This window comes from Micromonospora sp. NPDC000089, assembly GCF_042899365.1.
Taxonomy (GTDB): domain Bacteria; phylum Actinomycetota; class Actinomycetes; order Mycobacteriales; family Micromonosporaceae; genus Micromonospora.
Window position 1 is genome coordinate 62584 of sequence record NZ_JBIAZT010000017.1, and the last position, 56120, is coordinate 118703.

Annotated in this window: 52 protein-coding genes (1 of these 52 running past the window's edge); 26 read left to right on the forward strand and 26 right to left on the reverse strand. The window is 74.3% G+C overall.

Features of this window, described 5'->3' with window-relative positions:
- Positions 1 to 123 precede the first annotated feature (123 nt).
- The 3 genes from ACFY3U_RS24300 to ACFY3U_RS24310 form a co-directional block, all read right to left on the reverse strand.
- Positions 124 to 339, reverse strand: a complete 216-nt coding sequence (locus ACFY3U_RS24300) for a hypothetical protein (protein ID WP_387205682.1) — start codon at positions 337 to 339, stop codon at positions 124 to 126.
- A gap of 32 nt (positions 340 to 371) precedes the next feature.
- Positions 372 to 1508 (reverse strand): anion permease, encoded by a 1137-nt coding sequence (locus ACFY3U_RS24305; protein WP_387205684.1) that lies wholly within the window; start codon positions 1506 to 1508, stop codon positions 372 to 374.
- Between the two features lie 101 nt (positions 1509 to 1609).
- The gene (locus tag ACFY3U_RS24310) at positions 1610 to 1792 is read right to left on the reverse strand and encodes a hypothetical protein (protein WP_387205686.1); all 183 of its coding nucleotides are present in this window, start codon (positions 1790 to 1792) and stop codon (positions 1610 to 1612) included.
- Positions 1793 to 1884: 92 nt separating this feature from the next.
- Between ACFY3U_RS24310 and ACFY3U_RS24315 the strand changes: the two genes are divergently transcribed.
- Positions 1885 to 2919 (forward strand): NAD(P)-dependent alcohol dehydrogenase, encoded by a 1035-nt coding sequence (locus ACFY3U_RS24315; protein ID WP_387205688.1) that lies wholly within the window; start codon positions 1885 to 1887, stop codon positions 2917 to 2919.
- A gap of 34 nt (positions 2920 to 2953) precedes the next feature.
- Here the strand turns inward: ACFY3U_RS24315 and ACFY3U_RS24320 are convergent, their stop codons facing one another.
- Complete coding sequence (locus tag ACFY3U_RS24320; protein WP_387205690.1) at positions 2954 to 4090, reverse strand: geranylgeranyl reductase family protein; 1137 nt, start codon at positions 4088 to 4090, stop codon at positions 2954 to 2956.
- Positions 4091 to 4231: 141 nt separating this feature from the next.
- On the opposite strand from ACFY3U_RS24320, the gene ACFY3U_RS24325 reads away from it, so the two are divergent.
- Both ACFY3U_RS24325 and ACFY3U_RS24330 read left to right on the forward strand, forming a co-directional pair.
- A complete protein-coding gene (locus ACFY3U_RS24325) occupies positions 4232 to 4468 on the forward strand; it encodes a hypothetical protein (RefSeq protein ID WP_387205692.1) in 237 nt (78 codons plus the stop codon).
- A gap of 40 nt (positions 4469 to 4508) precedes the next feature.
- Positions 4509 to 5990, forward strand: a complete 1482-nt coding sequence (locus ACFY3U_RS24330) for an MFS transporter (protein WP_387205694.1) — start codon at positions 4509 to 4511, stop codon at positions 5988 to 5990.
- A gap of 72 nt (positions 5991 to 6062) precedes the next feature.
- Here the strand turns inward: ACFY3U_RS24330 and ACFY3U_RS24335 are convergent, their stop codons facing one another.
- Positions 6063 to 6662 (reverse strand): hypothetical protein, encoded by a 600-nt coding sequence (locus ACFY3U_RS24335; protein WP_387205696.1) that lies wholly within the window; start codon positions 6660 to 6662, stop codon positions 6063 to 6065.
- Between the two features lie 1220 nt (positions 6663 to 7882).
- Here ACFY3U_RS24335 and ACFY3U_RS24340 point away from each other — a divergent pair.
- On the forward strand, positions 7883 to 9511 hold the full coding sequence (locus ACFY3U_RS24340) for an alkaline phosphatase D family protein (protein WP_387205698.1): 1629 nt from the start codon (positions 7883 to 7885) through the stop codon (positions 9509 to 9511).
- 64 nt (positions 9512 to 9575) lie between these two features.
- Here ACFY3U_RS24340 and ACFY3U_RS24345 read toward each other — a convergent pair whose 3' ends face one another.
- From ACFY3U_RS24345 to ACFY3U_RS24355, 3 genes are all read right to left on the reverse strand, one after another.
- Complete coding sequence (locus ACFY3U_RS24345; RefSeq protein ID WP_387205699.1) at positions 9576 to 10343, reverse strand: hypothetical protein; 768 nt, start codon at positions 10341 to 10343, stop codon at positions 9576 to 9578.
- Positions 10344 to 10662: 319 nt separating this feature from the next.
- Positions 10663 to 11292: an MBL fold metallo-hydrolase gene (locus ACFY3U_RS24350; RefSeq protein ID WP_387205701.1), complete on the reverse strand. Its 630-nt coding sequence runs from the start codon at positions 11290 to 11292 to the stop codon at positions 10663 to 10665.
- Positions 11289 to 12380, reverse strand: coding sequence for an S-(hydroxymethyl)mycothiol dehydrogenase (locus tag ACFY3U_RS24355; RefSeq protein WP_387205703.1), 1092 nt, complete (start codon positions 12378 to 12380; stop codon positions 11289 to 11291). The genes ACFY3U_RS24350 and ACFY3U_RS24355 overlap by 4 nt, the downstream gene beginning before the upstream one ends.
- A 239-nt stretch (positions 12381 to 12619) precedes the next feature.
- On the opposite strand from ACFY3U_RS24355, the gene ACFY3U_RS24360 reads away from it, so the two are divergent.
- Complete coding sequence (locus ACFY3U_RS24360) at positions 12620 to 14065, forward strand: cryptochrome/photolyase family protein (protein ID WP_387205705.1); 1446 nt, start codon at positions 12620 to 12622, stop codon at positions 14063 to 14065.
- A gap of 31 nt (positions 14066 to 14096) precedes the next feature.
- Here the strand turns inward: ACFY3U_RS24360 and ACFY3U_RS24365 are convergent, their stop codons facing one another.
- The 3 genes from ACFY3U_RS24365 to ACFY3U_RS24375 are packed head-to-tail and all read right to left on the reverse strand — an operon-like array spanning position 14097 to position 17517.
- The gene (locus ACFY3U_RS24365) at positions 14097 to 15032 is read right to left on the reverse strand and encodes an alpha/beta fold hydrolase (protein ID WP_387205707.1); all 936 of its coding nucleotides are present in this window, start codon (positions 15030 to 15032) and stop codon (positions 14097 to 14099) included.
- Positions 15029 to 15958, reverse strand: coding sequence for an SDR family NAD(P)-dependent oxidoreductase (locus tag ACFY3U_RS24370; protein ID WP_387205709.1), 930 nt, complete (start codon positions 15956 to 15958; stop codon positions 15029 to 15031). The genes ACFY3U_RS24365 and ACFY3U_RS24370 overlap by 4 nt, the downstream gene beginning before the upstream one ends.
- A gap of 53 nt (positions 15959 to 16011) precedes the next feature.
- Positions 16012 to 17517, reverse strand: coding sequence for a flavin-containing monooxygenase (locus ACFY3U_RS24375; protein ID WP_387205711.1), 1506 nt, complete (start codon positions 17515 to 17517; stop codon positions 16012 to 16014).
- Positions 17518 to 17630: 113 nt separating this feature from the next.
- Here ACFY3U_RS24375 and ACFY3U_RS24380 point away from each other — a divergent pair, with 113 nt between their 5' ends.
- Positions 17631 to 18296: a TetR/AcrR family transcriptional regulator gene (locus ACFY3U_RS24380; protein ID WP_387205713.1), complete on the forward strand. Its 666-nt coding sequence runs from the start codon at positions 17631 to 17633 to the stop codon at positions 18294 to 18296.
- Here the strand turns inward: ACFY3U_RS24380 and ACFY3U_RS24385 are convergent.
- On the reverse strand, positions 18280 to 18552 hold the full coding sequence (locus ACFY3U_RS24385) for a hypothetical protein (RefSeq protein ID WP_387205715.1): 273 nt from the start codon (positions 18550 to 18552) through the stop codon (positions 18280 to 18282). The genes ACFY3U_RS24380 and ACFY3U_RS24385 overlap by 17 nt on opposite strands.
- Before the next feature lie 57 nt (positions 18553 to 18609).
- Complete coding sequence (locus ACFY3U_RS24390) at positions 18610 to 19086, reverse strand: hypothetical protein (protein ID WP_387205717.1); 477 nt, start codon at positions 19084 to 19086, stop codon at positions 18610 to 18612.
- Positions 19087 to 19130: 44 nt separating this feature from the next.
- Between ACFY3U_RS24390 and ACFY3U_RS24395 the strand changes: the two genes are divergently transcribed.
- Complete coding sequence (locus tag ACFY3U_RS24395) at positions 19131 to 20111, forward strand: helix-turn-helix transcriptional regulator (protein ID WP_387205719.1); 981 nt, start codon at positions 19131 to 19133, stop codon at positions 20109 to 20111.
- A gap of 58 nt (positions 20112 to 20169) precedes the next feature.
- Here ACFY3U_RS24395 and ACFY3U_RS24400 read toward each other — a convergent pair whose 3' ends face one another.
- Positions 20170 to 20772, reverse strand: a complete 603-nt coding sequence (locus tag ACFY3U_RS24400; RefSeq protein ID WP_387205721.1) for a hypothetical protein — start codon at positions 20770 to 20772, stop codon at positions 20170 to 20172.
- 120 nt (positions 20773 to 20892) lie between these two features.
- On the opposite strand from ACFY3U_RS24400, the gene ACFY3U_RS24405 reads away from it, so the two are divergent.
- Positions 20893 to 21834: a pentapeptide repeat-containing protein gene (locus tag ACFY3U_RS24405; RefSeq protein ID WP_387205723.1), complete on the forward strand. Its 942-nt coding sequence runs from the start codon at positions 20893 to 20895 to the stop codon at positions 21832 to 21834.
- 44 nt (positions 21835 to 21878) lie between these two features.
- Positions 21879 to 22130, forward strand: a complete 252-nt coding sequence (locus tag ACFY3U_RS24410; RefSeq protein ID WP_387205725.1) for a hypothetical protein — start codon at positions 21879 to 21881, stop codon at positions 22128 to 22130.
- Positions 22131 to 22178: 48 nt separating this feature from the next.
- On the opposite strand, the gene rnhA is transcribed toward ACFY3U_RS24410, so the two are convergent.
- Both rnhA and ACFY3U_RS24420 read right to left on the reverse strand, forming a co-directional pair.
- A complete protein-coding gene (rnhA, locus tag ACFY3U_RS24415; RefSeq protein ID WP_387205727.1) occupies positions 22179 to 22655 on the reverse strand; it encodes a ribonuclease HI in 477 nt (158 codons plus the stop codon).
- Between the two features lie 57 nt (positions 22656 to 22712).
- A complete protein-coding gene (locus tag ACFY3U_RS24420; protein WP_387205729.1) occupies positions 22713 to 23906 on the reverse strand; it encodes a lycopene cyclase family protein in 1194 nt (397 codons plus the stop codon).
- Between the two features lie 121 nt (positions 23907 to 24027).
- Between ACFY3U_RS24420 and ACFY3U_RS24425 the strand changes: the two genes are divergently transcribed.
- The gene (locus ACFY3U_RS24425) at positions 24028 to 25095 is read left to right on the forward strand and encodes a Gfo/Idh/MocA family oxidoreductase (protein ID WP_387205731.1); all 1068 of its coding nucleotides are present in this window, start codon (positions 24028 to 24030) and stop codon (positions 25093 to 25095) included.
- 6 nt (positions 25096 to 25101) lie between these two features.
- On the opposite strand, the gene ACFY3U_RS24430 is transcribed toward ACFY3U_RS24425, so the two are convergent.
- Both ACFY3U_RS24430 and ACFY3U_RS24435 read right to left on the reverse strand, forming a co-directional pair.
- Positions 25102 to 25635 (reverse strand): GNAT family N-acetyltransferase, encoded by a 534-nt coding sequence (locus ACFY3U_RS24430; RefSeq protein WP_387205733.1) that lies wholly within the window; start codon positions 25633 to 25635, stop codon positions 25102 to 25104.
- Between the two features lie 158 nt (positions 25636 to 25793).
- A complete protein-coding gene (locus tag ACFY3U_RS24435) occupies positions 25794 to 26210 on the reverse strand; it encodes a DUF6069 family protein (protein WP_387205735.1) in 417 nt (138 codons plus the stop codon).
- Positions 26211 to 26395: 185 nt separating this feature from the next.
- Here ACFY3U_RS24435 and ACFY3U_RS24440 point away from each other — a divergent pair, with 185 nt between their 5' ends.
- Complete coding sequence (locus ACFY3U_RS24440; protein ID WP_387205737.1) at positions 26396 to 27481, forward strand: sensor histidine kinase; 1086 nt, start codon at positions 26396 to 26398, stop codon at positions 27479 to 27481.
- Positions 27478 to 28146 (forward strand): response regulator, encoded by a 669-nt coding sequence (locus tag ACFY3U_RS24445; protein WP_387205739.1) that lies wholly within the window; start codon positions 27478 to 27480, stop codon positions 28144 to 28146. The genes ACFY3U_RS24440 and ACFY3U_RS24445 overlap by 4 nt, the downstream gene beginning before the upstream one ends.
- Before the next feature lie 20 nt (positions 28147 to 28166).
- Here ACFY3U_RS24445 and ACFY3U_RS24450 read toward each other — a convergent pair whose 3' ends face one another.
- Complete coding sequence (locus tag ACFY3U_RS24450; protein WP_387205741.1) at positions 28167 to 28856, reverse strand: ankyrin repeat domain-containing protein; 690 nt, start codon at positions 28854 to 28856, stop codon at positions 28167 to 28169.
- Positions 28857 to 29128: 272 nt separating this feature from the next.
- Here ACFY3U_RS24450 and ACFY3U_RS24455 point away from each other — a divergent pair, with 272 nt between their 5' ends.
- The 3 genes from ACFY3U_RS24455 (at position 29129) to ACFY3U_RS24465 (ending at position 31481) form a co-directional block, all read left to right on the forward strand.
- Positions 29129 to 29617, forward strand: coding sequence for a hypothetical protein (locus ACFY3U_RS24455; RefSeq protein ID WP_387205743.1), 489 nt, complete (start codon positions 29129 to 29131; stop codon positions 29615 to 29617).
- 91 nt (positions 29618 to 29708) lie between these two features.
- A complete protein-coding gene (locus tag ACFY3U_RS24460; RefSeq protein ID WP_387205745.1) occupies positions 29709 to 30335 on the forward strand; it encodes a class F sortase in 627 nt (208 codons plus the stop codon).
- A gap of 54 nt (positions 30336 to 30389) precedes the next feature.
- Entirely contained in the window at positions 30390 to 31481 is a 1092-nt protein-coding gene (locus ACFY3U_RS24465) for a magnesium and cobalt transport protein CorA (RefSeq protein ID WP_387205747.1), read from the forward strand.
- Positions 31482 to 31501: 20 nt separating this feature from the next.
- Here the strand turns inward: ACFY3U_RS24465 and ACFY3U_RS24470 are convergent, their stop codons facing one another.
- A complete protein-coding gene (locus ACFY3U_RS24470; RefSeq protein ID WP_387205749.1) occupies positions 31502 to 32509 on the reverse strand; it encodes a phosphotransferase family protein in 1008 nt (335 codons plus the stop codon).
- A gap of 127 nt (positions 32510 to 32636) precedes the next feature.
- Positions 32637 to 37484 (reverse strand): choice-of-anchor A family protein, encoded by a 4848-nt coding sequence (locus ACFY3U_RS24475; protein ID WP_387205751.1) that lies wholly within the window; start codon positions 37482 to 37484, stop codon positions 32637 to 32639.
- Positions 37485 to 38211: 727 nt separating this feature from the next.
- Here ACFY3U_RS24475 and ACFY3U_RS24480 point away from each other — a divergent pair.
- From ACFY3U_RS24480 to ACFY3U_RS24490, 3 genes are all read left to right on the forward strand, one after another.
- The gene (locus ACFY3U_RS24480; protein WP_387205752.1) at positions 38212 to 38868 is read left to right on the forward strand and encodes a C39 family peptidase; all 657 of its coding nucleotides are present in this window, start codon (positions 38212 to 38214) and stop codon (positions 38866 to 38868) included.
- A gap of 154 nt (positions 38869 to 39022) precedes the next feature.
- Positions 39023 to 39415, forward strand: coding sequence for a hypothetical protein (locus tag ACFY3U_RS24485; RefSeq protein WP_387205754.1), 393 nt, complete (start codon positions 39023 to 39025; stop codon positions 39413 to 39415).
- A gap of 24 nt (positions 39416 to 39439) precedes the next feature.
- Positions 39440 to 39868, forward strand: a complete 429-nt coding sequence (locus ACFY3U_RS24490; RefSeq protein ID WP_387205756.1) for a YchJ family protein — start codon at positions 39440 to 39442, stop codon at positions 39866 to 39868.
- A 104-nt stretch (positions 39869 to 39972) separates the two neighbouring features.
- On the opposite strand, the gene ACFY3U_RS24495 is transcribed toward ACFY3U_RS24490, so the two are convergent.
- The 3 genes from ACFY3U_RS24495 to ACFY3U_RS24505 all read right to left on the reverse strand — a co-directional run bounded on the left by ACFY3U_RS24495 (position 39973) and on the right by ACFY3U_RS24505 (position 43499).
- Entirely contained in the window at positions 39973 to 41226 is a 1254-nt protein-coding gene (locus ACFY3U_RS24495) for an MFS transporter (RefSeq protein ID WP_387205757.1), read from the reverse strand.
- Positions 41227 to 41428: 202 nt separating this feature from the next.
- Positions 41429 to 42502, reverse strand: a complete 1074-nt coding sequence (locus ACFY3U_RS24500) for a hypothetical protein (RefSeq protein ID WP_387205759.1) — start codon at positions 42500 to 42502, stop codon at positions 41429 to 41431.
- A 127-nt stretch (positions 42503 to 42629) separates the two neighbouring features.
- On the reverse strand, positions 42630 to 43499 hold the full coding sequence (locus ACFY3U_RS24505) for an SPFH domain-containing protein (protein ID WP_387205761.1): 870 nt from the start codon (positions 43497 to 43499) through the stop codon (positions 42630 to 42632).
- A 177-nt stretch (positions 43500 to 43676) separates the two neighbouring features.
- On the opposite strand from ACFY3U_RS24505, the gene pip reads away from it, so the two are divergent.
- Both pip and ACFY3U_RS24515 read left to right on the forward strand, forming a co-directional pair.
- Positions 43677 to 44660 (forward strand): prolyl aminopeptidase, encoded by a 984-nt coding sequence (pip, locus tag ACFY3U_RS24510; protein WP_387205763.1) that lies wholly within the window; start codon positions 43677 to 43679, stop codon positions 44658 to 44660.
- Between the two features lie 94 nt (positions 44661 to 44754).
- A complete protein-coding gene (locus ACFY3U_RS24515) occupies positions 44755 to 45888 on the forward strand; it encodes a peptidoglycan-binding protein (protein ID WP_387205765.1) in 1134 nt (377 codons plus the stop codon).
- Positions 45889 to 45900: 12 nt separating this feature from the next.
- Here ACFY3U_RS24515 and ACFY3U_RS24520 read toward each other — a convergent pair whose 3' ends face one another.
- Both ACFY3U_RS24520 and abc-f read right to left on the reverse strand, forming a co-directional pair.
- On the reverse strand, positions 45901 to 46767 hold the full coding sequence (locus ACFY3U_RS24520) for a virginiamycin B lyase (RefSeq protein ID WP_387205767.1): 867 nt from the start codon (positions 46765 to 46767) through the stop codon (positions 45901 to 45903).
- A gap of 12 nt (positions 46768 to 46779) precedes the next feature.
- The gene (gene abc-f / locus ACFY3U_RS24525; RefSeq protein ID WP_387205769.1) at positions 46780 to 48402 is read right to left on the reverse strand and encodes a ribosomal protection-like ABC-F family protein; all 1623 of its coding nucleotides are present in this window, start codon (positions 48400 to 48402) and stop codon (positions 46780 to 46782) included.
- A gap of 126 nt (positions 48403 to 48528) precedes the next feature.
- Here abc-f and ACFY3U_RS24530 point away from each other — a divergent pair, with 126 nt between their 5' ends.
- From ACFY3U_RS24530 to ACFY3U_RS24555, 6 genes are all read left to right on the forward strand, one after another.
- Positions 48529 to 49164: a TetR/AcrR family transcriptional regulator gene (locus ACFY3U_RS24530; protein WP_387205771.1), complete on the forward strand. Its 636-nt coding sequence runs from the start codon at positions 48529 to 48531 to the stop codon at positions 49162 to 49164.
- A gap of 60 nt (positions 49165 to 49224) precedes the next feature.
- Positions 49225 to 49638, forward strand: a complete 414-nt coding sequence (locus tag ACFY3U_RS24535) for a VOC family protein (RefSeq protein ID WP_387205772.1) — start codon at positions 49225 to 49227, stop codon at positions 49636 to 49638.
- 38 nt (positions 49639 to 49676) lie between these two features.
- Positions 49677 to 51251 (forward strand): glutamate synthase-related protein, encoded by a 1575-nt coding sequence (locus tag ACFY3U_RS24540; RefSeq protein WP_387205774.1) that lies wholly within the window; start codon positions 49677 to 49679, stop codon positions 51249 to 51251.
- A gap of 72 nt (positions 51252 to 51323) precedes the next feature.
- Entirely contained in the window at positions 51324 to 52502 is a 1179-nt protein-coding gene (locus tag ACFY3U_RS24545; RefSeq protein WP_387205804.1) for an RNA-guided endonuclease InsQ/TnpB family protein, read from the forward strand.
- A 275-nt stretch (positions 52503 to 52777) separates the two neighbouring features.
- Positions 52778 to 54634 carry a xylan 1,4-beta-xylosidase gene (locus ACFY3U_RS24550; RefSeq protein WP_387205776.1) on the forward strand — a complete coding sequence of 619 codons (1857 nt, stop codon included), beginning with the start codon at positions 52778 to 52780 and terminating at the stop codon, positions 54632 to 54634.
- 3 nt (positions 54635 to 54637) lie between these two features.
- Positions 54638 to 56120, forward strand: the 5' portion of a protein-coding gene (locus ACFY3U_RS24555; RefSeq protein WP_387205778.1) for a xylan 1,4-beta-xylosidase. The gene runs 413 nt beyond the window's last position; 1483 of the gene's 1896 nt are visible here — the first part of the coding sequence; it begins with the start codon at positions 54638 to 54640; the stop codon falls past the right edge of the window.

The window sequence follows — 56120 nt, forward strand, 5'->3', positions numbered from 1 at the left end:
GGCCCCCCCCCCCGCGCCGTCGTGCTGTGCCCACATGGCTGGGGGGGGCGGGGGGGGGGGGGGGGGGGGGGGGCGCGCGGGGGGGGGGGGCCCGGCCCCCCCCGGGCCCCCCCCCCACCACTCTCAGAGCAGGGTGTAGATGCCGTAACCCACGGCGAGGGCGCAGATCGCGAAGCAGAGCACCGCGACCGCCCGACCGGCGACCGGCGCGGCCCCCGTCGGACCCTCGGCGGTGGAGAGGGCGCGGATGCCGACCGCGTACAGGGCCACCACGCCGGCGCCGAGCAGCAGGCCGACCACCAGCACCAGTCCCAGGTCCGCCCAGGCGATGTCCACCATCACACAGCTCCTTTCGATGACCGGGCGGCGGCTCAGGCCGCGACCGGGACGGAGGTACGGTCCGACTCGGCCGGCCGGTCGTCGTCGTTGACGTTGTCGGCGTGCACGGCGTCGCGCCGGCTCGCGGCGTACATGGCGGCGGCGGCGATCAGCGCGACCACCGCGACCGCCACCACGCCCGCGGTGCCGGTCAGCGCCACCCGGCCGGCCAGCGCGCCGACCAGGCCGGCGGCCGGCAGGGTGATCAGCCAGGCAACCGCCAGCCGGCCGGCCATCCCCCAGCGCACCTCGGCCAACCGGCGGCCCATGCCCGCGCCGAGCACCGCGCCGGAGGTCACCTGGGTGGTCGACAGCGGGAAGCCCAGGTGCGACGAGGCCAGGATCGTGCTGGCCGCGCTCGCCTCGGCGGCGAAGCCCTGCTGCGGCTCCACCCGGGTCAGCCGGTGGCCGACGGTCCGGATGATCCGCCAGCCGCCCAGGTAGGTGCCGGCCGCGATGGACAGACCGGCGGCGCCGATCACCCACAGCGGCGGCCGGGAGCCGGCCGGCAGCGACCCGGCCGCGATGAGGGTCAGCGTGATCACGCCCATCGTCTTCTGCGCGTCGTTGGCGCCGTGCGCCAGCGACACCAGGGACGCGGAGATGGTCTGCCCGTGCCGGAAGCCGGACCGCACGTGCCCCTCGTTCGCCCGGCGGGTGATGACGTACACCAGGTAGGTGCCGATCAGGGCGACCAGGCCGGCGATGAACGGCGAGACCACCGCCGGCACCACCACCTTGGAGATCACCGACCCGAACTTGACCGCGTCCGCGCCGGCGGCCACCCAGGTGGCGCCGATCAGACCGCCGAAGAGCGCGTGCGAGGAGCTGGACGGCAGGCCGAGCAGCCAGGTGGCGAGGTTCCACAGGATGGCGCCGACCAGGCCGCCGAAGATGATGGCCGGGGTGACGACCTTGTCGTCGACCAGGCCGCCGGAGATCGTCTTCGCCACCTCCACGGAGAGGAAGGCGCCGACCAGGTTGAGCACCGCGGAGATGGCCACGGCGACCCGTGGCCGGAGGGCGCCGGTGGCGATGGAGGTGGCCATCGCGTTGGCGGTGTCGTGGAATCCGTTGGTGAAGTCGAAGGCGAGGGCCGTGACGATCACGACCACGACGATGAGGTCCATGCTGCCTCCCGGACGGGGTGTCGCCCGGGGCAGTTCTCCGGGGCACCCGACCGGGAACCGTCATCGATGTGACGGCCGGGTGAACCCTGCCCGGCTTCCCGTCAACCGGCCGCGCCGGCGCGCAGGTTCCACTCGTCCGGGCCGCCGGCCGGCTCCGGGCGGTCCCGGCGCGGTTCGGTCTCGGTCAGCTCCGTACGGTCCTCGGGGCGTACCGGCGGCGGCAACTCGCCGAAGCGCACGTGGCGCAGGAACGCGTACTCCTCGTCGCTGAACGGCTCGGCCATGCCCTCATGGTGCGCCCGTCCGTCCACCGCCGCATCAACCTCCCGGGCAGGGGTATGCGCCCCCGGAAGACCGGCGACGGGTGGAGGACGAGATGCGCGCGGTACGGATGACCAGACCCGGAGTGTTGGAGCAGGTCGAGGTGCCGGTGCCGACGGCCGGACCGGGCGAGGTGCTGCTCGCCGTCGGTGCGGTCGGCGCCTGCCACTCCGACCTGCACGTCCTGCACGCCCCGCCGGGCCTGTTCCCCACCCCGATGACGCTGGGCCACGAGATCGCCGGGACCGTGGACTCGGTCGGCGCGGGCGTCACCGGCTGGTCCGCCGGTGACCGGGCCGCGGTGTACGGGATCATCGGCTGCGGCACCTGCCGCGGCTGCCTGCGCGGGCTGGAGAACCAGTGCCGGCGCATCCCGCCGGGCGGCATCGGGCTCAGCCGCGACGGCGGTCTGGCCGAGTACGTGGCGGTGCCCGCCTCCCGGCTGCTGCACGTCGGGAACCTCGACCTCACCCAGGCCGCGCCGCTGACCGACGCCGGGCTCACCCCGTACCACGCGGTCGAGCTGGCCCGCCCGGCGCTGCGGCCGGGCACCACCTGCGTGGTGATCGGCATCGGCGGGCTGGGGCACATGGCGGTGCAGATCCTGGCCGCCACCACCGCCGTCCGGATCGTCGCGGTGGACAGCAGCACCGCCGCGCTGGACCTGGCCACCCGGGTCGGGGCGCACCACGTGGTGCCGGCGGGACCGGACGCGGTGGAGAAGATCCGCGAGCTCGTCGGGCCGGCCCCGGACGGCGCCGACGTCGTCATCGACTGCGTGGGCGTGGACCCCACCCTCACCACCGCCCGGTCCGTCGTGGCCACCGGCGGCCAGCTGCTGCTGGTCGGCCTGGGTGGCGGCACCCTGCCGGTGCGGCCGGTCGCCGACGAGCCGCCGACCATCCCGCTGGAGACCAGCGTGACCGTCCCGTTCTGGGGCACCCGGGCGGAGTTGCAGGAGGTGATCGCGCTGGCCCGGGCGGGCCTGCTCACCGCCGACGTGCAGACCTTCCCGCTCGAGCGGGCGCCCGAGGCGTACGACCTGCTGCGCCGGGGCGAGATCCACGGTCGGGCGGTCGTCGTGCCGTGACCCGGCGGCCGCTGTCGCGCCGTGCCGGGCGCGGTCAGCGCCGCTCGCGGGCCGGCAGCCGGTCCAGCACGGCCAACGCCGCGCGGACCGGGGCCCGGTTCAGGGTGTGGTCGAAGCTGGCCCGCCCGTGGCAGAACCGGACGAACATCCGCCAGCCCGCCGGCGTCGCCACCAGCGCGTGGAAGACCTCCGGCCGGCGCTCGAACACCTCCAGCAGGCGGAACCCGGCACGCATCTCCGGCACGAGCCGGTCGCGGACGTCCCGCTCGTAGCGGGCCGGGTCGCCGGCGGCCACCGCCTCGCCGGCCAGCGTGCCGGAGCGCAGCGCGAAGCTGATCCCCTCCCGGCTCCACGGCTCCAGCAGGCCGGCCGCGTCGCCGGCCACCAGCACCCGGCCCCGGCGCAGCGGCGAGTCGTCGGCCCGGCACCGGGTCAGGTGACCGGAGTCGTGCTCCGGCGCGACGTCGCCGAGACCCAGCCGGTCGACGAAGCGGCGCAGGTACTCCCGGGTCCGCTCGCCCTCGCCCCGGCCCGCGATCACCCCGACGGTCAGCACGTCACCCTTCGGGAAGACCCAGCCGTACGAGCCGGGGACCGGCCCCCAGTCCAGCAGCAGCCGACCGCGCCAGCGCTCGGCCACCTCGGGCGGCACCGGCAGCTCCCGCTCCAGCCCCAGGTCGACCTGGCGGAACCGGACACCCACGTGCCGAGCGGTCACCCCGGAGGAACCGTCCGCGCCGAGCACCGTACGGGCCCGTACCGTCTCGCCGTCGGCCAGTCGTACCCGTACCTCGTCGGCGTCCTGCTCCAGGCCGCGGACGGTGACCCCCTCGCGGACCTCGGCTCCGGCGGCGACCGCGGCGCCGCGCAGCCGGTCGTCGAACTCGGCCCGCCGGACCATGGTCACCAGCGGTACGCCGTGCCGGCGGGTCAGCGCGCGCCGGCCGTTCCAGGTGAACGTCACCTCGTCGACCCGGTCGTGCGCCGGCACCTCGATCCGCCCGGCCACCGCGCTCAGCGAGGTGCCGATCAGGCCACCCCCGCAGGTCTTGTAGCGCGGATGGGTCGACCGCTCCACCACCAGCGTGCGTACGCCGCCGGCGGCGGCGACCCGGGCGGCGGCCAGGCCGGCGGGGCCGGCGCCGACGACGACGAGATCCCAGATGATCACCAGCCAAGGGTAGGGCACCCGCTGCCCGCCGGCCGGGTCAGCACCGCCCGTCCGAGTGAGCATTCTCGGTCACCGGGTGGGTATGCCGCGGTACCCGGACCGCCCGCCGCACGGGCGGCGGTCCACGGCAGGGAGGTCACGATGCAACGGGTACGTCTGTCGGAGGCCGAGGTACGGGTGTACGAGGCGGTGTCGACGCTGGAGACCCGCGGCCAGGTGCCCTACCCGGACACCATCGCCCAGGAGGCGGGGATGCCGATCGAGGAGGTGCACGAGCCGCTGCACCTGCTCACCGAGAAGGACCTGCTGCACCGCGAGGACTCACCGATGGCCGGGCTCGACTTCGGCCCGCGGTGGTGCGCCCGCCAGATGGCGTGACCGCCGGTTTGCCCCACCGGGCCGGGGGTAGCGGTCGGGCATGCATGATCGCGTGTCCACCGGCCACCGCGCCGACGATCGGGGCCCGGTGAACGCCGGGCCCGAGGCAGACGACCGCCGACGATGGCAGGCGCTGGGCGTCGGGCTGGTCGCGGCGTTCATGACCCTGCTGGACGTCAGCATCGTCAACGTCGCCGTGCCCTCCATTGAGCGGGCGCTGCACGCCAGCCCCAGCGACCTGCAGTGGGTGCTCTCCGGGTACGCGCTGACCTTCGGTCTGGTGCTGGTCTCCGCCGGGCGGTTCGGCGACGCCCGCGGCCGGCGTACCGCCTTCGTGGTGGGCGTCGCCCTGTTCACCCTGACCAGCGCGCTCGCCGGCCTGGCGCCCTCCCCCCGGTGGCTGATCGCCGCCCGGTTGCTGCAGGGCATCGCCGCCGGCATCGTCAACCCCCAGGTGACCGGCCTCATCCAGCAGCTGTTCCGGGGCGCCGAGCGGGGCCGCGCGTTCGGGCTGCTCGGCGCGACCATCGGCATCTCCACCGCGGTGGGACCGCTGCTGGGTGGGCTGCTGATCCATCTCGGCGGCGAGCAGCACGGCTGGCGATGGGTGTTCTTCGTCAACGTGCCGGTCGGCGTGGTCGCCGTGCTGCTCGGCTGGCGGCTGCTGCCGTCCCGCCCGACCGGGCAACCGGACCGGCACAAGCTCGACCCGGTGGGTGTGCTGCTGCTCGGCCTCGGGGTGGTGCTCCTGCTGCTGCCGCTGGTGCAGCGCGAGCAGTGGCACAGCCCGTGGAAGTGGGCGTTGGTGCCGGCCGGACTGGTGGCGCTCGCCGCCTTCGGCTGGTGGGAGCACCGATACGCACGCCACCAGACCCCGCTGTTCGACCTGCGGCTGTTCGGATTGCGCTCGTACAGTCTGGGGGCGCTGATCGCGCTGGTCTACTTCGGCGGGTTCACCGCGATCTTCTTCATCTTCACGCTCTACCTGCAGAACGGCCTGGGCTACAGCGCCCTGGTGGCCGGCCTGGCGATCACCCCGTTCGCCCTCGGCTCGGCGCTGGCCTCCGCGCTCGGCGGCCGGGTGGTCAACCGGTTCGGCCGACCGCTGGTCGGAATCGGTCTGCTCGTCGTGGTGCTCGGCCTCGGCGCGGTGATCTTCGTGCTGCGCGGCTCGCCGTCGGGCTCGGTGCCGTGGCTGACCGCCGTGCCGCTGCTGCTCGCCGGGCTGGGCAGCGGCCTGGTCATCGCGCCCAACCAGACGCTCACCCTCTCCGAGGTGCCGGTACACCAGGCCGGCAGCGCAGCCGGGATGCTGCAGACCGGCCAGCGGATCGGCTCGGCGGCCGGTATCGCGGGGGTGGGTTCGGTGTTCTTCTCCGCACTGACCAGCAGCCGTGGGGACTGGTCGACCGCCTTCCGGCACTCGTTGCTGCTCGCCACCGGGATCATCGCGCTCGCCCTGGTGGCGGCCCTGGTCGACGTGGTGTGGAGCCACCGCCACGACTCCGCCACGTCGGACTGAAGACGCCGCTGGCCGGCACCCCGGGTTAGGGGTGCCGGCCAGCGTTTGGTTCGTGGGTCGTCGTGCCGGTGGTCAGCTGTTCCAGTGCTGGGCCACGAGGTCGGCGGCCTGCTGCTCCCACTGGGCGTAGGCGTCCGGGTACGCCGACACCTGCACCGTCTGCGCGGCGTCGGTCAGCGGCATGTCGGCCCAGCCGTCGACCTGCTTCAGGCCCTTCTGGAACGCCATGGTGGAGTAGATCGGATCGGTGATCTGCTCCGGGGTGCCCCAACCACTGGACGGGCGCTGCTGGAACAGGCCCAGCGAGTCGTGGTCGTTGCGGTCACCCAGATGACCCAGGTTCTCCAGCTTCGACTCCTGCAGGGCGGTGGCGATCGAGATCACCGCGGCCCGCTCGTCCAGACCCGACTTCTTCGTGGCGGCGATGATCGCCTTGGCGTTGGCGGTCTGCTCGTCGTTCAAGGGGATGCGGGACTGCGCACCCTGCACACCGTGCGGGATCAGCTTGCCCTTGTCCACACCCGGCTTGTCGGCCTGCACCGCGACGGCGACCGGCTTGACGCCGGTGGCGGGGGCGGCGTCGGCGTGCATGGCCGGACCGGCGAACACGCCACCGGCGAAGGCCAGACCAGCGATACCCAGAACACTCTTACGCAGCATGGTGGTAGCCATCAGAAATCAGCTCCTCGGGGGTTGGCCCACACCACCAGGGGGACGGTGGCACGAGCAAGCACCACGACGGGGCGCTCTCAATCAGGGGATCCGTGCGCGCCACAACCGGCGGCGCATGCACGGGGGAAAGTCTTGAGGGGTTCGGCGGCTGCACGACCGGAAGGGGGTCGCGGCGCCGGACCAGGTGTAACGACCGCCGGCCCACCATCATTCCCGGGGCCCGCCACCCACCGGCCAGGCCGGGCGGGGTGCTGCTGCGGTCATCCAGGTGATGTAACGACCCCGGCCGGCCCACCATTCCACCGCCAGAGTGCCACCCGTCACGGGACACCACCCGACACCACCACCCAGACGACGCGCCACCCACCGCCGGCCCGAACCGGGAACCGGACATCCGGATACAGACCCCCGTCGACCGCGGCAGCGGGATGCCCGTACGCGGGAGTTCGCCGAGCGCCGACGAACCGGACGTCCGGGCACGGACCGCCGTCGAGCGCGGCGGGCGGCATCCCCGTACCCGGGAGTTCGCCGCCACCCGCCCGCACATTGGGCCGGAGCACCCCGTCACCGCGGCGGCCACGCCAGGTGCCTCCCCCGGACGCTACGGACCTGATGACGTAAACGAATCGGACTCGGACGGACGCGCCCTCACCGGAGGACGCCACAAAACCGGACATGCACGCGATACCTCGCTGACAGCGCGGGCGGGCGAAGGCACCTCCATCAGACGCTTATGACCTGAACGGATCGGTTCCCGGCCGGCACGGGACGGCGGGGCCGGGCAGCCGGCTCGACACTTTCCACCGGCGCGGCTCGTCCGTGGCTACCGGATCTGGCGACGGTGATTCGTTTACGTCATCAGCTTCAAAGGGTCCACAGGAGGGACCCTGCCTGCCCCCGATCCGGCGGGAGCGACTCGTTCACATCATCAAGTCCGTAGCGTCCGTCGGAGGGAGCCGGCCCGGCGGCGCGACGCCGCGTCGACGCCGACCGGGCGCAGCCCACCGGGGGGTGGGTGCGACGCCGACGGCGGCCCCGGCGACCCACGTGACGGCCCGGCACCGCGACGACACCTCCGACCGGGCGGCGACGGCCGGATGGCGGACGCCGGCTGGTGGACGACGGGGCGCACAGCGGGCGGCTAACCACAGTGGAAGCATCGGCGAACTCTCGTCCCGGAGGCAGCGCCCGGCTGCAACCACCCGGTAGACACATGGACCATGACGAACACCATCGACCGTCGTACCCTCCTGCGCCTCGCCGGTGCGTCCGCCGGCACGGCCGTCATCGCCGGGGCCACCCTGGCCGGCGGTGCGCCCGCCGTCGCGGCGGGCGGCGCATTCCTGCACGGTGTCGCCTCCGGCGACCCGCTGCCGGACGGCATCCTGCTCTGGACCCGGGTCACCCCCACCCCGGAGGCGCTGCCCGGCTCCGGGGTGGGGCCGGACGTGGACGTGCGCTGGCAGGTTGCCGCCGACCCGGACTTCGCCACCGTGGCCGCACAGGGCTCCGTGCCGACCGGGCCGGGCCGCGACCACACGGTGAAGGTCGCGGTCTCCGGGCTGGCGCCGGCCACCACGTACTGGTACCGGTTCGGGTACGGCGACGGCTGGTCGGCGACCGGGCGGACGATGACCGCCCCGCCGGTGGACGCGGCGATCGACCGGCTGCGGATGGGTGTGGTCTCCTGCGCCAACTGGGAGGCGGGGTACTTCTCGGCGTACCGGCGGCTGGCCGACCGGGGCGACCTTAACCTCGTCGTGCACCTGGGCGACTACGTGTACGAGTACGGCACCGGCGAGTTCGACGCCGGCGGCACCGTGGTGCGGCCCGTCAAGCCCGCGCACGAGGTGCTGACCCTGGCGGACTACCGGATCCGGCACGCGCTCTACAAGACCGACCCGGACCTGCAGGCGCTGCACGCCGCGGTGCCGTGGGTGATCACCTGGGACGACCACGAGGTGGCCAACGACGCCTGGTCGGGCGGCGCGGAGAACCACACCCCGGGCACCGAGGGCGCCTGGGCGGACCGGGTCGCGGCGGCGCGGCGGGCGTACCAGGAGTGGATGCCGGTGCGGCTGGGTGAGGACGGGGCGATCTACCGTCGCTTCCGGTACGGGCAGCTGGCCGAGCTGTCCATGCTGGACCTGCGGTCGTACCGGTCGCAGCAGGCCTCGGGGACCGCGGTGGACGACCCGGCCCGCACCATCACCGGGGACGCGCAGATGACCTGGCTCAAGGCCGGCCTGTCAAAGTCGACCGCGCGCTGGAAGCTGGTCGGCAACCCGGTCATGATGGCCCGGGTGGACGTCGGGTCGCTGCCGGCCTGGCTGCTCGGCCCGCTGGGCACCCTGCTCGGCGTACCGCAGAACGGCGCGGTGCTCAACGCCGACCAGTGGGACGGCTACAACGCCGACCGCAACGAGCTGGTGAACCACCTGCTCGCCACCGGCACCCGGGACGTCGTGTTCCTCACCGGCGACATCCACACCTCGTGGGCCAACGAGGTGACCACGAAGTCGACCGGGCTGTTCTCACCCGCCGCGGCGGAGTTCGTGGTGCCGTCGGTGACCAGCGACAACGTCAACGACTTCCTGCACCTGCCGGCCGGCAACCCGCTGAGCGCGCTCGGCGCCGGCCTGATCCGCTCGACCAACCCGCACGTCAAGTGGACCGAGCTGGACGGTCACGGGTACGGCGTATTCGAGGTGACGCCGCAGCGCTGCCGGATGGACTGGTACCACCTGGCCGACCGGACCCGGCCGGGCAGCGCCAGCCGCTGGGTGGCCGGCTGGTCGGTGGGCGCCGGCTCCGCGAAGCTGCGCCGGGAGAGCGCCCCGGCGGCCTGAGCACGGGTACGACGCGACCGGCCGGTCCCCGCGACGGGGACCGGCCGGTCGGTCGGACGGGAGGTCACCAGAGCTGCTGGACGATGTCCGCCGCCTGCTCCTCCCACTGCGCGTACGCGTACGGGTATGCCGAGTACTGCACGGTCTGCGCCGCGGTGGTCAGCGGCAGGTCCTGCCAGCCGTGCACGTTCTTCAGCGCGTCGAAGAACGCCCGGGAGGCGTACTTCGGGTCGGTGATCTCCTCGGGCGTGCCCCAACCGGACGACGGACGCTGCTGGAACAGCCCCTGCGAGTCGTGGTCGTTGTACGCGCCCAGGTGACCCAGGTTGTACAGCTTGGACTCCTGCAGCGAGGTGGCGATGCCGATCACCGCGCCCCGCTCCCCCACGCCGGTCCGCTTGGCCTCGGCGATGATCGCCTTGGCGTTGGCCCGCTGCTCGTCGTCGAGCGGGACCCGGGACTGTGCGCCCTCCACGCCGTGCGGGATCAGCTTGTCCCGGCTCGGCTTGTCGGCGGTCAGCACGCCGGTCCGGCCGCCCGTGGTCTGGGCGGACTCCACCGTCGTACCCTGCCGGGCCTTGCCGGTGGCCAGCTCGATCGCGGCCACCGCGCCGGCGTGCGGTCCGCTGGTGACGGGGGCGGCCACCGCGGCCGGGCCGAACGCCAGGCCGCCCAGCGCGGCCACGCCCAGGGCGGCGCGGCGGTCGCGGGTGATGTCCAGTACGCGGCCCTTCGCGGCGCTCAGCGCGGCGCGACGGCCCTCGGTGGTGCTCAGTGCGGCCCGGCGGTTCTTCGCGATGGCCGGGAGCCATCGAGTGAAGTCGTGCTTCACGATGGTTGCCCTTTCGATCGTGTCGACGCGCTCCGGAATGAGCGCCCCTCGGGGGAACTGCCTCGACCGGCGGGTTTGACCGCCGGCGCTCGGGGGACACAACCAGCTTCGCGTGTCGGTCATTCCGGAAATGTTCGGGCCGGGCGACGGCTGCGAGCCGGGTCACCCGGCCAGCCGTGCACCGCACCCGAAACGGGGCGCGCGGCATCCACAGGTGGGTTTCGGGTCGATGCCGGGCAGCCGGATGGGGCAGAGCCCGGTCAGGGCGCGAACGCGGGCGCGGCGGAGCACCAGGGCAGCGGGCGAGCCGTGCCGAGTCTCAGTGGCCGCGGGCCAGCCACTGCGGCAGGTACGGCGCCTCGGCGCCGATCGTGGTGCTGTCACCGTGCCCGGTGTGCACCACCGTCTCCGCCGGCAGGGTGAGCAACCGGGTGCGGATCGACTCCACGATGGTGCCGAAGTCGCTGTACGACCGCCCGGTCGCGCCCGGGCCGCCGGCAAACAGGGTGTCGCCGGTGAAGACGGCGCCCAGCGCCGGCGCGAAGAAGCTGCACGCGCCGGGGCTGTGACCGGGGGTGTGCAGCACCCGCAGCGTGGTGCCGGCGACGTCGATCTCCTGCCCGTCGGTCAGCTCGCCGTCGGGCGCCACATCCGGGTGCACCAGGTCCCACAGCACCCGGTCGGCGGGGTGCAGCAGCACCGGCGCGCCGGTGGCCCGGGCCAGCTCGGGCGCCACCCGTACGTGGTCGTCGTGGGCGTGGGTGGCCAGCACGGCGACCACCCGGCGGTCGCCGACGGCGCGCAGCACGGCCGCGACGTCGTGCGGGGCGTCGATCACCACGCACTCGGTGTCGTCGCCGACCACCCAGACGTTGTTGTCCACGTCGAAGGTCTGCCCGTCGAGCGAGAAGGTGCCGGAGGTGACCGCGTGGTCGATCCGGGTCGTCACGGGAAGACCACCACCGAGCGCAGTACGTCGCCGTGGTGCATCCGGGTGAACGCCTCCTCCACCTGCTCCAGGGCGATCTCCTCGGTGACGAAGGCGTCCAGGTCGAGGCGGCCCTGCCGGTAGAGCTCGGTCAGCATCGGGAAGTCGCGGCTGGGCAGGCAGTCGCCGTACCAGCTGGACTTGAGCGCGCCGCCGCGACCGAACACGTCCAGCAGCGGCAGCCCGTCCAGGGTCATCTCCGGGGTCGGCACGCCGACCAGCACGACGGTGCCGGCCAGGTCGCGGGCGTAGAACGCCTGCTTCCAGGTCTCCGGCCGGCCGACCGCGTCGATCACCACGTCGGCGCCGAAGCCGCCGGTGACCGCCCGGATCGCCTCAACCGCGTCCTGCTCGGAGGCGTTGACGGTGTGGGTGGCGCCGAACTTCCGCGCCCAGTCGAGCTTGCGGGAGTCGGTGTCCACCGCGATGATCGTGGTCGCCCCGGCCAGGGTGGCGCCGGCGACCGCCGCGTCCCCGACCCCGCCGCAGCCGATCACCGCGACCGAGTCGCCCCGGGTCACGTTGCCGGTGTTCATCGCCGCGCCGAGACCGGCCATCACCCCGCAGCCGAGCAGGCCCACCGCCGCCGGTCGCGCGGACGGGTCGACCTTGGTGCACTGGCCGGCGTGCACCAGGGTCTTCTCGGCGAACGCGCCGATGCCCAGGGCGGGCGCCAGCTCGGTGCCGTCGGTGAGGGTCATCCGCTGGGCGGCGTTGTGGGTGGCGAAGCAGTACCAGGGCCGGCCACGGCGGCAGGCCCGGCACTGCCCGCACACCGCCCGCCAGTTGAGCACCACGAAGTCGCCGGGCGCCACGTCGGTGACGCCGTCGCCCACCTGCTCCACCACACCGGCGGCCTCGTGCCCGAGCAGGAACGGGTAGTCGTCGTTGATGCCACCCTCGCGGTAGTGCAGGTCGGTGTGGCACACCCCGCAGGACCGCACCCGGACCACGGCCTCACCCGGCCCCGGGTCGGGCACCACGATGGTGGTGACCTCCACGGGTGCGCCCTTGCGTCGCGAGATGACTCCCCGGACCTGCTGGCTCACGCTCTCCTCCTGACCGCGGTGCGAACACGTCCACGAGAACCTACCGCCGATCGCCCCGGCCGGCCCGGCTCAACCCCGAACGGCACCGACCGGTACGGCGGCCGGCTCTCCCGCCGGGCGGCGACCGCCAAGGCGGCCATCGCCCAGACCAGGCCGGCACCGCGGCGGGAGGCGGTCGGCACACGACACGCCCGCGGGGCGACAATGCGCGTGCACCGTCGACTCGGCACAATTGACTGATGTCTCCCCACCGGTGGCTGCTCGCCGACCAACTCGGACCGCACTTCCTGGACGACGAAGACCAATCGGTGCTGCTGATCGAGGCGGCCGAGCTGTTCCGGCGCCGGCCGCTGCACCGGCAGAAGGCCCACCTGATCCTCAGCGCGCTGCGACACCGCGCCGCCGAGCTCGGCGACCGGGCCACCGTGCTGCGCACCGGCACCTTCCGGGAGGCGCTGGCCGAGGTGCCCGGCCCGGTGGAGGTCTGCCACCCCACCACCCGGTCCGCGCTGCGCCTGGCCCGCTCGATCGACCGGGTGACCGTGCTGCCGCCCCGGGGCTTCGTCACCGACATGGCCGACTTCGCCGCCTGGGCGGACGGCGGCCGACGCGGGCAGCTGCGGCTGGCCGACTTCTACCGGCACGCCCGCCGCCACCACGTGCTGGTAGGGCCGGCCTCGGCCGGGCGACCCCGGGCCGCGGTCCGGTCCCGCCCGCTGGAGGCGCCCCCGCCGCCGCCGATCGTGGAGGACGAGATCGACGCGCGGGTCCGCGCCGACCTGGACCGCTGGGAGCGCGACGGGGTGCGGTTCGTCGGCCGGGACGCGCCGCGCGGCTACCCCGCCACGCACGCGGAGGCGCAGGCCCGGCTGGACCACTTCCTGGCCCACCGGCTGCCGGAGTACGGCCGGTTCGGGGACGTGATGAGCGCCGACGACCCGCTGCTCGCACACGGGCTGCTGTCGTCCTCGTTCAATCTCGGGCTGCTGCACCCGGAGCCGGCGATCCGCCGGGCGGAGGCGGCCGGGCGGGACGGCGCCGCCCCACCGTCCGCGGTGGAGGCGTTCGTCCGCGGGCTGCTCGGCTGGCGGGAGTTCCTCTGGCAGCTGTACTGGTACTTCGAGCCGCGCTTCCGGGGCGCCAACTGGCTGGCCGCGACCGAGCCGCTGCCGGACTGGTTCGTCGAGCTGGACGCCGACGCGGTGGAGGCGCGCTGCCTGTCCGACGTGCTCGCCGGGGTACGCGACCGGGCCTGGGCGCACCACGCCCAGCGGCTGCTGGTGCTCGGCAATTACGCGCTGCAGCGCGGGTGGCGCCCGACCGAGCTGGCGGACTGGTTCCAACGGTCCTTCGTGGACGGCACTCACTGGGTGATGAACACGACGGTGATCGGGATGAGTCAGTACGCCGACCTGGCCCGGGTGGACACCCGCCCGTACGCCGTGGACGGCCGGTACGTCGACGAGCTCAGCGACTACTGCTCCGGCTGCCGGTACCAGCCGGAGCGGGCGCTGGGCGATCTGGCCTGCCCGTACACCGGGGGCTTCGAGGCGTTCCTGCACCGCAACCGGGAGAAGCTGGCCGCCGACCCGCGGCTCGCCGCCGAGCTGGCCGCCCGGGACGACCCGCAGCGCCGGGACGAGGTGCTGGCCCAGGAGGAGAAGCGCGGCAGCACCCCGCCCTGACGCCGGGGCGCCGGGGCGGGGTGCGCGCCGCTCAGCCGGTACGCAGCCGGACGGGTCGGTCGCCGGCCTCGGCGAGGAAGTCCACCAGCAGCTCGTGGAACTCCTCGCGGCGCTCGATCTGCGGCATGTGCCCGCAGTCGGGGAACAGGTGGGTGCGGGCCCGGGGCAGCCGCTGCCGGGCGGCGTCCAGGTGCGCGGCGGGCAGGATCAGGTCCCGCTCGCCCCAGACCACCAGGGTCGGGATGTCGTGCCTGGCCACCTCGGTGAGCAGCTCGTCGCGCCACGGCGCCCGGATGCCGCGGAAGGTGCCCAGGTCGCGGACGAGATCCCGGACCACCCGCCCGGCGTACGGCTGGCGGGCCGTCTCCAGGGCGTCCGCGATCCGCTCGTCGGTGGCGTACGCCGGGTCGTGGAAGATGGCCCGCTCCACCCGGCGGGCGGTCGAGTGCCGGGGACGCAGCAGCAGCCCGGCCAGCGGGCGCACCGCCAGCAGCCGCAGGAAGATGCTCACCTCCGGCCCGAAGCCGGCGCTGTCGACCAGGGTCAGGCTGGCCACCCGGCCCGGTTCGGTGGCGGCGAACCGCATCGCCACCGCGCCGCCGAGGGAGTTGCCGACCAGGTGCGCCGGCCGGCGCACGCCGACCGCGTCGAGGTAGTGGCCGAGGAACCGACCCAGCGCGGGCAGGGTGGCCGGGCCGGCGGCGGGCAGCGAACCGCCGTGCCCGGGCAGGTCCACGCTGTGCACCCGGAACCGCTGGGCGAGCAGCTCGTGCTGGTCGGTGAAGTCGCGCAGCGTACGGCCGATGCCGTGCAGCAGCACCACCGGCGGCCCGTCGCCGTCGATCCGGTGCCGGACCCGGCGGCCGTCGACCGTGACGTGCCGCGGCCCGGGCGGCGTCGCGGCGCTCACGCGGTGCTGGCTGGGCATGCGCTCGTTGCCCTCGCTTCGCTCGGTGCGCTCGCTCATGCGGCGTCCGCCGCGGTGGCGTCGGTGAGGACCGGCCGGGCGGTCGCGGTGTCGGCCGCCCCGACCGGCCGGGCGGTCGCGGCCCGGGCCGGACCGGCCGCGCCGGCGTTGAGCCCGAACGCCAGCACCCGGTGGTACGACGCCGGAGCGACCCGGGCCAGCAGGTCGGGCAACTTCGCCGACCAGCCGATCAGCACCCGGCCGCGGCGCCGCCGCACGCCGCGCAGGATCACCTCGGCGGCCCGCGCGGGCGGGATGGACAGCAGCCGCTCGAACTGGCGCAGCCCGGTCTGGTACTCCTCGGCGGCCACGCCGCTGCCGACCCGCGCGTCGCGGGCGATCCGGGTGGCGATACCGCCCGGGTGCACCGACGTCACGCCGATCCCGTCGTCGGCCAGTTCGTGGCGCAGCGCCTCGGTGAAGCCGCGCACGGCGAACTTGCTGGTCGAGTAGGCGGCCTGGCCGGCCGGGGCGATCAGCCCGAAGAGGCTGGAGACGTTCACCAGGTGGGCGCCCGGCTCGGCCTTGAGCGCCGGCAGCAGCGCGTGGGTCAGCTGCACCACGGCGTGCAGGTTGATCTCCAGCAGCCAGTTGAACTCGTCCAGGTTGACCTGGTCGAAGCGGCCGCCGAGGGCGACCCCGGCGTTGTTCACCAGCAGCCGGATCCGTGGGTGCGCGGCCAGCACCTCGGTGGCCACCCGGGCGGTGGCCGCCCGGTCGCCGAGGTCGACCACGTGGGTGTCCACCCGCAGGTCGGGGTGGTCGGCGCGGACGGCGGCGGCCACCGTGTCGAGCCGGGCGTCGTCCCGGTCGAGCAGGACCAGGTTGCTGCCGCGGGCGGCGAGGCCGTGCGCGACGGCCTCCCCTATTCCGCTGGCGGCGCCGGTGACCACTGCGGTCCCGGCGCGGAAGTCGAACGGTCGCACGCGGCCTCCTTGCTGCGCGGGTGGTGCCAGGGTGGTGGTGCGGTGGTGGATCGTCAGCCGACCGGGGCGTCCTCGGTGCGGGCGTCCCGGGTGGACGGTGCCGACGTCGCCCGGGAGAACCGGACGCCTTCGTCGGTGAGCCGGCCGTGCCGCATCAGCACGACGTCGCGAGCGTAGTTCTGGTACAGCCGCCACGGGGCCCGCGCGCCCTGCTTGGGCAGCGCGTCGACGCTGCGCAGCACGTACCCGGACTTCAGGTCGATGATCGGCTCCAGATCGCCGTCGGTGGGCGCGAGCGGGGTGACGATCTGCTGGCCGGTGGCGTCCAGGTGCCGCAGCAGCCGGCAGACGTAGGTGGCGACCAGGTCGGCCTTCAACGTCCAGGAGGCGTTGGTGTAGCCGATGGTCATGGCGAAGTTCGGCACCCCGGAGAGCATCATGCCCTTGTACGCGACCGTCCCGCCCAGGTCGACGTCGACGCCGTCCACGGCGATGGTCATCCCGCCGAAGGCGAGCAGGTTCAGCCCGGTGGCGGTGACGACCACGTCGGCCGGCAACTCCTCGCCGGAGCCGAGCCGGATGCCGGTCTCAGTGAAGGTGTCGACGGTGTCGGTGACCACCGAGGCGCGGCCGGCCTTCACCGCGTCGAACAGGTCGCCGTCGGGCACCACGCAGAGCCGCTGGTCCCACGGGTCGTAGCGGGGCGAGAAGTGCCGGTCCACGTCGTACCCGACCGGCAGCCGGCCCTTGGCGGCCCGGCGCAGCAGCCCCTTGACCACCTTCGGGGCGCGCCGGCTGAGCTGGAAGTTGGCGGTGCCGAGCAGCACGTTCTTCCAGCGCACCACCGGGTAGACGACCTTCTCCGGCAGCCGGCGGCGCAGCGCGTCGGCGAGCGCGTCGCGCGAGGGCAGCGAGATGACGTACGTCGGCGAGCGTTGCAGCATGGTGACGTGGGCGGCCCGCTCGGCCATCGCCGGCACCAGGGTCACCGCGGTGGCGCCGCTGCCGATCACCACCACCCGCTTGCCGGTGTGGTCCAGGTCCTCGGGCCAGTGCTGCGGGTGCACCAGCGTGCCGGCGTACCGGTCGACACCCGGGAACTGCGGCGTGTAGCCGGAGTCGTAGCGGTAGTAGCCGGAGCAGGTGAACAGGAACGCGCAGGTGAGCGTGGTCTCCTCGGCGGTGTCGTCGCGCCGGGCGGTCACCGTCCACCGGGCGGTCGCGCTGTCCCACTCGGCGCGGACCACCCGGTGGTGGAAGCGGATGTGCTCGTCGACCCCGTACTCCCGGGCGGTTGCCCGGACGTACTCACGGATCGACTCGCCGTCGGCGATCGCCTTCGGGTTGGTCCACGGCTTGAACGAGTAGCCCAGGGTGTACATGTCCGAGTCGGAGCGGATGCCCGGGTAGCGGAACAGGTCCCAGGTGCCGCCGATCGCGCCGCGAGCCTCGAGGACCGCGTACGTCTTGTCGGGGCAGTTGCGGCGCAGGTGCACGGCCGCGCCGACGCCGGACAGGCCGGCCCCGACGATGAGCACGTCCACGTGATCGGAGGCCATGGCATCTCCCGGATCGAGGCAGAGGATCGGACACTATCCACCACCGTCGACGTCCGTCAACACCCTGTCGAGACCGGTCGACACCGCGTCGAGCCGGTGTAACATCCACGGCCATGACGACCGCCCGCACGCCGGCCGGGACGGGGCGTGGCCGGCGGGCCAGGCGCTCCGCCGGCGACGAGCGTGAGCTGGCCATCCTCGGCACCGCCGAGCGGCTGCTCGCCGAGCGCGCCTTCGCCGAGATCTCCATCGACGACCTGGCCCGGGGGGCCGGCATCTCCCGGCCCTCGTTCTACTTCTACTTCCCGTCCAAGGACGCGGTGCTGCTCACCCTGCTCGACCGGGTCACCGAGGAGGCCGACGCCGCCGCCGGCGACGCGCTCGACCGGCTGGCCGAGGATCCGCGCGCCCGCTGGCGCGAGCTGATCGACCGGTTCCACGCCACCTTCGGCGGCCACCGCGCGGTGGTGCTGGCCTGCGCCCAGGTCCGGGGCGCCAATCCGGAGGTACGCCGGCTCTGGGCCAACGTGCTGGAGCGCTGGGTGCAGGCGGTCGAGGCGGCGATCGAGGGTGAGCGGATCCGCGGCGCGGCCCCGGCCGGAGTGCCCGCCCGGGACCTCGCCATCGCGTTGAACTCCATGAACGAACGGGTCTGGTACGCCACCTTCGCGGGCGACGGTCCCGCGGTCGCCGAGCGGGACGTGGTGGACGTGCTGCTCGAGGTCTGGCTGACCGCGATCTACCGCAGCACCGCGCCCCCGGTCAGCCCGTCCGCGTGAAGTCCATCGTCCAGTTCGTCTCCCAGGTGCGCTCGCCGTCGGTGGAGAACGCCTGTTCCCAGCGGCAGGCGCGATCGGTGACGCCGGAGCAGACGAACCGGCAGCGGACCGGCTGGCCGTCGTCGGTGTCGTCGCCGAAGAAGGTGCCCACCCCGTCGGTGAACCGGCCGACCATCGGCGGCACCTCCAGCACTCCGCGCCGGCTGTTCATCCAGTAGATCGACCACTCCTGCCGGGCCGGGTCGAGGATGCGCACGAGCCAGGCGCCGGCTCACCACGTCCCACCTGCCGACGAAGAAGTCGAAGTCGCCGCTCACCGGCCCACCGGCCCTTCCGGCCGGAGGTCGGCCAGGTAGCCGTCCAGGTCGGGCCGGTCGGGGGCGAGGACGTGCCGGATCCAGGCTGACCGCTCGTGCTCGAACACCCCGAGCTCCCAGACGCAGCCCACGCCGGGCCGGTCCAGCGGCACGAACCGCGTCGGGTCGTCGTCCGGGCAGCCGATCGCCGGCTGCCCGGCGACCGCGGTCCGGCACTCCACCACGTTGTCGAAGAACCAGGTGTACGCCAGCAGGTAGGCGCCGGTGTCCGCGCCACGGTGCAACACCACCCAGCCGGCCGGCGGGGTGCCGTCGTCCGCGGTCGGCACCAGGGTGGGCAGGACTGCTTCGGCGGCCCGCTCCACCTCCGGGGTGAGCGGCTGGTCGGGCTGGTCGATCCGGTAGCGCTTGAGCCGGCGGCCGGCGACCTCGGTCGCACCGGCCACCCGCAGCTGCTTGTCGTGAAAGGGCATGCCGGGACGGTAGGACGACTCCCCTGACAGCTACTGTCAGTGGAATGCGCGCCGGTCGCCTGCTGTCCCTGTTGCTGCTGCTGCAGACCCACGGCCGGCTGACGGCCGAGCAGCTCGCCGCGCGGCTGGAGGTCTCCACCCGCACCGTCTACCGGGACGTCGAGTCGCTGCACGCCGCCGGCATCCCGCTGTACGGCGAGGCCGGGCACGCCGGTGGCTACCGGCTGGTGGACGGCTGGCGTACCCGGTTGACCGGGCTGACCACCGAGGAGGCCGAGCGACTGTTCCTCACCGGGCTGCCCGGGCCGGCGGCCGAGCTGGGCTACGGGGCCGTGGTGGCCGCCCTGCAGCTGAAGCTGGACGCGGCGCTGCCACCGCAGCTGCGGGACCGGGCGGACGCGTTACGGCAACGGTTCCACCTGGACGCCCCCCACTGGTACTCCGACGGGGACGCCTCGCCGTACCTGGCGCCCACCGCCGAGGCGGTCTGGCGGCAGCACCGGGTGCGGGTCCGCTACCGCAGCTGGCGGGGCGAGTCGAGCACCGTGCTGGCCCCGTACGGCCTGGTGCTCAAGGGTGGCCGCTGGTACGTGGTGGCCGACGCCGGGCGCGGCCCGGCCAGCTACCGGGTCAACCAGATCCTGGCGCTGACCACCCTGGCGGAGACGTTCGACCGACCGACCGACTTCGACCTGGCCGGCTGGTGGCGCGTCCATGTCGCCGACTTCCGGGCCCGACTGCACCGCGACGAGGCCACCATCCGGCTCTCCCCGCAGGGCTGGGACCGCCTGCGGGAGGTGGCCAGCGACCTGGTCGTGGCGGCGGCGCGGGACAGCGCCGGCCCGCCGGACGGCCACGGCTGGGTGACCGCCGTGGTGCCGATCGAGTCGCTCACCCACGCCCACGGCGACCTGCTACGACTGGGCGCCCAGGTCGAGGTCCTGGCGCCCGCGCGACTGCGGGCGATGCTGGCCGAGACGGCCGCCGGCCTGGCCGCGCTGTACTCCCCCGACCCGCCGGACTGACGGGCGCACGGCGCCCTCGGTGCCGACCGCCGCCGCGCCGTCACGGCCGGCGGTGGCGTCACACCCCGGAGATCGCCCGCCGGTTGATGAACCAGTAGTGCACCGCGAAGGAAACCACCGCGGCCGCCACCCCCGCCACGATCGCCGGCGCCGGGCCGATGACGAGCCCGAGCAGCAGTGCCACCCCGGCCCCGATCAGCAGGGCGTTCACCGCCCCGATCATCGCCCCGGTGGTGAGCAGCAACTGCCACTTGCCGGGACGGACGCCGACCGCCCGCCACGCCGAACGGGCCACGTCCTCGTCGGCGACCGCATCGACGAAGAAGTCGTGCCCGGCGCCGAACTCCCGGTGGTAGTACCCGCGGATCCGCTGCACCCGCTGCAACGCCAACGAGTTCTCCACCATGGTGTCCACCAGCCGCAGGAAGGTCAGCAGGCCGGTGATGATCAGGGTGGGCAGCACCGCACCCAGGTACGGCCGGATCAGCTGCGCGCTGCTGGAGACGAACCCGAGCCCGACCAGGGCCGCCGACAGCAGAGTCAGGAACACCGTGGCCCGGCCCACCGACTCGGCGATGGTCGCGCCCCGGGACGTCTGCAGCACGAAGTGCTCGGTGGTCAGCGCGGTCAGCAGGGCCTGCTTCCGCTCGCTGTCGTCCATCCTCCGCGACCCCCGGCTGCCTCGACTGAGCCCACCATACGAAGCGGCCGGCGCCCGGCGGGCCGGAATCAGACAGCCGCCCCGGGCACCCGCCCCGGTCGCCCGACGGGGTGACGGACAATGGCCAGCGTGGGTCCGGCCGAGCCGGGCCCGGCGAACCACCCGATCGGCAGGAGACCACCCACCGTGCCCGAAACGCCCCCGACCGGCACCCCGCTGCGCGCCGACTGCGCCCGCTGCGTGGGGCTGTGCTGCGTCGCCCCGGCCTTCGCCGCCTCCGCCGACTTCGCCCTCGACAAGCCGGCCGGCCGGCCCTGCCCGAACCTGCGCGCCGACTCCCACTGCGGCATCCACGACCGGCTGCGGGAGCGGGGCTTTCCCGGCTGCACGGTCTTCGACTGCTTCGGCGCCGGCCAGCAGGTCACCCAGGGCACCTTCGGCGGGCGGGACTGGCGGGACGACCCAGCCACCGCCACGGCGATGTTCGCCGCCTTCACCGTCATGCGACCGCTGCACGAACTGCTCTGGTACCTCACCGAGGCCGCCGCCCTCACTCCCGCCGGTGACCTGCGTGACCGCCTGCACACCGCCCTCGACGACACCCGGCGACTCACCGCCGGCACCGCCGAGCAGCTGGGCGCGGTCGACGTGGACGCGCACCGCGGCCGGGTCAACCCGCTGCTGTCCGCCGCCAGCGAGCTGGCCCGGGCCGGCACCGACGGCCCCGACCGGCGGGGCGCCGCGCTGATCGGCGCGGACCTGCGGGGCGTACGCCTGGTCGGAGCCAACCTGCGCGGCGCGGTGCTGGTCGGCGCGGACCTGCGCGGCGCGGACCTGCGGCTGGCCGACGTCACCGGGGCGGACCTGCGCGGGACGGACCTGCGCGGGGCGGACCTGTCCCGGACGCTGTTCCTGCACCAGTCCCAGCTCGACGCGGCCCGCGGCGACCGGCGCACCGAGCTGCCCCCGGCGCTGCGCCACCCCGGGCACTGGCCCGGCCTCACCCTGACCCCGGTGCAGCGCGCCGCCCCGGCCCGACGGGCGCGGGGCTGGCGGCGCTGACCGATGAGGGTTTGCCGGCCGGCCAGGCGGGCAGACAAGCAGGCATGACCGATGAACGACCCACCGACCGGGCCAGCACCGACGAGCCGGACGGCGTGCCGGCGTACGAGGCGTCCCTGCGCCCGCCGGGCGACTCCCTGCGCACCGCCGAAACTGGCGACGACCTCGCCGAGGACGAGCCGATCGAGGACCGCCTGTCCGCCCGCGAGACCAGCCGCGCCGGCTACGACGTGAACGCGGTCTCCGGCGCCGCCGACCCCTCCCAGGACGAGGCGGACAACCCGCCCACCGAATGACCGACCACAGCCGGGCCCGGCCGACGTCGTGCGGCCGGGCCCGACGCGTCAGCGGCCGCCCACCGCCGCCGCCCGCGCCTCGGTCATCCCCCGGTTGGCCAACCCGTCGGCCCGTTCGTTCTCCGGGTGCCCGTTGTGCCCCTTCACCCAGTGCCAGGACACCTCGTGCCGGGCGCAGGCCGCCTCCAGCCGCTGCCACAGGTCGGCGTTCTTCACCGGCTGCCGCGCGGAGGTCAGCCAGCCGTTGCGCTTCCAGGACGCCAGCCAGCTGGTGATGCCGTTGCGCACGTACGTGCTGTCGGTGTGCAGCCGCACGGTGACCGGCCGGGTCAGGCTCTCCAGCGCCTCGATCGCGGCGGTCAGCTCCATCCGGTTGTTCGTGGTCGGGGTGGCCTCCCCGCCGCAGATCTCCCGCTCCCGGTCGCCGTACCGCAGCACCGCCCCCCAGCCACCCGGGCCGGGGTTGCCGCTGCACGCCCCGTCGGTCCAGATCTCCACGGCCCTGCCGGCCTGCCCCTGCGTCATGCCGCAGAACCTACCGGGCCGTACGGCCACCGCCCGGAGCGGCGCGGCGGACGCGGGTCAGCCGCGCGGCGGGGACAGCCGGGCGCGCAGCCGGCCGACGGCGTCGCCGACCACCGCCGACGTCATCGGCAGCAGCGGACTGGACCGCATCACCGCCAGGTCCTCCGCCGGGCTGGTCGCGCCGTCCAGGAAGCGCAGCACCCGGGACGCGGGATTACGGTCGAACAGCCGCTCGAAGAACTCCGGGCCACCCACCGCGCCGGAGTCCAGCGCCCGCAACGCCACCGCGTCCATCCAGCGGTGTCGCCCCGGGTACGCCGGCCGGGGCACCGGCGGACGGCCGGCGACCAGCGCGGCGGCCACCTGGTCCGCCTGCCGGTGCATGGCCGAGAAGGTGAACCCGGTCGACGGTCGGGTCGCCCCGCCGGCCGTGCCGAGCCGGACCACCCGCGCCGACGGGCGGGCCTCGAACGGCGCGTCGGTCATCGGGATCACCCCGTCCTCCACCTCCCGAACCGTCAGCGCGGCCAGGTCCAGGCCGAGCAGGTCGGCGTAGCCGCGCAGCCCCGCGTCGTACCCGGCGTCGGTGAGCAGCTCCGGGGAGAACTCGGTGTACTCCACCAGGGCGTACCGGTCGCTGACCGGCAGCACGTACCCGAAGGAGACCCCCCGGGCCGGCTGCGGGGTGCGGAAGTCCATCAGCACCGCGCGGGCCGGATCGAACACCGGGGTGGCCGACTCCAGCCACCAGCCACGGAAGTGCTGCAACCAGCTCGTCCGCCCCGGGCGGCGCGGCGGACGGGGGCGGGAGTCCAGCACCCAACCGGCGCGCAGCAGCGCCTGCCCGTCGGCGTCCCGCACGGTGACCGCCGTGCCGTCGTCGTCCAGCGCGCCGACCGCCGCGTCGAGCCGGGTGACGCCCAGCCGCTCCTCCGCCTCGGCGGCCCGCTGGTAGACCGGCGCGGAGCGCAGCATGGCGTACCGCAGCGGGGCCAGGTCCAGCAGCCGCCGGCAGCCGGGGGTGGTCACCTCCACCGTCGACCAGCCCGCGCTCAGCAGCGGGTCCAGGTCGCCGCCCGGCGTACCCCAGAAGGCCCAGGTGCGGTCCTGGCCGCGCTTGCGCACCGGGTCGACCACGGCGATCCGCAACCGGCGCAGGTCATGCCGGTCCAGGGCGGCCAGCAGCAGGGAACCCGCGCCGCCGCCCCCGACGAGGGCCAGGTCGACGTCGAGCGGTCCGCCGGTGGTCACGGAGAGCACGCTGCCACATCGACTTCCCCGAGCTTCTGCGAGGGCGGCGGCTTCCTCCGGTCGGGCCCGGGCGTAGGTTCGGTGTCGGCAACGCGGGACGGACACCGAGGCGGAGGACATCATGGCAAGGTCGGCGGCACTGCGGGTCGGACTGCTCGGGTACGGGGTGGCCGGCCGGGTGTTCCACGCCCCGCTGATCGCCGCCACCCCCGGCCTGCGACTGCACGCCGTGGTCACCGCCGACCCGGAGCGCCGCGAACAGGTCCGCCGCGAGCACCCCGACGCCCGGCTGGTCGACGATCCGGACCTGCTGTGGAAGGCGCCGGACGCGCTCGACCTGGTGGTGGTGGCCAGCCCCAACCGGTGGCACGTGCCGAACGCGCTCGCCGCGGTCCGCGCCGGGCTGCCGGTGGTGGTGGACAAGCCGCTCGCGCCGACCGCCGCGGACGGGCGCGCCCTGCTGGCCGAGGCCGACCGGCTCGGCGTACCGGTGACGGTGTTCCAGAACCGGCGCTGGGACGGGGACTTCCTGACCGCCCGCGCGCTCATCGAGCGGGGCGAGCTGGGCCGGGTGCACCGCTTCGAGTCCCGGTTCGAGCGGTGGCGGCCGGCGATCAAGCCGGGCTGGCGGGAGAGCGGCGGCGTAGAGGACGCCGGCGGCGCCCTCTACGACCTGGGCGCGCACCTGGTCGACCAGGCGGTGCAGCTGTTCGGGCCGGTGCGCAGCCTCTACGCCGAGGTGGACCGGCGGCGGCCGGGCGCGCAGGTCGACGACGACGCGTTCGTGGCCCTCACCCACACCGGCGGCGTCCGCTCCCACCTGTGGATGGGCGCGCTCGCCGCCCAGCTCGGGCCCCGGCTGCGGATCCTCGGCGACCGGGCCGCCTACACCACGTACGGGCTGGACCCGCAGGAGGCGGCGCTGCGCGACGGCGGCCGGCCCGACGCGCCGGGCTTCGGCGAGGTCACCCCGGACCGGTACGGCCAGCTCGGCGTGGACGGTGCGCTGCGCCCGGTGCCCACCGAGGCCGGCCGCTACCGGGACTTCTACGCCCAGCTCGCGGCCGCGCTGCGCGACGGTGGGCCGCTGCCGGTGGACCCGCGGGACGCGGTGGACACGGTGGCGCTGATCGAGCTGGCCCACCGGGCCGCCGCCACCGGCGAGGTGCTGGACGTCCCCCGGGGCTGAGCCGTCTCACGCCCCGGGGCGGAGCCGGTAGACCACCTGCCGGCGCAGCGGCCCGACCGGGGCGTCCAGCTCGTCGAAGTCGTCGGCCGGGTCGGTGGTCATGCCGAGCCGGCGCATCACCGCCTGGGAGCGCAGATTGGTCGCCGTGGTGATGGCCACGATCTCGGGCAGGCCGACGGTGTCGAAGCCGTGGCGCAGCGCCGCCCGGGCGGCCTCCGTGGCGTAGCCGTGTCCCCAGGCCGCGCGGGCCAGCCGCCAGCCCACCTCCACGCCGGTTACCGGCACCTCCTCGTCCACGTCGTCGAGGCCGGTGAAGCCGATGAACGCGCCGGTGTCGCGTAGCTCGACCGCCCAGAAGCCGTACCCCTTGCGGTCGAGGTCGTCCTGGAAGGACAGCATCGACGCCGCCGACTGCTGGTAGGTCAGCACCGGGCCGAGGAACTCCCGCACCGCCGGGTCGGCGTTCATCGCCGCCCAGGCCGGCAGGTCGGACTCCCGCCAGTCGCGCAGGGTCAGCCGGTCGGTGCGCAGCTCGGTCATCGGGCGAGCGTAGTGACGGCTGTTTCCCCGGCGCACATCGTTTTTTGGCGGCGGTTGGCATCGCGGCGTGCCTCACCACCCGTATGGCATCCTAGGAGGCTAGCTGCCTCGGTCCGGTGCCCGCCGACCCCCGTCGACCGGCGGGCACCGGACCCGGCTCAGGCCGCCCGAGCGGTGCGCCGCAGCGCCGGCACGACCACCGCCGTGGCCAGGTGCAGGGCCACCAGCGTCGCCGTCGCCGCCGCGCCGACGCCCCGGGTCAGCGGGCCGAGCAGCGACACCACCAGCACCACCAGCGCGATACGGGTCCAGACCGCCCGGGCCCGGCGGGTCAGCCGCTCCAGCAGGGCCAGCAGCGCCCAACCGGCCAGACCGGCGAGCGCGGCGGTCAGCCCCACCGCGACCGGGCCGACCTGCTGCTGCGCCCCGCCGGCGCGGACGGTCAGGTCCACCCCGGCCAGCGGGACGGCCACGACCCAGACCAGGAGGGCGGCCACCGTCGCGGCCAGCACCGCCAGCGCACGCTGCCGACGACGGGCGGTCGCCCGGGTGGATTCGATGGAGAGGGTGTTCATCGTCGCGACCTCCGCGGGCGGGCCGCCGCCGGTGCGGCGGCACTGGAGGGACGGTAGGTCCGCGCGGGCGCCGGTCGGATCGGGCCGTGGACGGGTTCCCGGGTACGACCGGCGGACCAGTCCCCCGCCCGATCTCCGTCGCGCGGCCGATGAGGAGTCGCCGGTGCCCGGCCTAGCATCCGGGTGTGTGCCTCTCCGGATTCCGTACCCGCCTGCTCGCCGACGGCGCGATCGCCGGCGTGATCCTCACGGTCGCGCTGGTGGCGCTGCTCGCGTCGGCCCGCGGCCCGGTCGCGACGGCCGTCGGGGTGGCGCTGGCCGTGGCACAGGCCGGCTGTCCGTTCTGGATCGCCCGCCGACCGGAGTACGCCCTGGCGGTGGCCGTGGCGGCCGGGGTCGGCCTGGAGGCGATCTGCCCGCAGCTGGGCTGGTTGGGGCTGGTGGCGGTGCCGCTGAGCTACTACGCGCGGCTGCGCCCGCCGCGGGTCTCCGTACCCGTGCTGGCGTTGCTGGTCGCGCCGACCCCGTGGAAGCTGGTCACCGGCGGCTGGCGGGACCTGCTGCTCGCGGTGACCGGGGTGAGCCTCGGCTGGGCGCTCGGCGAGCTGCAGCGCGGCGCCGTCCAGCGGCGGGAGGCGCGGCGCCGGCAGATCGTGGCCCGGGAGCGGGAACGGATCTCCCGCGAGCTGCACGACGTGGTGGCCCACCACGTCTCGGTGATCGCCGTGCAGGCGGCTGCCGCCGAGGACGTGTTCGACCTGCGGCCCGAGCGGGCCCGCGCGGCGCTCGGCGCGATCGGCACCGCGGCCCGGGCCACGCTGACCGAGCTGCGGTCCGTGCTGCACACCCTGACCGCCGACGACGACCCGACCGCGCCGCAACCCGGGCTGGCCGAGCTCGACGCGCTCACCGACGCCGTTCGCGACGCCGGCCTGCGGGTCGACCTGCACCGGGACGGGCTGACCTCGGCGCTGCCGGCGGGGGTCGAGCTGTCCGCGTACCGGATCGTGCAGGAGTCGCTGACCAACGCGCTGCGGCACGGCCGGGCCCGGCACGCCGACGTCACGATCCGCTACACGGACCAGACCTTGCGGGTCGAGGTGGTCGACGACGGCACCGGGCCGCCCCGCCGGCTGACCGCCCGGGACGGGCACGGCATCCCCGGCATGCGGGAGCGGGCCCGGCTGCTCGGCGGGGAGCTCGCCGCCGGTCCGCTGCCCGGCGGTGGGTTCCGGGTCGCCGCCCGGCTGCCCGTCCGGGAGGGACGATGACGATCCGGGTGGTGATCGCCGACGACCAGGACCTGGTCCGGGCCGGCCTCGCCATGATCATCGACGCGCGACCGGACCTGACCGTGGTGGGCGAGGCCGCGGACGGGATCGAGGCGGTCGCCCTCACCCGGAGGCTGGCCCCGGAGGTGGTGCTGATGGACGTGCGGATGCCCCGCCTGGACGGCATCGCCGCCACCCGCGAGCTGGTCACGTCGGGCAACCCGGCCCGGATCATCGTGCTGACCACGTTCGACCTGGACGAGCCGGTGTACGCGGCGCTGCGCGCCGGGGCCAGCGCCTTCCTGCTCAAGGACACCCGCCCCGGCGACCTGGCCGAGGCGGTACGGGTGGTCGCCCGCGGCGACGCGCTGCTGGCCCCCACGGTGACCCGTCGGCTGCTGGACCGGTTCGCCGACCGGCTGCCCGGGCCCCCGCTCGGCGCCGGCCGGCTCGGGGCGCTGACCGCCCGGGAGGTGGAGGTGCTCACGCTGACCGCGCGGGCGCTGTCCAACGCCGAGATCGCCGAGCGGTTGTTCCTGAGCACCGCCACCGTCAAGACCCACCTGTCGGCGATCCTGGCCAAGCTCGGCCTGCGCGACCGGGTCCAGGCGGTGGTCTTCGCGTACGAGACCGGGCTGGTGCGGGCGGACCCGCCGGCCCGCTGAGCGGGTCGCGTCGGGCGGTCTCAGCCCGGCGTGGACGCCAGCCAGCCGGCGAGATCGTGGTGGCCGTTGGCGCGCGCGACGTCCACCGCGGTCTGGTCGGACCAGGCCATCCGCCGCCGCGCCGAGGCGCCCCGGTCCACCAGGAACCGGGCCACCTCCGCCTGCCCGGCGCGGGCCGCGTTCCACAGTGGCCCGTCCAGATCGGCCTCCGCCTCGGCCAGCCGGGCGACGACCGGCAGCGGGCCGAGCGCGGCGGCGTGCCACAGCTGCTGCCGCACGCCTCGGTCGACCAGCCGGCGGGCGGCCCGCCACTGCTCGTAGCCCACCGCCGAGGACAGCGGCGGGCCACCGTCGATCGAGGAACCGGGCGCCTCCGGATCGGCACCCAGGTCGAGCAGCGCGTCGAGCAGCGGGACGTCGTCGTTGCTGGCCGCCCAGTGCAGGGGACGCTCGGTGTGCGACATCCCCACCGCCGGCGCATCCGGGTCGGCGCCCGCGGCTACCAGCAGCCGGGCGGTATCGGCGGCCCGTGGCCGGTGACCGGGGGCGTCGGCCAGCAGGTGCAGCGGCGAGCGCTCGCCACCGTGCCGGTCGCGTACCGCGGTGGTGGCCAGCCACGGGTGGTCCCGGAGCAGCTCGGCCAGCCGCTCCACCGCGCCGGTGGCGATCGCGGCGGTGAGCTCGACGGCGAGCGGATCCTCGGCATGCATGGACCCAGTGTGCCCGGTCGCGGCGGGACCGGCACTCCGCGGACGCCGAGGCTGGAACCGGACCGGCGCCGCGGGCGGTGTGGACGGTCCTGGGCGGGCAATTCCGCTGCTCTGCGGCGGCAGGGAGAACACGTGACGGCAACGAAGATTTCTCATTTACCTCGGCCGGGGATGCCAACCCTCCTAGTGTTGGCCACACCGGTGCTAGTCACGGAGTTGGCCACCCGAACGGCGTCCCACGCAGACAGCGGACGAAAAGTGAGGGAAGACGCATGAAGGCACAGACAGTTCTCGTATCGGCGGCGCTCGGCGTGGGACTCGGCACGCTCCTGCTCCCGGCGGCCGCGCTCGCGGACACCACCGTCTCACCGGCCGCCACCCCGGTCGGCGGGACCGTCGTGCTCACCGCGACCACCTGCAATCCGAAGGCCGGCGACGTGATCTTCCGGGTCACCGGGCCGGACCGGGACCAGAACGTCCGCTCCACCACCGCCGCCGCGGGCGGCGGCCTGAGCGCCGAACTGTTCACCGCCGGTTTCACGCTGGGCACCTACACGGTCGCCGCGACCTGCGGTGACGGCAGCTCCGCGGGCAGCGCCACGTTCACCGTCACGCCGATCGGCGCCGCGCCGGCCGGTGGCGGTGGTGGCGCCGACACCACCGGCATGGTGGTCGCGGGTGGCGCGCTGGCCGGCGCCGCCGCGCTCGGCGGGGCCGCCCTGGTCCGCCGTCGGCGCCGCGCGGCGGCCTCCGTGGCCTGACCCGCCGACGGCACACCATCCCTGGGACGGGTGCCCGCGCCGGTGGACACCGGGCGGGCACCCGTGACCACGTCGTCGGGGAGGAGCGACGGTGGGGAGAAGCTGGTTCACGCGTACCCGGGCGGCGGCCGTCGCGGTGGTGCTGGCGGGCGCGGCCGGCGCGACCCTGATCGCGGCGGGCCTGATCGGCCCGACCGGCCCGCCGCAGCCCGGCGCGGGCGCGGCCGGGGCCACCCGTAACGGCACCCCGGCGCCGGTGCTGGCCCGGTCCGATCCGGTACGGATCGACATCCCGGCGATCGGGGTGCACGCCGACCTGGTGTCCGTCGCCGGCGACCCGAACGGCACCCTGGAGGTGCCGCCGCTGGACCGCCCCGAGGTGGCCGGCTGGTACCGACCCGGCCCGAGCCCGGGTGAGGCGGGCAACGCGGTGATCGTCGGGCACGTCGACACCCGGGACGCGCCGGCGGTCTTCTTCAACCTCGGCCGGCTGCGACCCGCCGACACCATCCGGGTCACCCGCGCCGACGGGCGGGTGGTGACCTTCGCGGTCGACGGCGTCGGGGCGTACCCGAAGAGGAGCTTTCCCACCACGCTGGTCTACGGTCCGGGCGGGCCGCAGCCGGCGCTGCGGCTGGTCACCTGCGGGGGCCGGTTCGACGCCCGGGCCCGCGACTACTCGGACAACATCGTGGTCCGCGCCACCGCGGTGCGGTGAGTTCGCGCCGCCGTACTACGGTGGGCCGTCGAACGCAGGCGGCGGAGGTGGACGGTGACAGCGCTCGCACCCCGGCTGGAATCCCTGGTGGGTCGGCTGCTGCGCCGGCCGGCGATCGCACCGCCGCGCGCCGCCCGCCGGTCCAACCCGGACGCGGTGGTCGACTGCGCGGTGTACGTGGACGGTCGCCGCGAGCCCGGCCGGCCGCACTTCGCGGACGCGTACGCCCAGGCCCGGCGGCGGCGCGGCGGGTTCGTCTGGCTCGGCCTGCACGAGCCCGGCCCGGCGGTGCTGGCGGCCGTCGGGCGCACCTTCGGCCTGGACGAGCTGACCGTCGAGCAGGCGCTGGCCGACGGGCACCGGCCCACCGTGCAGCGGCACGGCGCGGTGACCCTGCTGGTGCTGCGCACGGCCGAGTACGTCGAGCACGCCGAGCTGACCGACACCTCCGAGGTGATCGACACCGGTGACGTGCTGGTCCTCCTCGGCGACCGGTTCGCCGTCACCGTCCGGCACGGCGCCGCCGGCGCGCTCGCCGAGGTCCGCACGCGGCTGCAGGACCGGCCGGCGATCCTGGCCGAGGGGCCGTGGGCAGTGGCGTACGCGGTGACCGAGCGGATGGTGGAGCGCTACCTGGAGGTCGCCGACCACCTCGAGCACGACCTGGAGCGGGTCGAGGAGAGCGTCTTCGCCCGCGACCGGCGCGCGGACATCGCGCAGATCTACCAGCTCAAGCGCGAGGTGGTGGAGTTCAAGCGGGCGGTGCTGCCGTTGTCCGGGCCGCTGCGCGAGCTGGTCGGCGACCGCGAGCACGGCCCGCCGCCGGGCCTGCGCCGCCGGTTCGCCGCCGTCGCGGACCGGCTCACCCGGGCGGTCGAGCGGATCGCCGGGTACGACGACCTGCTCAACTCGGTGCTGCAGGCGCGGCTCACCCAGCTCGCCGTGGACCAGAACGACGACATGCGCAAGATCGCGGCCTGGGCGGCGATCGCCGCGACCCAGACCGCGGTGGCCGGGGTGTACGGGATGAACTTCGCGCACATGCCAGAGCTGTCCTGGCGGTACGGCTACCTCGGCGCGCTGCTGCTGATGGCCACCCTGGCGGTCGGCCTGCACCGGATGTTCCGCCGCTCCGGCTGGCTGTAACCGGTCGCGCCGGGCGGGTGTCACGGCGCGGTCAGGGCGGCGATTTCGTGGTCCAGCAGCTCCGCGAGGCGGGCGAACCGCTGCGGGTGGGTGGCCGCGGTGATGCCCCGACTCGGCGCCTCGACGGTCATCAGCAGGTAGAGGTGCAGGCGGTAGAGGCCGAGCCGGCAGCGTACGCCCGGATCGTCCAACGCCAGCGACCCGCCCGCGGCCCGGTAACCGCGCAGGAACGGGTCGTCCGGGGTGTCCTCCGCCCGGGCGAACAGCAGCGGCGAGACCAGGTCCAGCAGCGGGTCGCCGTGCAGGTGCCGCTCCCCGTCGACCAGCCCGGCCAGCCGGTGCCCGCCGTCCGGGCCGGGCACCGCGAGCACGTTGCCCGCCCAGCCGTCGAAGTGCAGCAGCGCCGGGCGCCGCACCCGGTCGAGCACCCCGGCGTGCCGGCCGATCAGCTCCCGCAGCCGCGCCGCCGGTACGGGCAGCGGCACCGACCAGTCCGCCGCGTCGGCGAGCAGGTCGTCGACCATCGCGGTGAACGCGGCCCGCCAGGTGGTGCCGCCCGCCCGGCCGCCGTCGTAGCCGTACCGGTCGCCGCTCACCGCGTGCAGCGCGGCGAACGCCGCCCCCAGCCCGGCCCGGACCCGGGCGGTGTCGGCGCCCTCGACGTCCAGGTCGCGCAGGGTACGGCCGGGCAGCAGGTCGGTGAGCAGCCAGTCCCCCAGCTCCGGATCGCTGCCGTGATGCCGTAGCGGCGGGACCGGCACCTGCGGCGCCCGCTCGGCGACCAGCCGCAGGTAGCGGGCCTCCGCGGCGATCAGGCCGCGCTCGTACCGCAACAGCGGCACGGCCGCGGCCGGCCCCACCTTGAGCACCAGCCGCCGCGAGTCGTCAAGGGTGAGCCACCAGACCGCGGCGAACCCGCCCCCGGTCAGCGGGGCGCAGTCGGTCACCTCGACGGTCGGCCCGAACGACGCGGCGACGTACCGGCGGACCAGATCGTCGTCGAGGCGGCGTTGGGTGCGGCTCACCATCGGGCCAGGCTAGCCGTGCGGCACCCGTTCGGGTGCCCGTCAAAATCGCGACGGGCGGCCCGCTCGGGTTCACGGGGGACGGGCCGGGCCGGCGTCTCCGCCGGCCCGGCCCGTCACGTCCTACCGGCTACGCCAGGTCGCCGCGGCGACGTCGGGCCAGGAACACCAGCGCCACGCCGAGCAGCAGGACCGCGAGCGCGGCACCGGCGACCAGCGGTACGGGGATTGAGTCCCCGGTCACCGGCAGCTTCCCGCGCACCGGAATGGTCAGCCGGGACTCGGCCGACACCGGCGACGGTCCGGTCGGCGGCTTGCCGGTGGCGGTGGCCACGTTGGTGATCGAGCCGTGGTGCAGGTCGGCCTTCGAGACGGTGTAGACCGCCTCGCAGGTGACCGCCGCCCCGGCGGCCAGGGTCACCGAGCCGTTCGGCGTCCGGTCCGGGCCGCAGGTGATCGGCCCGAGGTTCGCCGGGTCGGCCGGCGCGACCAGGGTGTCGGTCACCGTGACGCCGGTCAGGGCGACCGCGCCGGTGTTCGTCACCAGGAACAGGTACGGGATCCGCTGGCCCACCTTGTAGACCTTGTCCACCGGGGAGGACTTGACCACGGTGATGGCCGCACCTCTGGTGACGGTCACCGTCGCCGACGACGGCGCGGAGCGTGCCCTGCCCAGCGGCGGCACTCCGGGCACCACCGGCGGGTCGCCGACGGCTATCGCCGTGTCGGTGATCCGGCCCGCGTCGATGTCCGCCGCCGTGGCGGTGTAGCCGGCGGTGCAGGTGACGCTCGCCCCCGGGTCGAGGGCGACCGCGCCGTTGGCCACCGGCGGCGTGCCGCAGGTGATCGGCCCGAGGCTTCCGGTGCCGGAGAACGCGGTCTCCTGCACCGTCACCCCGCTCAGCGGGACGTTACCGGTGTTGGTGACGGCGAACCGGTAGGTGACGGTGTCACCGGCGCGGGCCACGACCGTCGGGGTGACCGACTTGGCGATGCTGATCGACGCCTTCAGGACCGGGATGTCCAGCGGCGACGGTGGTGACACGACCGCCGGTCCGACCGGTGGCGTACCGGTCGCGGTGGCGACGTCGACCAGGCTGGCCTGCTGGTAGTCGGCCGCGGAGACGGTGTACGTCGACCGGCAGGTGATCGCCTCGCCGGGGGCGAGGGTGACCGTGCCGTTCGGCAGGTCGTCCGGGCCGCAGACGATCGGCGACAGGTTGACCCGGTCGGCCGGGAGCAGCAGCGTGTCGTTGACGGTCACCCCGGTCAGCGTGAAGCCGCCGGTGTTCACCACCAGGTAGCGGTACGACACCTGCTGGCCCGCCGCGGTGATCGCCACCGTGGGGGACGCCTTGATCACCTGGATGTCCGCGACCACGTCCGCCTGCGGGATGGTCAGCGACGACGGCGCGGAGGTGATCGGGGTGGTGGTGCCGGGCGGCGTCCCCCGCGCGACGGCCGAGTCGACGAGCTTGTCGTTGTCCAGGTCCGCCTGGGTGACCGTGTAGGTGGCGGTGCAGTTCGTCGACGCGCCGGGCGCCAGCGTGGTGGCCTGGCAGGTGATCGGGCCGAGGTTCGCGTTCGACGACGGCGGGGTCTGGGTGTCCACGACGGACACCCCGGTGAGGGTCAGCCCGCCGGTGTTCACCACGTGGAAGTCGTACGGCACCTGCTGACCGACCGTGGTGATGGCCGTGGTGGTCGAGGCCTTGGTGATGCCGATCGACGCGGTCAGATCGGCGGCCGGGATGGTCAGCGCCGACGGCGCGGAGGTGATCGGGTCGGTGGCCCCGGGCGGGGTGCCACGGGCGACCGCGGAGTCACTGACCCCGTCGTTGTCCAGGTCCGCCTGGGTCACCGTGTACGTCGCGGTGCAGCTCGTCGACGCGCCGGGCGCCAACGTGGTCGCCTGACAGGTGATCGGGCCGAGGTTCGCGTTGGACGACGGCGGCGTCTGGGTGTCCACCACGGTGACGTTCGACAGCGTCAGGCCGCCGGTGTTGGTGACGTGGAAGTCGTACGGCACCTGCTGGCCGACCGAGGTGATCGCCGGGGTGGCGGAGGCCTTGATGATCGCGATGCCGGCCACCACGTCGTTCGCGGGGATGGTCAGCGCCGACGGCGGCGAGCTGATCGGCACCTCGCTGCCCGGCGGGAGACCCCGGGCCACGGCGGAGTCGGACACCCCGTCGTTGTCCAGATCGGCCTGCGTCACCGTGTAGGTGGCGGTGCAGGTGGTCGACGCGCCCGGTGCGAGCGTGGTCGTCGGGCAGGTGATCGGGCCCAGGTTCGCGTTCGACGATGGCGGCGTCTGGGTGTCCACCACGGTCACGTTCGACAGCGTCAGCCCGCCGGTGTTGACCACCAGGAACTGGTACGGCACCTGCTGGCCGACGGTGGAGATCTCGGTGACGGTGGACGACTTGATCACGCTGATCGCGGGCACCGGGTCGGTCGGGATCACCAGCGTGGCCGGCGGGGAGACCACCGGCGTGCCCCCGCCCGGCGGGGTGCCGCGCACGACGGCGCTGTCCCGGACGGCGCCGATGTCCAGGTCGGCCTGGGTGGCGGTGTACGTGGCGGTGCAGTCGGTGGCCGCGCCGGGCGCGAGCGTGGTCACCGGGCAGGTGATCGGGCCGAGGTTCGCGTTGGACGACGGCGGCGTCTGGGTGTCGGTCACCGTCACGTTCGTCAGTGTCAGGCCACCGTCGTTGACCACGTGGAAGACGTACGGCACCTGCTGGCCGGGGCTCGTGATCAGGGCGGTGGTGGAGGACTTCGCGATCGCAATCGACGCCGTCGCGCCCGACTGCGGGATGGTCAGCGTGGACGGCGGCGAGGTCACCGGCGTGCTGGTGCCCGGCGGGGTGCCGCGCGCGACCGCGGAGTCGGTGACCCCGTCGTTGTCCAGGTCGGCCTGGGTGACGGTGTAGGTGGCGGTGCAGGTGGTCGACGCGCCGGGCGTCAGCGTCGTCACCGGGCAGCTGATCGGACCCAGGTTGGCGTTGGACGACGGCGGCGTCTGGGTGTCGGTGATCGCCACGTTGGTCAGGGTCAGGCCGCCGGTGTTCACCACCAGGAACCGGTACGGCACCTGCTGCCCCACCGCGTTGATCGCGGCGGTGGGCGAGGTCTTGGTGACCGCGATGGCGGCCTCCGCGCCGGACTGCGGGATGGTCAGCGTGGACGGCGGCGAGGTGACCGGGGTGCTGGTCCCGGGCGGGGTGCCGCGCGCGACGGCGGAGTCGGTGACCCCGCCGTTGTCCAGGTCCGCCTGGGTGACGGTGTAGGTCGCGGTGCAGGTGGTCGACGCGCCCGGCGCCAGCGTGGTCGCTGGGCAGCTGATCGGGCCGAGGTTCGCGTTCGACGACGGCGGCGTCTGGGTGTCGGTGACGGCTACGTTGGTCAGCGTCAGGTTGCCGGTGTTCACCACCAGGAACCGGTACGGCACCTGCTGCCCCACCGCGTTGATCGACGCGGTCGGCGACGACTTGAGCACCGAGATGGACGAGGTGGCCTCGCGGACCGGGATGGTCAGCTCGACCGGGGCGGAGACCACCGGGGTCGAGGTGCCGGGTGGGGTGCCGCGGGCGGTGGCGGTGTCCCGCAACGAGCCGTTGTCCAGGTCCGCCTGGGTGACCCTGTAGGTGGCGGTGCAGCTGGTGGACGCGCCGGGCGCGAGCGTGGTCGCCTGGCAGGTGATCGGGCCGAGGTTCGCGTTCGACGACGGCGGGGTCTGGGTGTCGGTGATCGCCACGTTGGACAGGGTCAGGCCGCCGGTGTTGACCACGTGGAAGTCGTACGGCACCTGCTGACCGACCGTCGTGATCGTGGTGGTGGTGGACGCCTTGGCCAACGAGATGCTCGCCGGAGTGGCCCCGCCGCAGGAGAGGGTGGTGCTGAACGGGAAGTAGTGGATCTCACCGCCCCGGTGGTCGATCGTCCGGGTGATGATGCTGCCCTCGGTGTTCGAGGCGGAGACGTCGACCAGGTCCGCGTTCGGGGCGTAGATGCTGCCCTCGACCGTACGGGCGTTGGTGGTGAGGGTGAGTCGCGTGGCGGTCGGGAAGTTCAGCAGGATGTACCGCGCCTGGTTGCCTCCGATGCCGGAGAAGTTCGGCGCGTTCCAGGCGAAGTCGTTGCCGACACCGCTGGTGTCCACGTTGATCAGCAGCGGGGTGGTGGCCGTCGGCTGGCTGGCGAAGGTGAGCGTGTCGATGTTGTTGAGATCCGCGGCGCCGATGTTCAGCACGTTGGTGACACCCGAGGTGAGGGTGACGACGGCGTTGCTGCCCGGCGGGATCGGTCGGGGCAGCACGTCGCCGTTGGGCGTCCGCAGCACCACCGTGTTGTCACAGGTCGCCAGCCCGGCCGAAGTGCTGCGGAACTCGGTGAAGGCGGCGCCGAAGTCGATCGGCGAGGTCGGTCCGACGCTGCTGGGGGCCTGCCGGGTGGTCAGCTCGACCCGGGGAAAGGCGTCGTAGTTGTTGTTGGGCAGGATCCGGGTGTTGACCTGGGCGCCGTTGTTGTCGGTGTCCTTCACCACGGCGCCGGTCAGGTTGCCCACCTTGGCGTAGCCGCCGGACAGCACCTGCAACCGGGTCCCGGCGACGCTGCCGGCGAAGTTCACCCGCCCGCCGACGACCAGTGCGGTCGGCTTGGTGTCTCCCGGTGCGACGAACGAGCCGACGCTGTTGTTGGCGAGTTGGTAGTTGCCGAAGGTGAGGTCGCCACCCACCGCCATGGTGCCGTCGTTCTCGCTGGTCACCACGTTTCCGTTGACTTCGGTCATCACTCCGAAGCTCAACGCCGGCGCGACCGGGTCGACCGGCCCGACCGCGCCCAAGGCGACCGGCCGTTGCTGCCGGCCGGCCGGCGGCGCTGGCACCGAGGCGCTGCCGGCGATCAGAACGCCGAGCGCGGCGACCGTGGCGAGCAGCTGCCGCCGACTCACGTCCCATACCCGTGTAGCCATTATTCCCCCGTATGTCCGATTCGATACGGAGCGTAGCGGTTGTGGCGGCTGAGAGTGACGGGAATCCTGAGCGCCGCAGGGTGCCCTGGGATGACGACAAACGACGCACGGTGCCAGCCCGGGGTGCGCGCCAGCCGCGACGCCGCGGCCCCGTCCGGGCGCTACCGACCTGATGACGTGAACGGGTCAGGGCATCCGCCGAGGCAATCGGATCCGTGCGGCGGCACGAGGTGGGTCGGCTGAATCGTTTACGTCATCAGGTCCAAAGCGTCCGACCGGCGCAGCCCGGGGCCAGTGCGGCGTCCCACACCGGGTGGGTCGGGTGTCCGAATCGTGGCCGCCACGTCGCGTCGGATGTGCGTTCTGACCTGCGGGATCCCGTGGCCGGCGCCACCCCCACCACGGAATCGACCCGGGGGCCGAGGCGTTGTACATGTCATACCGCACCGAACCCCAGCGCGACCCCGGCACCCCCCCCAGGCACGGGCCCACCCCCACCGGGAATGGCCCACCGCCCGAGCCGGTTACACCCCCCGGAACCCGCGAGCAGGCCAACCGCCGCCGGGTTCCCACCCCCGGGAATGACCGACCGGCCCCACCGGTTACACCACCCCCGGACCGCCCGAGCAGGCCGAGCCGCCGGGCACCCCCCCAAGACTTTCCCCCTTCGCCCCGCACCCCACCCCCGGGTGCGACGGGCAACCCCCGACCAGAGGAGCACGCCATCATGCGTACCGATCTGATCCGCAAGACCGTCCTCACCGCCGCCGGCATCGCCGCCACCACCACCGGCATCGCCGGCCCCGCCATCGCCGCCCACGCCGCCCCCGCCGACAAGCCCACGGCCGTCCAGAGCGACCGCAAGGGCAACGGCGAACGCGAACTGAAGGTCGACTACCAGGCCCAGCCGAACTTCTACTACTGCGGCCCCGCCGCCACCCGCAACGCCCTGTCCGTCCAGGGCAAGAACATCGACGTCGACGCCATGGCCAAGGAAATGGGCACCACCGAGAACGGCACCAACAGCATCAACGACATCACCCCCGTCCTGAACAAGGAAACCGGCAAGAAGGACGCCTACCACTCCGTCGAGATCCGCACCCCCAAGGCCGACGACAAGCAGACCGACACCCTGCGCGCCGACATCGTCCGCACCGTCGACAACGGCCGCGCCGTGGTCGCCAACATCGCCGGCACCACCACCGACACCAACGGCGGCACCCACTCCTTCGAAGGCGGCCACTACATCAGCGTCGTCGGCTACAAGGACAACGGCAAGATCGTCACCATCGCCGACTCCGCCAACCCGAACACCGCCTCCTACCAGATCACCGTCGACAACCTCGCCGACTGGATCGCCACCCGCGGCTACTCCACCAGCTGACCACCACCCCGCACCACACGAAGGGCCGGCCCACACGGGCCGGCCCTTCATCGGCTACGGCGGTGGGCGTACGCGGAGTGTCGCCCGTGGCACCACGACCGGGCGGTCCCGGGCCGGAAGGCTCGGTCAGACACCGACACCGAGGAGCCGCACCATGAAGCCGACCCACTCACCTGCTCGCCGAGCCGCCGGGGGTGCCCTGCTGGTCGCCGCGCTGGGCATCGTCGTCCAGATCGTCGGCGGCGCCGACTACCCCACCGTGCCGCCCGGGCTGCTGATCCTGACCGCCGCCGCGCTCGCCTTCCTGCTCGCACCCTGGCGGTGGGCGGTCGTCCTGGCCGCGGCGGCCACCCTCTTCATCAGCGTGGGCGGCGTCCTGGCGCCGAACTTCCGCGAGCAGTTGGGCGACCCGGGCGACGCGCTCGTCTTCGCCGGCAGCCTGGTGCAGGCGGCGGCGCTCGCCGTCGCGCTGCTCTTCGCCGTCGTCGCCCTGACCGGGCTCCGGCGGGATCGCGCCGAGCGAAGCCTTCAGCCGCACCGCGGGTGAGTCGGCCGGATCGGCTACGGCAGGATGGCGGACGTGGCCAGACGACCAGCCCGCCGAGGCCCGACCGACGATCAGTCCCAGCCCTGCCCGTGCGGCACCGGCCTGCCGTACCCGGACTGTTGCGGGCCGGTGCACCGCGGCGCCGCGACGGCCGGCACTGCCGAGGCGCTGATGCGGTCGCGGTTCAGCGCGTTCGCCGTCGGCCACGCGGACTACCTGCTGCGCAGCTGGCACTCGTCGACGAGGCCGGCGCGGCTGCGGCTGGACCCGGCGCAGCGGTGGACCCGGCTGGAGATCCTGGCGACCGAGCGGGGCGGCCTGTTCGACAGCGAGGGCGCGGTCGCGTTCCGGGCGCACTACCGGGAGGCCGGTCGGCCCGGCATGCTCGACGAGCGCAGCCGCTTCGTTCGCGAGGACGGCCGCTGGGTCTACCTCGACGGCCACGCCACCTGACCGGACGACCGTCCGGCACGGTCATCGGTGGTCGTTCCCGCACCTGGCCGGTTGACCGACCGAGGGCCCGGAGGCGGCACCGGCCGCCTCCGGGCCCGACCGGCTCACCCGCCGTCGGCCGGCACGGGCGCGTCGACCGGCTCGTTCCGGGTGCGCGACCCGAGCAGGACGGCCGCCAGCAGCAGGTACGGCACGGCCGCCGCGACGAAGGCGACCGCGTTGCCGGCAACCCCGGCGACCAGGCCATAGCCGGCGTACACCACGATGACGGCCAGGTCGGTGACCATCCCGGCGGCCGAGGTCACGGTGGCCCGGGCCGGTCCGGTGATCCGGGCCTGCAGACGGGCGTCGGCGAGCACGGTGGCCAGTTGCAGCCCGCAGAACGCCACCCCGAGCAGCAGGAAACCGGCGGGCTGCCGGACGCCCGCGCCGACGGCCAGGGCCACCGCGGCCGCGACGAGCAGACCGGCGTACCCACGGGTGCGCAGCCGCTCGCCGGCCGGGGCGAGCAGTCCGCCGACGGTCACCCCGAGCCAGGTGAGCCCGAGCAGCAGCGGCACGACCGACGCGGTCACGCCGGTGTCCTGGGCGAGCAGCGGGGTGTACTCGTCCAGGGAACCCCAGACGGCGCCGACCGCCGGCACCAGCAGCAGCGCCGACCGTACCCGCGGGTGGGTGCGGGCCTCGGTGAGGCCGGCCCGCAGGGTCGCCCACCAGCCCGGCTCGTCGTCCTCGGCGGCGTCGTCGCCGGGTGCCGGTGCGGCCGGCGCGGTGCGGTGCTCGGGGAAGCGGGTGGCGACGGCGGTGGCGAGCAGGCAGGCCAGCACGCTGGCCGCGCCGACCGCCGGCCAGCCGCCGACCGCGAACACCGGGCCGGCCAGGCCGATCGAGCCGAGCACGCCCAACACCCCGGCGGTACGGCCACGGCCGATCAGGCGGGCGTACCGGCCGGCCGCGCCGAGTCGGTCGAGCTCGTCGTGGACGAGCGCCTCGAGGGCGCCGGAGCTGAGCGCGCCGCCGGCGCCCCAGAGGACGAAGCCGACGGCGAACGACCCGTACGAGGGGGCCAGCACCCACAGCGCGAAGCCGGCGCCGGTCAGCAGCGGCGCGAGGCAGAGCAGCAGCCGCCGCGAGACGGTGTCGGCCCACGCCCCGGAGGGCACCTCGACCAGGATGCTGGTCGCCGACCAGAGCACGAAGAGCGAGGAGATCTGCCCGACGGACAGCCCGGTGTCGCTGAACAGCAGCGCGTACAGCGGGTAGAGCAGGACGAAGTCGGCCAGGAACAGGTAGCCGTAGAGGGTGGCCGCGAGGCGGCGGACGCGGGTGCGGGACACCCGCGCGGAGGCGACGGACATGGGGGCCTTTCCACGGGACGGGACGGACGCGGCATAGTGCGGCGCCCGCGGTGGCCCGCGGTTTCGGCCCTCAGCGGCGGATCAACATCGCCAGGTCATGGCGTCGATGGTAGTGGCGCGCGGCGGCCCGGGCGACCCCGTCCGGCGGGTACGCGACGGCGGGCGGGACCAATCGGTCCCGCCCGCCGTGGTGGTGGCGTCCTCAGCGGCGGAACTTCTCCGTGTCCGTCGACGGGATGATCATCGTGGTGTCACTGTCGTCCACCACCGGGTCGTCGTCCGCCGGCGTGGCCTGCCGCGGCGCGGTGGGGGCGCCGGTGGCGGGCTCGGCGGCGGGCGACGGGGGCACCGGGCTGGTCGAGGGCGTGGTCGTCGTGCCGACCGGGTCGGTCGGGTCGGGGTCGGTGTACGGGGCGACCGGCTGGGTCAGGTCCGACTCGTCGTACCGGGACACCACCTGGGTGCGGTCGGCGTCGTCGGCCACCTGCTGGGTCCGGTCGGACGGGCTGTAGCCGGTCACCGGCTGGGTGCGCTCGACGTCCTCGTCGTACGAGGTCAGGTGGGCGCGGACGTCCCGCCGGCTGGCCTGGTAGGCGCGGGCGTGCGTGGCGATCAGCTGCGACTCCTGCTCGGCCCGGGTCAGCCAGGACTCCCACCGGCTCTGCATCGGCCGGATCAGTCCGCCGCCGACCCCGACGATCAGGATGCCGCCGACGGTGGCCAGCACGGCGATCAGCACCGGGGTGGTGATGGCGGTGGCCACACCGATCTGGTTGAGCGCGGCGATGATGCCCAGGCCGAGGATGAACACCGAGGCGATGGTGGCCAGCACCCGGCCGTAGGACAGGCCGCCGAGCGCGCTGCTGATGATGTCCTTGACCGCGGTGGCGATGGCCGCGGCCACCACCACGATGACGATCGCGACGAACGCCCGGGGCAGCCAGGCGACGACGCCGGCGATCAGGTCGGAGACCGGGTTGGGGCCCCAGATGCCGAACGCGATCTGCAACGTGACCAGCAGGACGGCGTAGTAGGCGAGCTTGGCCACGATGTCGCTGGCGTCGTACCGGGACCGGGCCAGCGCGGTCTTGATGCCGCCGCGCTCGACCGCCTTGTCGAAGTGCACCCGCTCGAGCACCTTGTCCACGATCTTGAGGACGGCCTTGGCGATGAGCCAGCCCACCACCAGGATCGCCACGAAGGCGAGGGCCTTGGGCAGGAACAGCAGCACGGCACGCAGGGCGTCCCCCACCGCGTCGCCGAAGTCGTCTCTCATCTGGGTCCTCCACACTGTCCGTGACGTTGGTCGGCCCCGACCTACCCTGACCGGCGCGCGGGGAAACGCCGGTCGACCCCGGACCGGCACGAACCTCCACCGTGCGCCCTTTCGCGCGACCGTCCGGTCAGCGATGCCCCTCGCGGCGGTGTCCGTCGCCGTCGCCGGTCGTGGCGACCGGGCCGGCAGCGGGCTCCCCGACCGGCGCCACCCGGCCGACGCCCTCGCGGGCCGGCCGGGCCAGCTCGTCGAAGAACCGCAGCAGCTCCACCGGGAACGGCATGACCAGGGTGCTGTTCTTCTCGGCGGCCACGTCCACCACGGTCTGCAGCAACCGCAACTGGTACGCCCCGGGCGTGTCCGCCATCGCCCGGGAGGCGTCGGCCAGCCGGCGGGACGCCTGGAACTCGCCGTCCGCGGCGATCACCCGGGCCCGGCGTTCCCGTTCCGCCTCGGCCTGCCGAGACATCGACCGCTTCATGCCCTCGGGCAGCGACACGTCCTTGACCTCGACCCGCTCGATGAGCAGGCCCCAGGGCTTCTCCGTCGGCGCGTCGATCACCGACTTCAGCTCCGCGTTGATCCGGTCCCGGTCGCCGAGCAGGGTGTCCAGGTCGGCCTTGCCGATCACCGAGCGCAGCGCGGTCTGCGCGACCTGAAGCACCGCCGACGGGTAGTCCCGGACGTTGACCAGGGCCTTGACCGGGTCGACGACCCGGTAGTAGACCACCGCGTCGACGGTGAGCGTGACGTTGTCCTTGGTGATCGCGCCCTGGGCCGGCACCCCGATCACGGTGGTCTGCATGCTGACCCGGACCATCCGGTCGGCGACCGGCACGATCAGGTGCAGGCCGGGCCCGCGGACCTCCTCCCGCACCCGACCGAACCGGAACACAATCCCGCGCTGGTACTGCTGGACCATCCGGACGCTCAGCGACAGCACCAGCACCAGCACGACCACGACGACCAGGCCGACGAATCCGGCGGCGGCTCCCATGACCCCTCGATCCCGGAGGCGCCCGCCTCCCGGCGCCGCGCATACCCGCCGCGGCGCCGCGCATTCCTGCCACCTCACCCGGAGCGGGTGACGATCCGGGTCGCCGACCTCACCCCGGACGGCGCCCGGGGCGCGTAGGGTGTCCGGCGCTGTCGCATCCGCCGGGGAGGGATCCGCGTGGCCGAGCTGTATCCGCCGATCGAGCCGTACGACGCGGGAATGCTCGACGTGGGCGACGGCAACGCCGTGTACTGGGAGACCAGCGGCGACCCGGACGGCCGGCCAGCCCTGGTGGTCCACGGTGGACCGGGCTCGGGGAGCGCTCCGGTGTCCCGCCGGCTCTTCGACCCGGCCCGCTACCGGATCATCCATTTCGACCAGCGCAACTGCGGGCGGAGCACCCCGCACGCCGCCGATCCGGCCACCGACCTGCGGCACAACACCACCGACCACCTGATCGCCGACATGGAACGACTCCGGGAGCACCTGGGCGTCGAACGGTGGCTGCTGCAGGGCGGCTCGTGGGGCTCCACGCTGATCCTGGCGTACGCGCAGCGGCACCCGGACCGGGTCTCGGCGATCGTGATCTGGTCGGTCACCACCACCCGGCGGTCGGAGATCGACTGGCTCTACCGCGGGGTGGGCCGGTTCTTCCCGGAGCAGTGGGACCGCTTCCTGGCCGGCGCGCCGGGCACCCCCCGCGACGGTGACGTGGTCGGCGCGTACGCCCGGTTGGTGGAGGATCCCGACCCGGCGGTGCGGGAGCGGGCGGTGCGGGACTGGTGCGCCTGGGAGGACGCGGTGGTCTCCGCCGAGGGCGGCGGCAACCCGTACTCCGACCGCCCGTCGGCGGCCCGCACCGCGATGGTACGGATCTGCGCGCGCTACTTCGCCCACGGCGCCTGGCTGCCGGAGGGGCAGTTGCTGCGCGACGCGCACCGGTTGGCCGGCATTCCCGGGGTGCTGATCCACGGTCGGCTCGACCTGGGCAGCCCGCTCGACACCGCCTGGGAGCTGCGCCGGGGCTGGCCGGACGCGGAGCTGATCGTGGTGGACGACGCCGGGCACCTGGCCACCGTGGCGGCCCGCCGACACGTCGTCCGGGCGCTGGACCGGTTCGCGGCCGACGAGGATCGATCGACGGACGCCTCTAGCGCGTGACCCGCGGTTGGCAATAGTCTCCACGGCAGGCGCGACAGCTGGAGTTTCCTTTCACCGGTCGCGTGGTCCCCGCCGCCGAAGTCGAGGAGATGCCATGCACGTCGACAAGCCCGAGTTCGACCGTCGTACATTGCTGCGGGCCGGCCTCGGCGCGGCGACCGTCGCGGTCGTCGGGTACGAACTGGCCGTTCCGGCCGCCGCCCAGGCCGCCCCCGGCGCGGAGCTGGACTGGATCATCAGCTGCGACGAGTGGGGCGCCCGGCCGCCGCGCGACCCGCTGTCGGTCAGCGCGATCCCCACCAACAAGATCATCCTGCACCACATGGCGTTCCCCAACGTCACCGACTACTCCGAGGCGCACGCCATCGCGTTGGCCCGGGAGTGCCAGGATCTGCACATGGACGGCAACGGCTGGTCCGACACCGGCCAGCACTTCACCGTCAGCCGCGGCGGCCACGTCCTGGAGGGGCGGCACGGCAGCCTGGAGCGGCTGCGGGCCGGCGACCGGCAGATGATCGCCGCGCACTGCCCCGGCGAGAACGGCCGGGCCATCGGGATCGAGAACGAGGGCACCTACGTCACCGAGACGCCGCCCGCGGCGCTGCTCGACTCGATGGTCACGCTCTGCGTCACCATCTGCCGGCAGTACGGCCTGCACGCTTACGACATCTTCGGCCACTGGGACTTCCGCACCACCGACTGCCCCGGCGCGGCCTTCTACCGGCTCTTCCCCGACGTGCGTCGGCGGGTCTTCCACGAGCTGGGCGCCGACCCGGCCGACGTGCCGGCCCGCCGCTGGCCCGACCTGTGGCGCTTCGACAGCTCCCCCGCCGTGCGGGTCGCCCAGTTCCTGCTGGCGTACCGGGGATACCCGGTCACCCCGACCAGCGCCTTCGACCCGGCCACCGTCGCGGCGGTGCAGGACTGGCAGGCCCGCAACGGTCTCCCGGTGGACGTCGACGCCACCCTCACCGACCGCACCTGGGAGACCCTCTCCCCGGAGCTGGACAAGGACGCGACCGGGCTGCCGGTGCAGGCGGTGCAGTTCATCCTGAACTGGAAGGGCTACCCCGACGTGCGGGAGACCGGCGGGTACGACCACGCCACCATGAAGGCGGTGCAGGACGTCCAGCGGCTGCACGGGCTGCCGCCCAACGGCAAGCTGTCCACCAGCACCTGGTGCGCGCTGGTCGGCGGGGTGGTCCGCCAGTCGTTCCGCCGGCACTGAGGACGACGGGGCTCACGACAGCCGGGCCAGCCGGCCGGTCTCCAACGCCACCCAGACCGCACCGTCCGGCCCGACCGCGATCCCGTGCGGTTCGGAGGCGGGGGTCGGCAGCGGCCAGCCACTGATCTCGCCGTCGGCGGTGACATGGCCGATCCGGTTGCCGGCCCACTCGGTGAACCAGCAGCCCCCGGCCGGGTCGGCCGCGATCGCGTGCGGTCGGCCCGCCCGGTCGGGCAGCGGGTACTCGCGGATGTGGCCGTCGACGGTGATCCGGCCGACCTGACCGGCGTCGATCTCCACGAACCAGAGCGCGCCGTCGGTGCCTTCGGTGATGCCGACCGGCCCCGCCGCGGGCGTCGGCACCGGGTGCAGGCGTACGGCCCCGTCGGGGGTGATCCGGCCGATCGCGTTCGCCTGGTTGAGGGTGAACCAGAGGGCGCCGTCGGGGCCACTGGTGATCATCGACGGCAGGCCGCCGGTCACCGGCAGGCGGTACTCGGTGACCTCCCCCTCGACGGTGATCCGGCCGATCCGGTCGGTGGACATGGCGGTGAACCAGAGCGCGCCGTCCGGTCCGGCCGCGATGCCGTACGGGCCGGCGCCGGGCACCGGCCAGGAGTCCAGGTGACCGGCGTCGTCGATCCGGCCGATCCGGTGGTCGCGCATGCGGGTGAACCACAGCGCACCGTCGGGGCCGGACGTGATCAGTGCGGGGCCGCAGCCGGGCGCGCCGAGGTCGAGGGTCTCGGCCCGGCCGTCGGGGGCGATTCGCAGCAGTCGTCCGGCGTGCACGAGGGTGCACCAGGGGGCGCCGTCCGGCCCGATCGCGACCCCGTACGGGCCGGCGCCGGGCTCGGCCACGGTCAACTCGGTGAGCACAGCGACATCTCCTCAGACGGTCACGGGTGCGGGGTGCAGGACGCCGGCCGCCATCGTGCGGATCTCGCCCCGCCACCGGGCGCGCAGCCGCCGGTCGTGGCTGACCACGACGACGGCCCCCGGGTACCCGGCCAGGGCATCCTCCAGCTCCTCCACGAGGCCGGGCGACAGGTGGTTGGTGGGCTCGTCGAGCAGCAGCAACCCGGCGGCGGTGGTGAACAGGCGGGCCAGCCCGAGGCGCTGGCGTTGCCCGGTGGAGAGCTTCCCGGTCGGCACGTCCAACAGCTCGGGCGGGAATAGGCCGAGGGCGAGCAGCGCGGCGCGGTGCTCGCCCGGCGGCCCGGGGCGACCGTGGGCGAAGGCGGCGAGCAGCGTACGCGTGGGGCGCTCGGCGGTGACCTCCTGCGGCAGGTGACCGATCGGCGCGTGCCGGGTCACCCACCCGGCGTCCGGCTCGAGGTCTCCGGCCAGGACCTGCAGGAGGGTGCTCTTGCCGGCGCCGTTCGCCCCGGTGACCAGCAGCCGCTCCCCCGCCCGGAGGGTCAGCGAGACCGGACCCAGTCGGCCGCGGACGCGGACGTCGACGGCGTCGAGCGCCACGCCGGCGCCGGCGGTGGCCGGGGGCGGGGTGAACCGCAGCGCTTCCGGCGGGGCGGGCACCGGGTCGGATTCGAGTCGGTGCAGGCGCTGCTCGGCGTTGCGGACCCGGCTGGCGAGGGATTGCTGCACCCGGCCACCGGCCCGGTCGTACGCCAACTTGTTGTTGTCGGTGGCGGCGCGGCCCGGCGCGACCCGGCGGGCGGTGGTGGCCGCCGCCGCGCGTAGCCGGTCGACCTCGTCGCGCCACTCGCGGTGGGCCTGCGCCCAGCGGTGCCGGGCGGCGGCCCGCTCGGCGAGGTAGCCCGCGTAGCCGACGCCGTGCCGGGCCAGCGTGCGCCGGTCGGCATCGACCTCGACGAGGACGGTGGCGACGCGTTCCAGGAAGAGCCGGTCGTGGGAGACGACGACGGTGGTGCCGCCCCGGCCCCGCAGGTGCTCCTCGAGCCAGCCGAGTGCCGCGTCGTCGAGATGGTTGGTGGGCTCGTCCAGCAGCAGCACCTCGGATCCGGCGGCGAGCACGGCGGCCAGGTGCAGCCGGGCCTGCTCACCACCGGAAAGCTCGCCGAGCCGGCGGTCCCGGTCGAGACCGGCGATGCCGAGGCCGTGCAGCGCCCGGTCGACCCGGGCGTCGGCCTGGTAGCCGCCGCGCAGCTCGAAGACGGTGGCGAGGTCGCCGTACTCGGCCAGCCGGTCGGCGTCGCCGGCGGCGAGCTGCGGTTCCAGCTCGCGCAGACGGGCCTCGATGGCGCGCAGGTCGGCCAGGGCGGCGTCGACGGCCTGGCGGACGGTGAGCCGGGGCGACAGCGGGGCGTCCTGGGCGAGGTGGCCGACGCCGCCGTCGGCGGTGACGGTGACCGTGCCGTCGTCGGGCTGTTCCCGACCGGCGAGCAGTCGCAGCAGGGTCGACTTGCCGGAGCCGTTCTCGCCGACGACGCCGGCGCGCTCCCCCGGGGCGACGGCGCAACTGACCGCGTCGAAGATCAGGCGGTCGCCGTAGGACAGGGTCAGGTCGTGGATGCTGATCTGGGTAGGCACGCTGCTCTCCGCTGGCGTCGGGTCGGGCGGCCGCGCCCGGGGGCACGATCGTCGGGGACACGGTGGACGGTCAGCGGAGCATCGGCGGCCTCCTTAACGCGACGATTGATGCTTTAGGATCGTGGCATGGCAGCACCCGACCCGGCAACCGATATCCGTGATCCGGCCGCCGGTCCGGCCCGGCGTCCCGGCGGCCGCAGCGCCGCGGTGCGCCGCCGGGTCCTCGACGCGGTCACCGCCCACCTGATCGAGTACGGCTACGACGCGCTGAGCGTGGAGGCCGTGGCGGACCGGTCCGGGGTGCACCGCACCACCGTCTACCGGCGCTGGCGCGACGTCGGCGGTCTCCTCGCCGACGTGCTCGCCGAGGCCGCCGACGACGACTGGCGGCCCCGCGACACCGGCTCGCTCGCCGGCGACCTGCTGGCCATCAATGAGGAGGTGCACGAGGCGCTGACCGCGCGGCCACCCCTCACCGCCGCCCTGATCGCCGCCTCGTTCCGCTCACCGGCGGCGGCCGAGGCGCTGCGCGCCTTCTGGGTCGACCGGTACGACCGGTGCGCCGTCGTGGTCCGCCGGGCCGTGTCCCGGGGCGAGGCGCCCGAGGGCACCGATGCCCGGGCGCTGCTGGTGGCGGCGACCGCGCCGGTCTACCACGAGCACCTGCTGCTGCGCGGCGCGCCCGGGCCGGCGGTGGCGCGGCGGGCGGCGGAGGCGGCGGTGGCCGCGGCCCGGGCGGGCGCCTTCACCACCGGCGTGTGAGGCCTGGTGGCGCACCGATCGGTGCGACGATGACGCCGTCACCGACTCAGGGAGGACACCGTGGCGTCCCAGCTCAACCCGTATCTCAGCTTCGACGGCAACGCCCGTCAGGCGATGGAGTTCTACCACCAGGTGTTCGGCGGCGACCTGTCGCTGGGCACGTTCCGCGACTTCGGCACCGAGGACCCGGCGATCGCCGACCAGATCATGCACGGCCTGCTGCGCACCACCAGCGGCTACGTGCTGATGGGCGCGGACCTGCCGCCCGGCGAGCAGCTGCACCGGGGCAACGGCAGCTCGGTGATCATCAACGGCAACGACGCGGGCGAGCTGCGCGGCTACTGGGCCCGGCTGTCCGAGGGCGGGAAGGTCACCGTGCCGCTGGAGAAGCAGGTGTGGGGCGACGAGTACGGCCAGTGCGAGGACCGGTTCGGCGTCCCCTGGATGGTCAACATCACCCAGGCTCAGCTGTAACCGGTTTGCCGGCAGCCCGCGCCGGAGAGTGTGGCGGTATGAAGTGGGTCAGTCGAGCCGTACCCCTCGCCGCCGCCGCCCTCGCCGGGCTGGCCGCGCGCGACGTCCTGCAGCGCGACCACGCGCTGCGACGCAACTTCCCGGTGATCGGGCGGGCCCGCTACCTGCTGGAGGCGATCGGGCCGGAGCTGCGGCAGTACATCGTGGCCGGCAACGACGAGGAGCGGCCGTTCACCCGCGACCAGCGGCGCTGGGTCTACGCCTCGGCCAAGCGGGAGAACAACTACTTCGGCTTCGGCACCGACAACGACATCGAGTACACCGCCGGCTATCCGATCATCAAGCACCGGACGTTCGCCCGGACGGTGCCGCCGTCCGCGCCGACCGCCGGGCACGACGTGCGGCTGCCGGCGGCGAAGGTGCTCGGCGGGGCGCGCGGGCGGGCGAAGGCGTTCCGGCCCGAGTCGGTGGTCAACATCTCCGGGATGAGCTTCGGCTCGCTGTCCGGCAACGCGATCACCGCGCTGAACAAGGGCGCCGCGCTGGCCGGTTGCCTGCAGAACACCGGCGAGGGCGGGTTGTCGCCGTACCACCGCAACGGCGGTGACCTGGTCTTCCAGCTCGGTACCGCGTACTTCGGCTGCCGGGACGAGCGCGGCCGGTTCGACCTGGCCCGGCTCAAGGACCTGGTCGCCGGCGCGCCGGTACGGGCGCTGGAGGTGAAGCTCAGCCAGGGCGCGAAGCCCAGCCTGGGCGGGCTGCTGCCCGGGTCGAAGGTGTCGGCCGAGATCGCCGCGACCCGGGGCATCCCGCAGGGGAAGGACTGCGTCAGCCCGTCCCGGCACGCCGAGTTCTCCGACTGCGACAGCCTGCTCGACTGGGTGGAGCTGCTGGCCGCCGAGACCGGCCTGCCGGTGGGCATCAAGTCCGCCGTGGGCGACCTGGGCTTCTGGGACGAGCTGACCACGCTGATCCGGGACACCGGGCGTGGGGTGGACTTCGTGACAATCGACGGCGGCGAGGGCGGCACCGGCGCCGCCCCGCTGATCTTCACCGACTCGGTGTCGCTGCCGTTCCAGCTCGGCTTCGCCCGGGTCTACCGGATCTTCGCCGAGAAGGGCCTGCACGAGGAGACCGTCTTCGTCGGCGCCGGCAAGCTCGGCCTGCCGGACAACGCGATCGTCGCGTTCGCGCTCGGCTGCGACATGGTCAACGTGGGCCGGGAGGCGATGCTGGCGATCGGCTGCATCCAGGCGCAGAAGTGCCACACCGACACCTGCCCGACCGGGGTGGCCACCCAGAACCCGTGGCTGGCCCGCGGCCTCGACCCCGCGCTGAAGTCCGTCCGGGCCGCCAACTACCTGCGGACCCTGCGGCGGGACCTGGTCAAGGTCGCCGAGGCGTGCGGCGTCGAGCACCCCGGGCTGATCGACGCCGACGCGGTGGAGATCCTGGACGGGCGGACCGCCTCGACCCCGCTGCGCGAGGTGTACGACTATCGCCGTGAGTGGGGCCTGCCGTCGGCGGCGGACCGGGCGGAGATCGTCCGGCTGATGAGCGGGGAGGCGCCGCGAGGCGGCAGCGCCCCGCCGTCGGCCACCGCCCAGGGCTGACCGAGCACGCCGGCTCGGCGTGACGTAGTCGCAGGTCGTCGGGTCTACCCGACGTCGTGCCAGCAGGGCGAGCTGGCTCGGGCGTTAGGGTGCGCGCGGGTGGTGTTCAACGACGGGCTCAGGCTGCGCCAGCGGGCGCGCGAGAACGGCGAGAAGTACATCTCCGACGGCGAGCTGTCGCGCCGGATCATCACCGAGGCGAAGCGCACGGCCGAGCGGGCATGGCTGGGCGAGGTCTCGTCGGTCGTGTTGCAGCAGGCCCTGGCGGACCTGAACACCGCGTACCGCAACTTCTTCGCCTCGATCTCCGGCATGCGCAAGGGCACGAGGGTCGCCCCGCCGAGGTTCCGATCCCGCAAGGACAACCGGCAGGCCATCCGGTTCACGAAGAACTCCCGGTTCAAGGTGCTAGAAAATGGCCGGCTGCGCCTGCCGAAGGTTGGCGACCTGGACGTGCGTTGGTCGCGAACCCTGCCCTCCGACCCGTCTTCCGTGACGATCATCAAGGACGCGGCGGGGCGGTACTTCGCCTCGTTCGTCGTCCAGACCATGGATGAGCCGCTGCCCGAGCGGGACTCGCAGGTAGGGATCGACTTGGGCCTGACGCACTTCGCGGTCCTCTCGGACGGAAAGAAGATCGCCGCGCCGAAGTTCCTGCGGCGTGCGGCCCGCAAGCTCAAGCGGCGGCAACAGGCTCTCTCCCGCAAGCAGCGCGGGAGCCGGAACCGCAAAAAGGCCGTCGTGAAGGTCGCCAGGGCGCACGCCCGGGTGGCCGACACCCGGCGGGACTGGCAGCACAAGCTGTCCACGGCGATCATCCGCGACAACCAAGCGGTGTACGTCGAGGACCTGTGCGTCGTCGGCCTCAGCCGGACCCGGCTCGCGAAGTCCGTGCACGACGCGGGCTGGGCCAGCTTCACCGCCATGCTGGAGTACAAGGCCGCCCGCTACGGGCGCACCTTCGGCCGGGTCGACCGGTTCTTCCCGTCCACCCGGATGTGCTCCGACTGTGGCCGCATCAACCAGAAGATGGCCCTGAACGTCCGGACGTGGAACTGCCCCTGCGGAGCAGCCCACGACCGGGACATCAACGCCGCCAACAACATCCTGGCCGCCGGACAGGCGGACAGGCTAAACGACCGTGGAGCGCAGGTAAGACCGGGGCCCGTCCCGGCACCGCGCGGCGAAGCGGTAACCCACCCGGACGCCGCGCGGTCCACGCGCAGCGTGGAGGGAATCCTCGCCCTCTAGGACGAGGAGGATGCCAAGAGGCTAAGGCGTACGGCGTGCGCGTAGTGGTGCCGCCGGACGGCGAGCTGCCGTTCCTGCATCCGCTGCTGGTGGAGCGGCTGTGGGACGGCGCTGACCCGCGCCACGCTGCTCGGACGTCGCCCCGGGCTGGAGATGCCGCGGCTGCCGGACTGACCCCGGGCGGCGGCGACAGCGGCGTCCGGGCCCGCGCGAACATCGCAGAAACCGGTTACAGTGCTCGGACCGGACCAGTCGACGCTCCTGGAGGTGCCCCGGTGACCAGCACCGACGACCGACCGCCCGCGAACGCCCGTTCCGACTGGGAGGCGCGCATCGCGCTCCGCAGCGACGAGGAGGGCACCACCGACGTCACGCCGGTGCTCGACCCGCCCGCCGACCTGACCGCCCGCCCCGGGGTCGGGCACGTGCGGCTGTCCTGGTCGCCGGTGGCCGACGCGGTCGGCTACCTGGTGCACCGCGCGCCGCTGCGCGACGGCGTGCCCGACGGCCCGCTCACCCCGGTCGACCACCTCGGCGGCGACGTCCTGTCGGTGCCCGACACCTGGTACGTGGACACCACCGGCGAGCCGGAGACCCCGTACGCGTACGCGGTCGCCGCCGTCAGCGAGGTGACCGTCACCGGCCCGACCGGAACCCCGGTGACCGCCGCGACGCTGGCGGCGACCGCGCAGCCGCCGACCGTCGAGCTGCGGGTCGACGCGGCGCACCCGGGCAGCCCGCTGCCCCGGCCCTGGCAGCCGATGATCGGCAGCGAGCGGCTGTCCCAGCTGCTCTGCATCGACCTGTCCGGCGGCCGGGAGATCGGCAAGGAGCTGCTGGCCGCGCTGCGGCGCATCCGCGACGAGGTGGGCGTGGAGACCGTCCGCGCGCACGCGATCCTGCACGACGACCTGGCCGTCTACCGCGAGGTGGACAGCGAGCCGGTGATCGACTTCACCGGCGTCGACCGGGTCTACGACCTGCTGCTCTCCACCGGGCTTCGGCCGTGCGTCGAGATCGGCTTCATGCCCCGCGACCTGGCCGCCGACCCGTCCCGGACGGTCTTCGAGTACCGCGGCGTGATCTCCCCGCCGAAGGACTGGGACCGCTGGGCGCTGCTGGTCCGCTCGCTGGTCGCGCACCTGCTGGAGCGCTACGGCGAGGAGGTGCTCGGCTGGGACTTCGAGGTGTGGAACGAGGCCAACCTGGAGGTGTTCTGGTCGGGCACCCGCGAGGAGTGGATGCGGCTCTACGACGTCACCGCCGAGGCGGTGAAGGCCGTCGACCCGCGGATCCCGGTCGGCGGGCCGTCGTCCGCGGCGGCCGGCTGGGTCGACGCGCTGCTGTCGCACGCCCGCCGCTCCGGCGCGCCGGTCGACTTCGTCTCCACCCACACGTACGGCAGCCCGCCGCTGGACCTGCGGCCCACGCTGCGCCGGCTCGGCTTCCCGGACGCGCGGCTGCTGTGGACCGAGTGGGGCGTCACCCCCACCCACTTCCACCCGGTCAACGACGGCACGTCGGCCGCCACCTTCCTGCTCAGCGGGATGCGCTCGGCGGCCGGCCGGGTGGACGCCCTGTCGTACTGGGTGGCCAGCGACCACTTCGAGGAGCTGGGCCGCCCGCCGCGGCTGCTGCACGGCGGGTTCGGCCTGATCACCGTCGGCGGGATCGCCAAGCCGCGCTACCACGCGCTGCGGATGCTCGGCCAGCTCGGCGAGACCGAGCTGCCGGTGCGGGCCGACGGCGACGGCGCGGACGGCCTGGTGCAGACCTGGGCCAGCCGGCGCGCCGACGGCGGCCTGGCCATCCTGGTCTGGGCGTCCACCCTCGACCAGGCCAAGCGGGACGGTGACCCGGCGCTCGCCCGGCGGATCCGGCTCGCCGTGGACGGCGCGGCCGGCCGGACGGTCACCGTCACCCGGCTCGACCGGGAGCACGGCGACGTCACCACCGTCGCCGCCCGGCTCGGGGTGACCGACTGGCCGACCGACGAGCAGTGGGACGCGCTGCGCGCCGCCGACGCCCTCGCCACCGAGAAGGTCGAGGTGACCGGGGACGGCGGGACGGCGGTGCTGGAGCTGCACCTGCCCCAACCGGGCGCGGTGCTGGTCGAGGTCGCCGGGAGCTGAGCCGTGGTTTCCCGCCCCGACATCCGCCCGACCACCGGCGCCCGGCCGGTGCCGCCCGACCCGGTCCGTGCGACACCGCCCGCCGCGGACCACCCGCCCGGACCGGTCCGATCGGCGCCGCCGGCCGCCGTCGACCCGACGCCACCCCCGGCGGTACGGGTCGAGGCCGGCCGCGGTCAGGTGACCGTGGACTGGGATCAGGTGCCCGGCGCCGCCGGCTACCTGGTGCACCGCGCCGACGGGGACGGGCCGTACCGGGTGGTGGACCACCGGGGCGGCGACCTGCTGGCGGTGCCCGGCCCGCCGTACGCCGACACCACCGCCGACCCCGGGCGGACCGTGCGGTACGCGGTCCGCCCGGTGGTCGACCCGGACCGGCCCGACGACGCCCCGCTCGGGCCGGGCTCGCCCCCGGTCGCCGCCCGGGCCGACGGCGGCGCGACGGTCGACGTGGCCGTCGACGCCGCGCGGCCGGTCGGACCGGTGCACCGCCCGTGGCGGGACATGATCGGCTCGGAGCACCTGAGCCTGCTGCTGAGCACCGACCGGGTCGGCGGCGAGGAGATGGGCGCCGGGCTGGCGGCCGCACTGGGTCGGGTACACCGCGAGCTGGGCGTGCGCCGGGTGCGCGCGCACGGCATCCTCGGCGACGACCTCGGCGTCTACCGGCAGGTCGACGGTGAGCCGGTGCACGACTTCACCGGCGTCGACGCGGTGCTGGACGCGCTCGCGCCGACCGGGCTGCGGCCGGTGCTGGAGCTGTCGTTCGTGCCCCGGGCGATGGCCCGCGACGCCAGCCGCGAGGTGACCGCCGCCGGGGTGTCCAGCCCGCCGCGGGACTGGGACCGCTGGGCCGGGCTGGTCGGCGACCTGATCCGGCACCTGCGGGACCGGGTCGGCGACGAGGAGCTGCGCCGCTGGGCGGTGGAGGTGTGGAACGAGCCGGACCTGGACTGCTTCTGGACCGGCACCCGCGAGGACTACCTGCGGATGTACGACGTGACCGCGCGGGCGGTGCGGGAGGCCTGCCCCGGCCTGCCGGTCGGCGGACCGGCCACCGCGGCCACGAAGTGGATCGAGCCGTTCCTCGACCACGTGGACGGCTCCGGCGCGGCGCTGGACTTCCTCTCCACCCACGTCTACGGCAGCCCGCCGCTGGACCTGCGGCCCGCCCTGACCCGGCATGGTCGGGCCGGCACCCCGCTGCTGTGGACCGAGTGGGGCCCCTCCCCCACCCACTTCGCCCCGGTCAACGACTCGGTGCTGTCGGCCGCGTTCGTGGCCACCGGCATGCGCGAGGCGGCCGGCCGGGTCACCGCGCTGGCCTGCTGGGTGGCCAGCGACCACTTCGAGGAGCTGGGCCGGCCGCCCGCGCTACTGCACGGCGGGTTCGGACTGCTGTCGGTGGGTAACCTGGCCAAGCCGCGCTTCTGGGCACTGTGGATGCTCGACCAGCTCGGGCCGGCGGAGCTGCCCTGCCGGCTGG

What these genes read in the sequence shown, in the direction of transcription:
- ACFY3U_RS24335 (WP_387205696.1), bottom strand. Translation starts at nt 6,662, where the DNA reads ATGGCTACCACCATGCTGCGTAAGAGTGTTCTGGGTATCGCTGGTCTG.
- ACFY3U_RS24430 (WP_387205733.1), bottom strand. Translation starts at nt 25,635, where the DNA reads ATGACCGAGCTGCGCACCGACCGGCTGACCCTGCGCGACTGGCGGGAG.
- ACFY3U_RS24485 (WP_387205754.1), top strand. Translation starts at nt 39,023, where the DNA reads ATGAAGCCGACCCACTCACCTGCTCGCCGAGCCGCCGGGGGTGCCCTG.
- ACFY3U_RS24530 (WP_387205771.1), top strand. Translation starts at nt 48,529, where the DNA reads ATGGCAGCACCCGACCCGGCAACCGATATCCGTGATCCGGCCGCCGGT.
- ACFY3U_RS24380 (WP_387205713.1), top strand. Translation starts at nt 17,631, where the DNA reads ATGACGACCGCCCGCACGCCGGCCGGGACGGGGCGTGGCCGGCGGGCC.
- ACFY3U_RS24480 (WP_387205752.1), top strand. Translation starts at nt 38,212, where the DNA reads ATGCGTACCGATCTGATCCGCAAGACCGTCCTCACCGCCGCCGGCATC.
- ACFY3U_RS24340 (WP_387205698.1), top strand. Translation starts at nt 7,883, where the DNA reads ATGACGAACACCATCGACCGTCGTACCCTCCTGCGCCTCGCCGGTGCG.
- ACFY3U_RS24490 (WP_387205756.1), top strand. Translation starts at nt 39,440, where the DNA reads ATGGCGGACGTGGCCAGACGACCAGCCCGCCGAGGCCCGACCGACGAT.
- ACFY3U_RS24365 (WP_387205707.1), bottom strand. Translation starts at nt 15,032, where the DNA reads ATGAGCGAGCGCACCGAGCGAAGCGAGGGCAACGAGCGCATGCCCAGC.
- ACFY3U_RS24305 (WP_387205684.1), bottom strand. Translation starts at nt 1,508, where the DNA reads ATGGACCTCATCGTCGTGGTCGTGATCGTCACGGCCCTCGCCTTCGAC.
- ACFY3U_RS24395 (WP_387205719.1), top strand. Translation starts at nt 19,131, where the DNA reads ATGCGCGCCGGTCGCCTGCTGTCCCTGTTGCTGCTGCTGCAGACCCAC.
- ACFY3U_RS24360 (WP_387205705.1), top strand. Translation starts at nt 12,620, where the DNA reads ATGTCTCCCCACCGGTGGCTGCTCGCCGACCAACTCGGACCGCACTTC.
- ACFY3U_RS24450 (WP_387205741.1), bottom strand. Translation starts at nt 28,856, where the DNA reads ATGCATGCCGAGGATCCGCTCGCCGTCGAGCTCACCGCCGCGATCGCC.
- rnhA (WP_387205727.1), bottom strand. Translation starts at nt 22,655, where the DNA reads ATGACGCAGGGGCAGGCCGGCAGGGCCGTGGAGATCTGGACCGACGGG.
- ACFY3U_RS24390 (WP_387205717.1), bottom strand. Translation starts at nt 19,086, where the DNA reads ATGCCCTTTCACGACAAGCAGCTGCGGGTGGCCGGTGCGACCGAGGTC.
- ACFY3U_RS24300 (WP_387205682.1), bottom strand. Translation starts at nt 339, where the DNA reads ATGGTGGACATCGCCTGGGCGGACCTGGGACTGGTGCTGGTGGTCGGC.
- ACFY3U_RS24375 (WP_387205711.1), bottom strand. Translation starts at nt 17,517, where the DNA reads ATGGCCTCCGATCACGTGGACGTGCTCATCGTCGGGGCCGGCCTGTCC.
- ACFY3U_RS24495 (WP_387205757.1), bottom strand. Translation starts at nt 41,226, where the DNA reads ATGTCCGTCGCCTCCGCGCGGGTGTCCCGCACCCGCGTCCGCCGCCTC.
- ACFY3U_RS24505 (WP_387205761.1), bottom strand. Translation starts at nt 43,499, where the DNA reads ATGGGAGCCGCCGCCGGATTCGTCGGCCTGGTCGTCGTGGTCGTGCTG.
- ACFY3U_RS24470 (WP_387205749.1), bottom strand. Translation starts at nt 32,509, where the DNA reads ATGGTGAGCCGCACCCAACGCCGCCTCGACGACGATCTGGTCCGCCGG.
- ACFY3U_RS24425 (WP_387205731.1), top strand. Translation starts at nt 24,028, where the DNA reads ATGGCAAGGTCGGCGGCACTGCGGGTCGGACTGCTCGGGTACGGGGTG.
- ACFY3U_RS24540 (WP_387205774.1), top strand. Translation starts at nt 49,677, where the DNA reads ATGAAGTGGGTCAGTCGAGCCGTACCCCTCGCCGCCGCCGCCCTCGCC.
- ACFY3U_RS24435 (WP_387205735.1), bottom strand. Translation starts at nt 26,210, where the DNA reads ATGAACACCCTCTCCATCGAATCCACCCGGGCGACCGCCCGTCGTCGG.
- ACFY3U_RS24500 (WP_387205759.1), bottom strand. Translation starts at nt 42,502, where the DNA reads ATGAGAGACGACTTCGGCGACGCGGTGGGGGACGCCCTGCGTGCCGTG.
- ACFY3U_RS24330 (WP_387205694.1), top strand. Translation starts at nt 4,509, where the DNA reads ATGCATGATCGCGTGTCCACCGGCCACCGCGCCGACGATCGGGGCCCG.
- ACFY3U_RS24445 (WP_387205739.1), top strand. Translation starts at nt 27,478, where the DNA reads ATGACGATCCGGGTGGTGATCGCCGACGACCAGGACCTGGTCCGGGCC.
- ACFY3U_RS24400 (WP_387205721.1), bottom strand. Translation starts at nt 20,772, where the DNA reads ATGGACGACAGCGAGCGGAAGCAGGCCCTGCTGACCGCGCTGACCACC.
- ACFY3U_RS24515 (WP_387205765.1), top strand. Translation starts at nt 44,755, where the DNA reads ATGCACGTCGACAAGCCCGAGTTCGACCGTCGTACATTGCTGCGGGCC.
- ACFY3U_RS24455 (WP_387205743.1), top strand. Translation starts at nt 29,129, where the DNA reads ATGAAGGCACAGACAGTTCTCGTATCGGCGGCGCTCGGCGTGGGACTC.
- ACFY3U_RS24410 (WP_387205725.1), top strand. Translation starts at nt 21,879, where the DNA reads ATGACCGATGAACGACCCACCGACCGGGCCAGCACCGACGAGCCGGAC.
- ACFY3U_RS24315 (WP_387205688.1), top strand. Translation starts at nt 1,885, where the DNA reads ATGCGCGCGGTACGGATGACCAGACCCGGAGTGTTGGAGCAGGTCGAG.
- ACFY3U_RS24310 (WP_387205686.1), bottom strand. Translation starts at nt 1,792, where the DNA reads ATGGCCGAGCCGTTCAGCGACGAGGAGTACGCGTTCCTGCGCCACGTG.
- ACFY3U_RS24405 (WP_387205723.1), top strand. Translation starts at nt 20,893, where the DNA reads ATGGCCAGCGTGGGTCCGGCCGAGCCGGGCCCGGCGAACCACCCGATC.
- ACFY3U_RS24475 (WP_387205751.1), bottom strand. Translation starts at nt 37,484, where the DNA reads ATGGCTACACGGGTATGGGACGTGAGTCGGCGGCAGCTGCTCGCCACG.
- ACFY3U_RS24325 (WP_387205692.1), top strand. Translation starts at nt 4,232, where the DNA reads ATGCAACGGGTACGTCTGTCGGAGGCCGAGGTACGGGTGTACGAGGCG.